At 62.1% G+C, this 50,841-nt stretch carries 47 protein-coding genes and 1 tRNA gene (1 of these 48 cut by a window edge); 35 read left to right on the top strand and 13 right to left on the bottom strand.

Translation table 11 applies throughout. The features are described 5' to 3' along the window. Positions 1-332: 332 nt before the first annotated feature. Positions 333-1,418: a DUF2855 family protein gene (locus tag FVW59_RS07195; RefSeq protein WP_148063535.1), complete on the bottom strand. Its 1,086-nt coding sequence runs from the start codon at positions 1,416-1,418 to the stop codon at positions 333-335. 131 nt (positions 1,419-1,549) lie between these two features. On the opposite strand from FVW59_RS07195, the gene FVW59_RS07190 reads away from it, so the two are divergent. Then, entirely contained in the window at positions 1,550-2,383 is an 834-nt protein-coding gene (locus tag FVW59_RS07190; RefSeq protein ID WP_148063534.1) for a CvfB family protein, read from the top strand. 176 nt (positions 2,384-2,559) lie between these two features. Here the strand turns inward: FVW59_RS07190 and FVW59_RS07185 are convergent, their stop codons facing one another. The 4 genes from FVW59_RS07185 to FVW59_RS07170 all read right to left on the bottom strand — a co-directional run bounded on the left by FVW59_RS07185 (position 2,560) and on the right by FVW59_RS07170 (position 6,422). Then, positions 2,560-2,943, bottom strand: a complete 384-nt coding sequence (locus tag FVW59_RS07185) for a Rid family hydrolase (RefSeq protein WP_148063533.1) — start codon at positions 2,941-2,943, stop codon at positions 2,560-2,562. Then, positions 2,940-4,100: a pyridoxal phosphate-dependent aminotransferase gene (locus FVW59_RS07180; RefSeq protein ID WP_246139662.1), complete on the bottom strand. Its 1,161-nt coding sequence runs from the start codon at positions 4,098-4,100 to the stop codon at positions 2,940-2,942. Before FVW59_RS07180 ends, FVW59_RS07185 begins: the two co-directional genes overlap by 4 nt. A 63-nt stretch (positions 4,101-4,163) precedes the next feature. After that, a complete protein-coding gene (locus tag FVW59_RS07175; RefSeq protein WP_148063531.1) occupies positions 4,164-5,057 on the bottom strand; it encodes a bile acid:sodium symporter family protein in 894 nt (297 codons plus the stop codon). Positions 5,058-5,120: 63 nt separating this feature from the next. Further along, positions 5,121-6,422 (bottom strand): NAD(P)/FAD-dependent oxidoreductase, encoded by a 1,302-nt coding sequence (locus FVW59_RS07170; protein ID WP_148063530.1) that lies wholly within the window; start codon positions 6,420-6,422, stop codon positions 5,121-5,123. Positions 6,423-6,664: 242 nt separating this feature from the next. Between FVW59_RS07170 and FVW59_RS07165 the strand changes: the two genes are divergently transcribed. The 5 genes from FVW59_RS07165 (at position 6,665) to FVW59_RS07145 (ending at position 11,045) form a co-directional block, all read left to right on the top strand. Continuing rightward, the gene (locus FVW59_RS07165; RefSeq protein WP_148063529.1) at positions 6,665-7,408 is read left to right on the top strand and encodes an NAD(P)-dependent oxidoreductase; all 744 of its coding nucleotides are present in this window, start codon (positions 6,665-6,667) and stop codon (positions 7,406-7,408) included. A gap of 96 nt (positions 7,409-7,504) precedes the next feature. Further along, positions 7,505-8,707, top strand: a complete 1,203-nt coding sequence (locus tag FVW59_RS07160; RefSeq protein ID WP_246139661.1) for a serine hydrolase domain-containing protein — start codon at positions 7,505-7,507, stop codon at positions 8,705-8,707. 55 nt (positions 8,708-8,762) lie between these two features. Beyond that, entirely contained in the window at positions 8,763-9,512 is a 750-nt protein-coding gene (locus FVW59_RS07155; RefSeq protein WP_148063528.1) for a glucosaminidase domain-containing protein, read from the top strand. Next, positions 9,509-10,570: a polysaccharide deacetylase family protein gene (locus FVW59_RS07150; protein WP_148063527.1), complete on the top strand. Its 1,062-nt coding sequence runs from the start codon at positions 9,509-9,511 to the stop codon at positions 10,568-10,570. The genes FVW59_RS07155 and FVW59_RS07150 overlap by 4 nt, the downstream gene beginning before the upstream one ends. 61 nt (positions 10,571-10,631) lie before the next feature. Next, positions 10,632-11,045, top strand: a complete 414-nt coding sequence (locus tag FVW59_RS07145) for a GFA family protein (RefSeq protein ID WP_148063526.1) — start codon at positions 10,632-10,634, stop codon at positions 11,043-11,045. 403 nt (positions 11,046-11,448) lie between these two features. Here the strand turns inward: FVW59_RS07145 and FVW59_RS07140 are convergent, their stop codons facing one another. After that, the gene (locus FVW59_RS07140; protein WP_148063525.1) at positions 11,449-12,807 is read right to left on the bottom strand and encodes a sigma-54 interaction domain-containing protein; all 1,359 of its coding nucleotides are present in this window, start codon (positions 12,805-12,807) and stop codon (positions 11,449-11,451) included. Positions 12,808-13,058: 251 nt separating this feature from the next. Here FVW59_RS07140 and FVW59_RS07135 point away from each other — a divergent pair, with 251 nt between their 5' ends. The 9 genes from FVW59_RS07135 to FVW59_RS07095 all read left to right on the top strand — a co-directional run bounded on the left by FVW59_RS07135 (position 13,059) and on the right by FVW59_RS07095 (position 22,964). Continuing rightward, a complete protein-coding gene (locus FVW59_RS07135; RefSeq protein ID WP_148063524.1) occupies positions 13,059-13,952 on the top strand; it encodes an MBL fold metallo-hydrolase in 894 nt (297 codons plus the stop codon). Positions 13,953-13,961: 9 nt separating this feature from the next. Continuing rightward, entirely contained in the window at positions 13,962-15,725 is a 1,764-nt protein-coding gene (locus FVW59_RS07130) for a SulP family inorganic anion transporter (RefSeq protein ID WP_148063523.1), read from the top strand. Between the two features lie 35 nt (positions 15,726-15,760). After that, the gene (locus tag FVW59_RS07125) at positions 15,761-16,195 is read left to right on the top strand and encodes an OsmC family protein (RefSeq protein ID WP_148063522.1); all 435 of its coding nucleotides are present in this window, start codon (positions 15,761-15,763) and stop codon (positions 16,193-16,195) included. Positions 16,196-16,211: 16 nt separating this feature from the next. Continuing rightward, complete coding sequence (locus tag FVW59_RS07120; RefSeq protein WP_148063521.1) at positions 16,212-16,652, top strand: YeeE/YedE family protein; 441 nt, start codon at positions 16,212-16,214, stop codon at positions 16,650-16,652. A gap of 2 nt (positions 16,653-16,654) precedes the next feature. Further along, positions 16,655-17,071 (top strand): DUF6691 family protein, encoded by a 417-nt coding sequence (locus tag FVW59_RS07115; RefSeq protein WP_148063520.1) that lies wholly within the window; start codon positions 16,655-16,657, stop codon positions 17,069-17,071. A gap of 67 nt (positions 17,072-17,138) precedes the next feature. Next, positions 17,139-18,557 (top strand): MBL fold metallo-hydrolase RNA specificity domain-containing protein, encoded by a 1,419-nt coding sequence (locus FVW59_RS07110; protein WP_148063519.1) that lies wholly within the window; start codon positions 17,139-17,141, stop codon positions 18,555-18,557. A 177-nt stretch (positions 18,558-18,734) separates the two neighbouring features. After that, a complete protein-coding gene (locus tag FVW59_RS07105) occupies positions 18,735-20,420 on the top strand; it encodes a Na/Pi cotransporter family protein (RefSeq protein ID WP_148063518.1) in 1,686 nt (561 codons plus the stop codon). Positions 20,421-20,484: 64 nt separating this feature from the next. Continuing rightward, on the top strand, positions 20,485-22,068 hold the full coding sequence (locus tag FVW59_RS07100; protein WP_148063517.1) for a thymidine phosphorylase family protein: 1,584 nt from the start codon (positions 20,485-20,487) through the stop codon (positions 22,066-22,068). A gap of 2 nt (positions 22,069-22,070) precedes the next feature. Further along, entirely contained in the window at positions 22,071-22,964 is an 894-nt protein-coding gene (locus tag FVW59_RS07095) for a ribose-phosphate diphosphokinase (RefSeq protein WP_148063516.1), read from the top strand. A 64-nt stretch (positions 22,965-23,028) separates the two neighbouring features. On the opposite strand, the gene FVW59_RS07090 is transcribed toward FVW59_RS07095, so the two are convergent. Together FVW59_RS07090 and FVW59_RS07085 are read right to left on the bottom strand one after the other, a co-directional pair. Continuing rightward, complete coding sequence (locus FVW59_RS07090; RefSeq protein ID WP_148063515.1) at positions 23,029-24,018, bottom strand: 2-hydroxyacid dehydrogenase; 990 nt, start codon at positions 24,016-24,018, stop codon at positions 23,029-23,031. 112 nt (positions 24,019-24,130) lie between these two features. Continuing rightward, positions 24,131-24,886, bottom strand: coding sequence for a ZIP family metal transporter (locus FVW59_RS07085; protein ID WP_148063514.1), 756 nt, complete (start codon positions 24,884-24,886; stop codon positions 24,131-24,133). 346 nt (positions 24,887-25,232) lie between these two features. On the opposite strand from FVW59_RS07085, the gene FVW59_RS07080 reads away from it, so the two are divergent. The 3 genes from FVW59_RS07080 to FVW59_RS07070 all read left to right on the top strand — a co-directional run bounded on the left by FVW59_RS07080 (position 25,233) and on the right by FVW59_RS07070 (position 28,930). Continuing rightward, positions 25,233-27,026: a sensor domain-containing diguanylate cyclase gene (locus FVW59_RS07080; RefSeq protein WP_148063513.1), complete on the top strand. Its 1,794-nt coding sequence runs from the start codon at positions 25,233-25,235 to the stop codon at positions 27,024-27,026. Between the two features lie 126 nt (positions 27,027-27,152). After that, a complete protein-coding gene (locus FVW59_RS07075) occupies positions 27,153-28,454 on the top strand; it encodes a peptidase MATCAP family protein (protein WP_222711441.1) in 1,302 nt (433 codons plus the stop codon). Between the two features lie 116 nt (positions 28,455-28,570). Next, entirely contained in the window at positions 28,571-28,930 is a 360-nt protein-coding gene (locus tag FVW59_RS07070) for a DUF3192 domain-containing protein (RefSeq protein WP_148063512.1), read from the top strand. A 33-nt stretch (positions 28,931-28,963) separates the two neighbouring features. On the opposite strand, the gene FVW59_RS07065 is transcribed toward FVW59_RS07070, so the two are convergent. Beyond that, entirely contained in the window at positions 28,964-29,380 is a 417-nt protein-coding gene (locus FVW59_RS07065) for an HIT family protein (protein ID WP_148063511.1), read from the bottom strand. A 168-nt stretch (positions 29,381-29,548) separates the two neighbouring features. On the opposite strand from FVW59_RS07065, the gene FVW59_RS07060 reads away from it, so the two are divergent. The 3 genes from FVW59_RS07060 (at position 29,549) to FVW59_RS07050 (ending at position 32,768) form a co-directional block, all read left to right on the top strand. Continuing rightward, complete coding sequence (locus FVW59_RS07060) at positions 29,549-30,961, top strand: amidase (RefSeq protein WP_148063510.1); 1,413 nt, start codon at positions 29,549-29,551, stop codon at positions 30,959-30,961. A 13-nt stretch (positions 30,962-30,974) separates the two neighbouring features. Further along, complete coding sequence (locus tag FVW59_RS07055) at positions 30,975-32,174, top strand: pyridoxal phosphate-dependent aminotransferase (protein ID WP_148063509.1); 1,200 nt, start codon at positions 30,975-30,977, stop codon at positions 32,172-32,174. A 177-nt stretch (positions 32,175-32,351) separates the two neighbouring features. Next, a complete protein-coding gene (locus FVW59_RS07050; protein ID WP_148063508.1) occupies positions 32,352-32,768 on the top strand; it encodes a hypothetical protein in 417 nt (138 codons plus the stop codon). Between the two features lie 75 nt (positions 32,769-32,843). Here FVW59_RS07050 and FVW59_RS07045 read toward each other — a convergent pair whose 3' ends face one another. Continuing rightward, positions 32,844-33,923, bottom strand: a complete 1,080-nt coding sequence (locus FVW59_RS07045; protein ID WP_148063507.1) for a CNNM domain-containing protein — start codon at positions 33,921-33,923, stop codon at positions 32,844-32,846. Between the two features lie 118 nt (positions 33,924-34,041). Here FVW59_RS07045 and FVW59_RS07040 point away from each other — a divergent pair, with 118 nt between their 5' ends. From FVW59_RS07040 to FVW59_RS07025, 4 genes are all read left to right on the top strand, one after another. Further along, on the top strand, positions 34,042-34,458 hold the full coding sequence (locus tag FVW59_RS07040) for a hypothetical protein (RefSeq protein WP_148063506.1): 417 nt from the start codon (positions 34,042-34,044) through the stop codon (positions 34,456-34,458). A 105-nt stretch (positions 34,459-34,563) separates the two neighbouring features. Next, positions 34,564-34,640: transfer RNA gene (locus FVW59_RS07035), tRNA-Arg, on the top strand. A gap of 558 nt (positions 34,641-35,198) precedes the next feature. Beyond that, positions 35,199-37,409, top strand: a complete 2,211-nt coding sequence (locus FVW59_RS07030; RefSeq protein WP_246139660.1) for an arylsulfatase — start codon at positions 35,199-35,201, stop codon at positions 37,407-37,409. Positions 37,410-37,416: 7 nt separating this feature from the next. Then, positions 37,417-38,169 (top strand): outer membrane protein, encoded by a 753-nt coding sequence (locus FVW59_RS07025; protein WP_148063504.1) that lies wholly within the window; start codon positions 37,417-37,419, stop codon positions 38,167-38,169. An 84-nt stretch (positions 38,170-38,253) separates the two neighbouring features. Here FVW59_RS07025 and FVW59_RS07020 read toward each other — a convergent pair whose 3' ends face one another. Further along, positions 38,254-39,588, bottom strand: coding sequence for an aspartate kinase (locus tag FVW59_RS07020; protein WP_148063503.1), 1,335 nt, complete (start codon positions 39,586-39,588; stop codon positions 38,254-38,256). Positions 39,589-39,740: 152 nt separating this feature from the next. Here FVW59_RS07020 and FVW59_RS07015 point away from each other — a divergent pair, with 152 nt between their 5' ends. Beyond that, entirely contained in the window at positions 39,741-40,418 is a 678-nt protein-coding gene (locus tag FVW59_RS07015; protein WP_148063502.1) for an AzlC family ABC transporter permease, read from the top strand. After that, positions 40,415-40,726 (top strand): AzlD domain-containing protein, encoded by a 312-nt coding sequence (locus FVW59_RS07010; RefSeq protein WP_148063501.1) that lies wholly within the window; start codon positions 40,415-40,417, stop codon positions 40,724-40,726. Before FVW59_RS07015 ends, FVW59_RS07010 begins: the two co-directional genes overlap by 4 nt. A 10-nt stretch (positions 40,727-40,736) precedes the next feature. Here FVW59_RS07010 and FVW59_RS07005 read toward each other — a convergent pair whose 3' ends face one another. Further along, the gene (locus FVW59_RS07005; protein ID WP_148063500.1) at positions 40,737-43,025 is read right to left on the bottom strand and encodes a GGDEF domain-containing protein; all 2,289 of its coding nucleotides are present in this window, start codon (positions 43,023-43,025) and stop codon (positions 40,737-40,739) included. 230 nt (positions 43,026-43,255) lie between these two features. Here FVW59_RS07005 and FVW59_RS07000 point away from each other — a divergent pair, with 230 nt between their 5' ends. Then, positions 43,256-44,089 carry a M90 family metallopeptidase gene (locus tag FVW59_RS07000; protein ID WP_148063499.1) on the top strand — a complete coding sequence of 278 codons (834 nt, stop codon included), beginning with the start codon at positions 43,256-43,258 and terminating at the stop codon, positions 44,087-44,089. A 205-nt stretch (positions 44,090-44,294) separates the two neighbouring features. Beyond that, a complete protein-coding gene (locus tag FVW59_RS06995; protein ID WP_148063498.1) occupies positions 44,295-44,855 on the top strand; it encodes an outer membrane beta-barrel protein in 561 nt (186 codons plus the stop codon). 15 nt (positions 44,856-44,870) lie between these two features. Here FVW59_RS06995 and FVW59_RS06990 read toward each other — a convergent pair whose 3' ends face one another. Further along, complete coding sequence (locus tag FVW59_RS06990; RefSeq protein WP_148063497.1) at positions 44,871-46,058, bottom strand: acyl-CoA dehydrogenase family protein; 1,188 nt, start codon at positions 46,056-46,058, stop codon at positions 44,871-44,873. A 125-nt stretch (positions 46,059-46,183) separates the two neighbouring features. Between FVW59_RS06990 and FVW59_RS06985 the strand changes: the two genes are divergently transcribed. The 6 genes in view from FVW59_RS06985 to FVW59_RS06960 are tightly spaced (at most 2 nt apart) and all read left to right on the top strand, a layout consistent with a single transcriptional unit that may run on beyond the window. Beyond that, positions 46,184-46,882, top strand: coding sequence for a TetR/AcrR family transcriptional regulator (locus FVW59_RS06985; RefSeq protein WP_148063496.1), 699 nt, complete (start codon positions 46,184-46,186; stop codon positions 46,880-46,882). A gap of 2 nt (positions 46,883-46,884) precedes the next feature. Beyond that, on the top strand, positions 46,885-47,847 hold the full coding sequence (locus tag FVW59_RS06980) for a bifunctional MaoC family dehydratase N-terminal/OB-fold nucleic acid binding domain-containing protein (protein ID WP_148063495.1): 963 nt from the start codon (positions 46,885-46,887) through the stop codon (positions 47,845-47,847). Further along, positions 47,847-48,866, top strand: a complete 1,020-nt coding sequence (locus FVW59_RS06975; protein ID WP_148063494.1) for an acyl-CoA dehydrogenase family protein — start codon at positions 47,847-47,849, stop codon at positions 48,864-48,866. Before FVW59_RS06980 ends, FVW59_RS06975 begins: the two co-directional genes overlap by 1 nt. Next, positions 48,863-49,288, top strand: a complete 426-nt coding sequence (locus FVW59_RS06970) for a MaoC family dehydratase (RefSeq protein ID WP_246139659.1) — start codon at positions 48,863-48,865, stop codon at positions 49,286-49,288. The genes FVW59_RS06975 and FVW59_RS06970 overlap by 4 nt, the downstream gene beginning before the upstream one ends. After that, positions 49,285-50,466 carry a lipid-transfer protein gene (locus FVW59_RS06965; protein WP_148063493.1) on the top strand — a complete coding sequence of 394 codons (1,182 nt, stop codon included), beginning with the start codon at positions 49,285-49,287 and terminating at the stop codon, positions 50,464-50,466. The genes FVW59_RS06970 and FVW59_RS06965 overlap by 4 nt, the downstream gene beginning before the upstream one ends. Position 50,467: 1 nt before the next feature. Then, on the top strand, positions 50,468-50,841 hold the 5' end (the start) of the coding sequence (locus FVW59_RS06960; RefSeq protein WP_187275805.1) for an AMP-binding protein. Its footprint extends 1,234 nt past the window's final position; the window shows 374 of its 1,608 coding nt (coding positions 1-374); it begins with the start codon at positions 50,468-50,470; its stop codon lies off the right edge, out of view.

Here is a 50,841-nt window from a genome sequence, read left to right as displayed (position 1 = left end):
CCCGGTCAGTGACCTGCCGAACTGCTTCGACTTTGAATTCTTCGGGATAACGCTTGCTGCTCATATGCACCTCTCTGGTAGCCATTGTGTATGGCTGAAAGGTGTCTAGCAAACTGGTGGCGATTCAGGCAGAGCAGCCCTAAGGCTGTTCTGATCCATCCCTCGCGGTAACCTGCCGCACACTCAGACTCCAACGTTTCGAGACGAGGCGTAGTTCTTTATTCGTTGAACACCCCGTCAATCACAGTGATTCTTCAATCGAGCGCTGGTGGCACAAGGCCTGGATTTCCCCATTGCCATCTTCAGTCTAATACCATTGCCACTACCGGCACTTACAGCGTCACCACGAAGGCCCGCTCAGGCGAGGCGCCCTGTCGCACGGTGTTGTAGCACCGGGTAACGCCCTCGAGACCCTGGGGATGGTCAATCGCTATCCAGTCGTCGATTACTGCCAGAAAGGACTGCCAGGCCTCATCCAATCGCTGCTGGAACACCGCCGGTCCCCACTCCGCGTTGCGTTTGGCGATCTGGTCCGGCGCGAAAAACATTGCCGGACGGGCGCCCGGCAAGGCACTGGTATCCTGACTGCCCCAGTCGTCGTAATGGGTTACGCCCACGCTGCAACTGCATACCAGGCTGTCGCCGTAGTGATTGTGAATAGCCGCCAGTAAAGTGCCGCTGCCGGACATATCGACAAAGGCCGCCCGCCGCCCCGCGTCGAGGCCCATAACCTCGTCGTAGGTGAGGACCTGATCGTAGGCACCGGTACCCTCAACAAAGCCCTTGTTGCCTGCCGAGGTAAGGCCGATCACCCGGAAATCGCCGCCGCGGCGCAGCATGTAGGCAGTACACAGTGCGGTTTTACTTGATGCGCTGCCCAGCAGGATTTCTTCGGCGCCGAACAGGTCGTTATCCCGCAGGTAATCGTCGATCACAAAGGCGGTGGTAAACAGCGGGCGGTAGACCATCTGATGATCGTCATAGCCGGGGGGAAAGCCGTTGTCCGCCGTCATCAGGGCGTACTGGTTGTATACCACCGGCAGATCCGCCCGGTGGGCTGCGGTGTCAGTAAAGCCGCGCGAGCTCACATCACCGGGCTCGACTACCAGAAAACTCGCCATGGGGAAGTAGCCGTAGTAGCGCTGTCCCGTTTCCAGCCCGCTGTCTCCCGCCTGCAATACGGTGCCCACACCCCATACCGGGATGATCCCCCAGCCGTCCTGCGCAGGGAAGAACTGCCAGTAGCCGATCATCTCACCGACGACACCGTAGGTGATATTGTTGGCGGTGAACGCGTAGTGATCCACTCTGATGACGGCTTCACCGGCTTTTAATGCCAGGGATTCCGGTGCAGGCAGTTCCTCAACCCGGTACTGTTCAAGATCATCGCGACGGACTGCAAAACGGAAACAGGACATGGACTACTCCAGCGGTGGCTAAACAGGAGCCAGCCTAACCATATCGGTGCCCAAGTAAAAGCTGGCCGCAATACCTGTAGAATGCCGCCCAATGCCCTACTATTGCGGGCCAACCCCTGCAGGCAGTCCTGATGCTCACAATCGGCCAAGTCAATTCACTCACCGTACTGGAGGTCGGCGCGCACGGAGCCATTCTGGACGGCGGCCAGTGGGGACGATTGTTGCTCCCCCTCCTACAGCTACCGTCGGGCCTCGAACCGGGCGCTGCGGTGGAAGTCTTTGTATACCTCGACGCCGAGGGTGATCCAGTGCCGACCACGCAGCGCGCAGCGGCCGCTGTCGGCGAGGTCGCCTGGCTGGAGGTCGTGGATGTCAATCGGCTCGGTGCCTTCGCGGACTGGGGTATTCCCAAGGACCTGTTCATCCCCTATGCCGAGCAGCAGTATAAGCTCAGCAAGGGCCGCCACACCCTGGTGCGTGTTTACCAGGACAAGCAGGGACGCCTGGCGGGTTCCACGCGGCTCGACCACTGGATCAGGGACGATGCCAGCGGGCTCAGGCGCGGACAGAAGGTCAGCCTGATCATTGCCGACAAAACCGAACTGGGTTTCAAGGCGGTGATCAACCACAGGTGCTGGGGGCTACTCTACGGGAATGAACTGTATCGCCGGGTGAGGAAGGGCCAGGTGATCGACGGCTATGTCCGGCAGATTCGCGAAGACGGTAAAGTGGACCTGTCGCTGACTCAACCGGGCTTCAGCGAGGACAAGATGAACGGCATCAGCACCGCGATCCTGGAAGCGCTGGATGCCAATGACGGCTTTCTCGCCCTGACAGACAAGAGCCCGCCGCCGGAGATTTACGCCGCGTTTGGCGTTAGTAAGAAGGTGTTCAAACAGGCCTTGGGCGCCCTATACAAGCAGCGCCGGATTCAACTGGAAAAGGACGGCATCCGCCGGGTGTGAGCCGAGCGGTATCTTTCACAGGCTGGCGGCAGGAACGTGATTGATACTACGCTCTGCGTCGGATACCAGAATCCCGGAAATTCTCTGCAGCGTTTCGGCGGGTGGTTGTTTGTAGTTCCTCCCAGTCGCGCCGGAGACGCTCTTGAGCATCTCCGGCAAGCTCTGGTGATCAGGAGTCAGGATGGTCGATAGGCGGTCACTTCGATTTCAATCAATGCATCTGGCGCCGGAAACTCGCAGATGACCGTCGTATTGGCCGGTCTGATCGTGTCGAATTTCTCAGCGAGAATGTCGACGAGGCTACCGACGTTCTCGCGACTCGACAGGAAAACCCCGCATCTGACCACATCATTCAACGAGCTGCCGGCCTCTTCGAGGGCGGCTTCGATCACGGCAAAGCTGTTTTCGGCCTGGGCTCTGAAGTCGGCGGGCATTTCCCCGGTGGCGGGGTCCTGCCCCATGGTGCCTGAAACGATGACCCAGTTGTCACAGATAACCGCGCGCGCGTAGCGGGCTTTTTCCTCGATAGCAGACTTTGAAAATATCCGATGCTTGCTCACAGGGTAAGGCCTCCTTTTAGCGCCTGTTCAATACGCTCCATGGCTTCCTCGACGCGCTCAATGGGCTCCGATCCAAAGCATATCCGCAGATGCTGCCCACCGTTGCTGCCGTAGAAATTTCCAGATTCCACTGCCACGTGGGCATTTTCCAGCAGGTAGTGGGCGAGCACATCGCCGCTGTGCCCCAGGGCGCTGATATCAGGGAAAGCGTAGATCGTGCCTTCCGGGGCAGGGCAGGTGATGCCGGGTATGGTGTTGAGGCGCGATACGACAATGTCCCTGCGCGCCTGGTCTTTGGCGAGAAATTCCTGCAGGCAATCCTGCGATCCCCTGACGGCTTCAAGAGCGCCGTACTGGACGAAGATGTTGGTATGCGTGGTGCAGTTCATCGTGACGCGTTGCAGGTCGGCAATCAGATGGCGGGGCCCGACGGCGTAACCGATGCGCCAGCCGTCCATTGCGTAGGCCTTGGTGAAGGCGCTCACCGTGATCGTGCGCTCGCGCATGCCGGGGAGTGATGCAAAGTTGATGTGCTTGCGCCCGTCGAAGGTGTTGAACTCATATACCTCATCCGACAGTACCGTTAAATCGTGCTGTTCCGCGATCTTTGCCACCGACAGCAATTCTTCCCGGGTCATCACCGTGCCGCAGGGGTTTGCCGGGTTGATCAGCACGATCATTTTTGTGCGCGGCGTGATTGCGCTGGCAATTCGCTCGGGGTCGGGAGCGTAGCGTCCATTGACAGCGCTCATGGGTACGGGCACCACCTTGCCGCCCGCAAACTCGATTTTGGAGTTGTGCTGGGGGTAGAAAGGCTCGAGTACGATAACTTCGTCGCCCTCATCCAGTGCTGCCATGAACACGGCAAAGGTCGCCTGGGTCACACCGTTGGTGATCAGGACTTCGTCCGCATCGCAGGCGGCGCCGTAGTGGCGGGTGTAGCGCTCGGCCAGGGCGGCGCGCAGTTCGCCGAGCCCGTTCAGCTCACCGTAGTGCACAATTCCGTCATCAAGGGCTTGTTTGGTGGCTTCCTTGATATGCGCAGGGGTATCGACCGAGGGCCTGCCAATTTCGAGATGGATGATGTCGGCACCCTGCGACTGCAGGCGCGCGGCCACTTCGTACATTCCAAAGCCTTTGCTGGCTTGTGTTTTCATTCGTCGCGATGACCATTGCATGGCGTTTTCCTCGTGGAGCTAGTCTGTAGTGGCGGGCGATTATCAGGATGTTGCCGCTTTCCCGCTGGTAGCGGCGGCCGGCCCGGTCATGTACTTGCGCAGCAGGACCACCAGAATGATGCAAACGACCAGTCCGATGGGGGTGTTCATTATCATTGGCAGGGACATTTCGCGGTTGCCTACAATCGCGACCGCAATGAACAGGGCCGTCCCTTCCTGGCGAATCAGGTGCTCGATACAGATGGCAGAGGTTTCACTCTGATTGAGGCGGGACACGCGGGTCAGCCCGAAGGCGAGCACCAGTATAGTCAGGTTCATCCCCAGCACGATCCAGAACAGGGTCCAGAAGTTGTCACGCAGTATCGCTACCTGGTCCATCAGGATGATGATGAAGGCCCCGGTCAGAACCACAACGGCGATGGTCTTGAGATAGCCCCTGACGGATTCGGCCAGACGCTTGTTGTAGTGGCGTACGGCCAGCCCGATGCTGGTGGGTACCAGGGTGATGCTGAAGATCTTCCAGATAAACGCGCCCAGCGGAATATCCACGGCCTGTTCGATATCCATGAAGTAGTGAAGGATGAAATAGGCATAGATCGGCACAATGAAGATATAGATGGCGCTGACAGCCACGCTGAGCGAGAGGGACAGCGCCAGGTCGCCCTTGGACAGGTCCGTCATCAGGTTGGATAACATGCCGCCGGGGCAGGTCGCCAGCAGCATCAGGCCAACGGCCAGCGCCGGTGAGGGTGAGAAGGTCGTCACGAAGAAAAAGCCCACCAGCGGCGGGATGACCAGCATGCCCAGTACCCCCAGCACCAGGGCGCGGCGATTCTCGAATATCCGCCTGAAATCGCCCAGGGTGAGGCTGAGCCCCATCGAGAACATGATGCACCACAGCGACCCCGGCAGCACGATATCGTCAATTATGTTCATGGGCTGTCCTTTTTTGCAGAATGATTGTGAGCTCAGCGCATGGCTGCCGGTGCCTGGTTGTGCCTACAGCCCGAGCCGGTCGCAGGCTCGGCCGTACAGTGAGTACATCCGTGCGCCGATCACCTGCATGGCGCGCAGGTGGGTCGGCTCGGGGCGCACGGCCGGAATCGGAAGTCGCTTCGGGTCATCGTGCAACAGCATTTCCGCGGTCCGCGTCGCCAGCATGGTAGAGGCGGCCAGACCGCGACCGTTACAGGCGGTCAGGGCCCAGGCGTCGGGGCCAAGGTCATAGAGGGCGGGCAGACGGTCGCGCGTAACGGAGCCCTGCCCAAACCACAGGTAGTCAACTTCCGGTACCCGCTTGAGTTGCAGCGCGCTGGCAAGCCTCGCCACCATGGAGCGCCCGAGTGCGGCGGTGTTGCCGGCCGCGCGCAGAGGCATGGCGCCGGTAATCAGGCGGCCGGCTTCGTCGAAGCGGTAGGTGAAGAGGTTGCGGCGTGTATCCGCCAGGCTCTGGCCAAAGCCGATCAGTCCGAGCCTTTCCTCGGGAGACAGCGGAGTGGTGGCGATCTGGCAGACCCGCAATGGGACAATGCTGCTCTCGATGTTCGCGCCGGGAATGGCGGATCGGGCATTGGTGCACACCAGTAGCCGGGAGCCCGCAATCCGTCCCTGGGGGGTATCGGCCCACCACAGATCCTGTTCGCGCCGAAGACTGTTGGCGCGACAGCGGGTGTGCAGTGTCGCCCCGCGCGCCTGTGCGGCCGTCAGGGCGCCGTAAATCAGTTTGATCGGGTGTACCGCGCCGCCACTGGGCGCGAACAGGCTGCCGTGGTAACCGGTCAAGCCGGTTCGTCTGGCGGTTTCCTGCGCGTCGAGTACCTCCATGCTGCCGCCGACAGCGCGCCAGACTTCCTGGTCGGCCTGGCAGGAGGAGAGCGCTTCTGCTGAGTGTGCCGGCTGGTACCAGCCCCCCTGGGCACCCCCGCAATCGATCCCGTACTCGGCAACCAGTTGAAAGAGCAGGTCTCCGGAGCCGGCAATCTCTGCCAACAGCCGGTCTGCCCCGTCTCCAGTGCCCTTGTAGAGCTGCGCCGGACGGACCGCGGAAAAGCTCGGAACAATAAAGCCGCCGCTGCGTCCGCTGGCACCGCTACCGGGCTCACCGGCATCGAGAACAGCCACCTTCGCCCCGGCGGCTTGCAGGCGCAATGCGGCAACGGCTCCGGTTATGCCCGCGCCAATGATCAGTACGTCTTTGCGGGCACCGTCTTCAAAGGGCTCGCTGGCGGGCTCGGACGGAGCCGTTGCGCGCCACAGGCTGTTGGCAATGGGGTGAGCCTGGGAAAACTTTTCGGCGTTCATGGTTCTCGCTGCTGCTACCTGGTGGCTAAACGGGTCGGGCTGCTTTTTCGCGCAATTGATGTCGGGTCGGGACGTCGATCGGCATCAATGCAACTAAAAAAACGTGAATATGGTTATATAATGGCAGGCTAGAGGACCCCGAATGTTTTGGCAAGTGAAACTGTGCCTGTGCCTGTGCTCTGGCTGCTCGCTTATTGGCTCACTGCTGCTAACCTGAACCAGGTTAAACGAGTGCCGTTCAGATGGTCTGTCGATCCGCATTGGTGTTGTTGATTTTGTTGCTGGTCGCTTGCGCCGGCCCGCAGGACCGTCTTGCGCCCGCAGAAATCACCGCCGACAGAGCGCCCGTCACCCGCGATACCACCATCGCCCTGCTGGGCGGCACCGGCATGGTGGGGGGCTATCTGCTGCGTGAAGCGCTGGCTGCCGGCTACCCCCTGCGGGTACTGTCACGCTCACCGGGGCGTCTGGACTACCTGGGAGACCGGGTGACGGTTGTCCAGGGAGATGCCCGGGAGCCGGCGGTGATAGAGCGCCTGTTGCGAGGTGCCGATATTGTCGTCACAGCCATCGGTCCCACCGGCAGCGAGCAGATGCTGAGCACCGCCGTTAGCGGGAATGTGGTTGCCGCCATGAAAAGCCTGGGTATCCAGCGTTACATTGTGGTCTCTGGCGGCGCAGTCGTGGTGCCGGGAGATCAGCGCAGCTTCACCGGGTGGTGGGTTCGCCAATTGGCCCGGCTGCGCTATCCCTCTATCCTGAGGGACAAGCAGGCAGAGTACGACGTGTTGGCCGCAAGCGGGATCGACTGGACCCTGGTGCGCTGCCCGCTGATCGCCGCAGAAGACTACCAGCGGGAGCCGCGCATCTCACTCACCACGCCCACCGATTTCCATCTGCGCGCCGGGGAACTGGCGCGCTTTATTCTCGAAGAGGTCGAGGTGCCACAGTACCGGCGCGAGGGGCCGTTTCTGGGTAGTCGCTGAGGCGGTTTGAAGTCCGGGTGGAATATTTTTTGACTAGGAATGACGGCCGGCGCAATCTGCGATAGCTTGTCCGTTTCGACCGTAGAGGACCTCACCATGATAGACAGGCTGCGGATGTTCACCCTTACTGCCGGTTCCATCCTGATGCTGGCCAGCAGCGCACTCGGTGCAGCCCAGAGCTATCTCCACGCCGACGAGCCCATCGGTAGCGTACGGGACGTCTACAGCGGCACTCTGTACCCGGACATCCAGACCAACACGTTCCGCAATATCGATCGCTTGTTCCCTACCCGAATCGTGGCGGCGGGTAAAACCGCTTCCCCGCTCCCGGCGGCTGCAGAGCCACTGGAGAATTTCAGCTTTCAGTCCCGTGGCAAATCCTATGACCTCTACGATTTCCTGTCGCTGAACCGGGTAAGCGGCATTCTAGTACTGAAGGATGGCGAGGTCGCCTTCGAGAAATACCTGCTGGGCAATAGCGAGAGAACACGCTGGATGTCGATGTCGGTCGTAAAATCTGTTACCGCCACCCTGGTCGGTGCGGCTATCGCGGACGGCCATATCGAAAGCCTCGAAGACCCCCTGACCCGCTACCTGCCCGACTTCAGGGGCAGCGCCTACGACGGGGTGACCGTTCGCGACCTGCTGCTGATGGCCTCCGGCGTCGCCTGGAACGAGACCTACACCGATCCGGCTTCCGATCGCCGCGCCATGCTCGAGGCGCAGATTGCGCAGAAGCCCGGCGGCATCCTCGAACTGATGGCAAGCCTGGATCGCGCAGCGCAGCCCGGTACACGCTGGAATTACAGTACCGGAGAAACCCAAGTGGTTGGTGCCCTGGTGGCCGCCGCCACCGGAAAGCCGGTAGCCGACTACCTGTCGGAGAAGGTCTGGCAGCCCTACGGTATGGAGGCCGACGCCACCTGGTGGCTGGATTCCCCGAACGGGCTGGAAATTGGTGGCAGTGGCCTGTCGGCCACCCTGCGGGACTACGCCCGCTTCGGGCAGTTCATGCTCGGTGGCGGCAAGGTGAAGGGCAAGGCGGTACTACCCCCCGGCTGGGTGGAGGAAGCCACGCGGGACCATCCCCTGGAGGGAAAAGCCGAGCCCTACGGCTATATGTGGTGGCCACTGGATCGTGGATCCTACGCCGCCATCGGCATCTTCGGCCAGTTTATCTTTGTCGATCCCCAGCGCCAGGTGGTGGTTGCCATGTGGAGCTCCCAGCCGAAACCGGTGGGCAAGGATACTGTCGACGAGTACGAGTTCTTCAATGCCTTGAGCGCTACACTAAAGTAGTCCGGCTCTGATTGAGTGCTGTTGAACCACCCCAGGCCCTAATGGAAACTACCCGATGACGCGAAAGCACATTCTCTGCACCTGGCTGGCTCTGCTGCTGATTCTGCTCGCACTGCTTGTCGTGGTGCGTGAGCCCCGGTTCCCCGCCATGCCTGATCTCACCGCTATCGAAGACGTCGGCGCCAGAAAGCAGGCCTTCTATGATTACCTGCTGCCGATTGTGCGCTACCACAACGCCCGGATCAGGCAGGACAGGGAGCGTCTGCTGGACATTGCCGGCGAAGGTGCAGAGCCCGGCTGGTCGGCCAGGCGCTGGCTGAGGGGCCTGAGTGAGGAGTACGAAGTGGAATACGACGACCGCCGTCTCGAAGAGGTACTCGTCACCCTGCAGCGTCGGGTCGATGTGATACCGGCCGACCTCGCCTTGGCCCAGGCGGCGGTGGAGTCGGGTTGGGGGCGATCCCGCTTTGCACTCGAAGCCAACAACCTGTTCGGGCAGCGCTGTTATGAACCGGGCTGTGGCCTGGCTCCGAAGGGACGCGAGTCAGCGCGTTTCGAGGTGCTCAAGTTGCCCAGTATCTCCGAGGCAATCCGCCGTTATATGAACAACCTCAATACACATGAGCGTTATCGCGGTTTTCGGGTAATCCGCGAGCAGCAGCGCGAGCAGGGCATGGCAATCCAGGGAGAACCGCTGGTGAGCGGCCTGGTGAGTTATTCCGAGCGCGGTGACGAGTACCTAAACCAGCTACTGGGCATGCTGCGCCGCAACCGCTCCCTGCTCGAACGGGTGGACGAAGCGTGATTCGCCCGGTGCTGGTTTGCCTGTTGCTGTGGGCGCAGACGTATGCGGCGCTGGCGGCGGATCACGGCGTTATTCTGCTCTACCACCGCATCACCGGGGAGGGGCCAGCAGCCACCCGGGTGACACCCGCACAGTTCGAGCGTCACCTCGACTGGCTGAATGACAATGGCTTTAAAGTGCTCCCCCTTTCACAGCTGCTGGATGACCTTTTCGAGCGCGGTGAAACGCAGGAAAACGCCGTCGCCATCACCTTTGATGATGCCTATGTGTCGGTGTACCAGGAGGCATTTCCGCGGCTGCGCGAGCGCGATATGCCCTTCTCCGTTTTTGTTGCGACCGAAGCTGTCGATAAAGGCTATGGCCACTACCTGGACTGGGGGCAGATAGCGGAGATGCAGCAGAGCGGGCTGGTTGAGGTCGGGCCGCATTCCCTGACGCACGCTCACCTTGAGCAGCGCCGCACTGGCGACTCGCAAGGCGATTGGGAAAAACGGGTGTCACAGGAGATTGCAGGCAGTATGAAGCGCCTGCAAGCCAGGTTGCCGCAGGCACCGATCAAGGTCTTCGCCTATCCCTTCGGGGAGTACAGCGCCGCAACGCTTGAACTGCTCAAGAAAATGGGCTTGCGCGGCCTGGCCCAGCAGTCCGGTGCAGTCGGTGTAGCATCACACGCCCAGCGTATTCCCCGTTTTGCCATGGCCACGGGTTACGACGAGCTGGAGCGTCTGGCAACGTCGCTGCGTGCGCGGCCTATGCCGGTGCAGACAGAGGAGGCTCAGCCGTTTTTCCTGGACGTGGGCGCCTCTCATCCGGCCTCATTTAGGTTGACGCTGCGTGAAGGGGAGTTGGTGCCGGCAACTGTGAGCTGCTTTTCTTCCACGGGCGCTACCCTTGAAACCGCTTCGCAGAGCAATGACCTCACCGTGAGCCTGCCGCCCCTTGCCGCTGGCCGCAACAAGATCAACTGTACGGCCGCTACCGGGCGGAAAGGTGAGTTCTACTGGTATTCACGGCTGTGGACGCTTGCTGATGAGGCGGGGAGCTGGCTGGAGCAGTAATATTCGAAATGTCTGTGCAGACCACAGACCCGTTTTTACCCGAGATAGATAGGACAAGTAAATGACCACCGTTAATACCCTTTCCGGCAGCTGCCTCTGCGGCACCGTCCGCTACACCGCCACTGGTGAGCCCGAGCGCTTTTATCATTGCCATTGCTCCCGGTGCCGCAAGGCCACCGGCACCGGGCATGCCTCCAACCTGTTTCTGCAAGGCAGCCTGCAATGGAACAGCGGCGAAGCGTCCCTCAAACGCTACACACTGCCAGAGGCAGAGCGCTTCTCGAACACGTTTTGCGGCGAATGCGGCTCGCGGATGCCTTTGGCCATCGAAGCCGCTGGTATGGTATTCATTCCCGCTGGCTCGCTCGACGAGGATCCGGCATTTATGCCCCAGGCACGGATTTTTCAGGGCTCCAGGGCGAGCTGGTCCTGCGATGCCAGCGACATTACCTGCTTTGAAGAGTACCCGTCCTGAGGCGAGTACCGCCCTTCGCGGCATGTCGCTCCTCTACAGAGCGGATATTCGGTTGGAAATAGACTTGTGGAAGGTAGCACCAGTCCGGATTTTTACCAGCGTTGTTTGCTCCCGCTGGAAAATTGACATGAACTTTTTCTGGCAGAGGCCAACGAAGAAACTATTGGTACAGAGGTGTTATAGCTCGGAACGAGGACGCCAGTACGCTCGGGGTCGAAAAGCTTCAGGTTCTGAATTAAGTGATTCTAGGGGGCGATGCCACTCCGTCCAAAGTGATTGACGGGTCTTTTACCGCTTCCCTCCTTGCTGATAGTCTCCCCCGTCTCTTTCGTGCTTAAGGCTCCACCATCAGCGGTAACGTGGTTGGCGAAATGGTTGGCAGCGAACGGCCAGCCGCGCTGGATCAGTATGCGGCAGCCTTTGCCGTGGTTGCCTGGCTGGTGGCTGACATTACAGTGGATTTCCGGTGAGTCTCCAGTTTTCGGTAAAGTGAACGCACACTGATACCCGCGATTGCTGCGGCCTTTTCCTTGTCGCCGCTGCAATGTGTCATTAGTTGCTCGAGGTAGTGCCGCTCGCGGGTTCTCAAGTCTAGCCATTCTTCTTCCGCTACCGTTGCAACGGTAGCGCGGACATCGAAACAGTTCTCCAGTACCTGCGCATCGATCACATTGGAGCGGGCGAAGATGATTGCCCGTTCCATCACGTTGCGAAGCTCGCGAGAATTCCCCGGAAACGGCTCAACCTGCAGGCGCTTTATGGCGGAGTCCGTCAGGTGGTAGGTTCTGTCGGCCGCGAGCTTTTCCAGCAGCGAGCGGGCGATCAGGGCGATGTCGTCGGGCCGCTCGCGCAGCGGCGGCAAGGTGATGGGGAAAGTGTTGAGTCGGTAGTAGAGATCTTTGCGGAATTCTCCGACCTCTACCATTTGCGACAGGTCCTTGTGTGTGGCGCAAACCAGACGGAAATCTGCGCGCTTCAGCTGGGTGCTACCGACGGCGCGATAGGCGCCTGTTTCCAGCAGGCGCAGCAATTTTACCTGCATCCCCAACGGCACATCGCCGATTTCATCGAGGAAGAGGGTGCCGCCATGGGCCTCCTCCAGCAGGCCGGGTTTGTTGTGGGTGGCACCGGTGAAGGCGCCTTTGACGTGGCCGAACAGTTCACTTTCAAACAGGGGTTCGGTCAGGCCGGCACATTCCACAACGACAAAATTCCGGTCGGCCCGCTGGCTCATCTCGTGAATAGCGTTGGCCGCCAGCTCCTTGCCGCTGCCGGATTCGCCCAGCAACAGCACCGACGCGTCGCGGGGTGCGACGAGGTTGATCAGTTCCACTACCCGGTTGAAGGCAGGGCTGCGGCCGACCATGCGCTCGCGGTGGATCTCCGCGCTGGCGATGTTCACGGGCTTGAGTATTTCGACGAAGTAGAGGACTTCGCCGTTTGCATCCTTTAGCGGCATCATCTCCACATCGATATGTTCCTTCCCCCGGGGCGTGTTGTGGATGTGCAGTACACGCTCTTTTTCCAGGGAGGTTTTGCAGGCCGCAAGCGGGCAACTTTCACCTGCCTGGTCGCAGGGCCGGTCATATCCGTGTGAGATCTGGTAGCAGCGCTCTCCCGGATGGGGCTGGCCGAAGCTCTGCCGGTAGCTGAGGTTGCTGGCGAGAATGTCGTAGTCCGGCGAGAGCAGGATGGCCGGGTGCTCTATGCTTTCGAGCAGGGAGCTGAAATCGAGGTCGGTGTTGAGCGGGGACGAGTTCACAGGTTTGCGCCATAATTGACATATTCCCTGTCAATTATGGCAAGAGACGCCGCCCTGTAAATAGTCTCTATCCCATCCAGACGCTGGCGGCATTGCTATAAATCTATGAAAAACAGATGGTTAGGAAAATTATTTTCTTGTTGCCCACTATGGCGCAAGGCTTGCTATAACAGTTCCTGAGCCATTGAAAGCGCTTTCATAGGCGCAGTCCGCTGGGACGTACCCAGCTTCGGAGCAGCGAGGACACGAACATGCCCGACATACCTTTCGCGGTGGATCTTGCCTGCAAGCCGGACGTCATTCCTTTCTTCGACGAAGACACCAGTACCTTCTCCTACGTGGTCAGGGACCCGGTCTCCAGCGCCTGTGCGGTGGTGGACTCGGTAATGGAGATCGATTATGCGGCCGGGCGACTCAGCCTGCAGGGCGCGGACCGGATTATCGACTATATCCGCCAGCACGAGCTGCAGCTGGCCTGGCTGATCGAGACCCACGTGCACGCCGACCACCTGTCCGCCGCGCCCTATATCCAGGAGCAGCTGGGTGGCAAAATCGGGATCGGCGAGCACATCGCCACTGTGCAGCAAACATTCGGCAAGATCTTCAACGCCGGAACCGAGTTTGCCCGCGACGGCTCCCAGTTCGACCACCTGTTCCGCGACGGCGAGCAGTACGCCGTGGGTGGGCTGGTGTGCCATGCCCTCTATACGCCCGGCCATACTCCGGCGTGCATGAGCCATGTGATGGGAAATGCCTGCTTTGTTGGCGACACCCTGTTCATGCCCGATGGCGGTACCGCTCGCGCTGACTTTCCCGGTGGCGATGCGCGCACACTCTACCGCTCGATTCAGCGCCTGCTATCACTGCCAGGCGAAACCCGCCTGTTCATGTGCCACGACTACAGGCCCAACGACCGCGAGCTGGAGTACGAGACTACGGTCAGTGCAGAGAAGGCCGGAAACATACACGTACACACCGGGATCAGCGAGGGTGATTTCGTCGCTATGCGCGAGGCGCGCGATGCCACTCTGGGCATGCCTCGCCTGATCCTGCCATCGCTGCAGGTCAACATGCGCGCCGGGCACCTGCCGGCTCCGGAGAGCAACGATACCGTGTATCTCAAACTACCGCTCAACGTCCTGTAGGCGGTGGCAATGGTGTCCAGGCTGGCGCACTACCTGCCGATACTGACCTGGGGGCGTGCCTACAACCGCAGGCTGCTGGTGAGTGACCTGCTGGCCGCGGTGATCGTCACCATCATGCTGGTTCCCCAGTCGCTGGCCTATGCCCTGCTGGCGGGCTTGCCGGTGGAAATGGGCCTGTACGCCAGCATGCTGCCGCTACTGGCCTACGGTATCTTCGGCAGCAGCCGCAGTCTGTCGGTGGGGCCAGTAGCGGTGGTTTCGCTGATGACCGCGACAGCGGTGGGGCAGGTGGCTGACACGGGCAGTGCGGGTTACATCGAGGCAGCACTGTTGCTGGCGTTGCTGTCCGGGCTGTTCCTGCTGCTGATGGGCGTGTTGCGATTGGGTTTTCTCGCCCACTTTCTCTCCCACCCGGTAATTACGGCCTTTATTGCCGCATCGGGACTGATCATCGCCATCAGCCAGCTCCGGCATATTCTCGGCGTCCCCGCCCACGGCGACAACTTGCTGCAGCTACTGGGCAGTCTTGCCGGCCAGCTGGCCGGGACCAATGTCGCAACGCTGGCGACAGGGGGGCTGGCGCTGTTATTCCTGTTCGGGATGCGCAAAGGACTGCAGCCGTTGCTTGTCCGCGCTGGATTGCAGGAACACGCGGCGGCATTGCTGGCCAGAACCGGCCCGGTGCTGGTGGTGGTGGCGACCAGTGTCGCAGCCTGGGCGCTGGGCCTCGGTGAGCGCGGTGTGGCCCTGGTGGGGGAGGTGCCCAGCGGCTTGCCGGCGCTGACGATACCATCCCTCGCGCATCCGGCGTGGCGGGAGCTGGCACTTTCCGCGCTGTTTATATCCATTATCGGGTTTGTCGAGTCTGTGTCGGTGGGACATACACTGGCCGCTAAACGCCGGCAGAAAATTTCTCCAAACCAGGAGTTGATCGGGCTCGGTGCCGCCAACATTGCGGCGTCGGTCAGTGGCGGCTACCCGGTAACCGGCGGCTTCGCCCGCTCGGTGGTGAATTTTGATGCCGGGGCTGAAACCCCGGCAGCTGGGATGTTCACTGCGGTGGGAATCGCCGTGACTGCGCTGTTGCTTACGCCCTACCTTGCCTATCTCCCGCAGGCGACGCTCGCCGCCACGATTATCGTCGCTGTGTTGTCGCTGGTGGATCTGTCGATCCTGAAGCGCACCTGGCAGTACGAAAGATCGGAGTTTGTGGCTGTTGTTGCAACCCTGCTTGCTACGCTGCTGCTGGGTGTGGAGGCAGGCGTCGCCTGTGGTGTGCTGGCTTCGCTGGCGCTGCACCTTTTCAAAACTTCGCGACCGCATATGGCGGTGGTGGGGGAGGTACCGGGTACCGGGCATTTCCGCAATATCAGTCGCCACCAGGTAGAGACGCACGACAGCATACTCTCCCTGCGTATCGATGAAAGCCTGTACTTCGCCAATGCCAGCTATATTGAAGACCGGCTCTATGCATTGCTGGCAGAACGGCCGGCGGTAAGGCATGTGATACTCATGTGCAGCGCCGTCAACGAAATCGATCTCAGTGCACTGGAGACCCTGCAATCCATCAGCCAGCAGCTTGCCGATGGCGGTATCAGCTTCCATCTCTCAGAGGTCAAGGGGCCGGTGATGGACTGCCTGCAACGGACCCGGTTTCTGGAGCAACTGAGCGGCCGGGTGTGGCTGACCCAACACCAGGCGGTGACTGCTATTCTCAGTGACAGGGGCGCAACGGCGGCGGCAGGTGATTCGACATCCGCCGGGAAACGGTAGCCCCACCCCGCAACTTGAACGAAGGAGCAGTCGGCATGGATGAATTTCCACATACTTACAGTGTTGCAGTCAGCGCGGATCCAGACGATGCCGTGCGTATCACCGCGGAAGGTTTGCCCGGACTGGCCGCCGCGCCGCCGCGCCAGTTTGGCGGCTCGGGTGAGCAGTGGTCCCCGGAGGACCTGTTGATGGCGTCATTGGCGAGCTGTTTCGTGCTCTCCTTCCGCGCCATCGCCGGTATGAACAATCTCGAATGGTCGGAGCTCAAGGTTGAAGCCAGTGGCGAACTGGACAAGGTCGAGCGTATTACCAAGTTTACCCGGGTGACCATCGATGCCCGGCTGGCGGTGGGCGCGGAAGAGGACAGCGCGAAGGCTGAACGCTTGCTGCAGAAGGCGGAAGCCGCCTGCTTCATTTCCAATAGCCTGAATTGTGAAGTTCACCTCCAAAGCGAGATATTCGGGGCCTGATGCACAAGGAGTCGGTATGACTATAGTCAATTTCACACCCTGGTCGGCGCTGCTCGGTGGGGCGTTGATTGGCCTCGCCGCCGCCCTGCTGCTGGCGCTGAATGGCCGCATCGCCGGCATCTCGGGCATTGCCGGCGGTATTCTGGACCCGCAGCGGGGTGATGTAGGCTGGCGGGTCACGTTTGTGCTCGGCTTGGTGCTGGGCGGTTTCCTTTACCAGTGGCTGGGCCTGGGGGTTGGCGTCGGGCATATTGCTGCGGTTGTGGATACGCCGCAGCTGGTGCTCGCCGGCTTGCTGGTAGGGGTGGGCACCACCGTGGGCTCTGGCTGTACCAGCGGGCATGGCATCTGCGGGCTGGCACGCCGTAGCCCGCGTTCGCTGGTGGCGACGGTGACGTTCATGCTGTCGGCGACCATCACGGTATTCGTGGTGCGCCATGTACTGGGAGAGCAATGACCATGCGGTTCTATTCCCAGCCACTGGCAGCGCTACTCGTGGGGGTGCTGTTCGGTCTCGGCTTGTGCGTGGCGCAGATGATCGACCCGGCCAAGGTGGTGAACTTCCTCGATATCTTCGGTACCTGGGACCCTTCGCTCGCACTGGTCATGGGCGGTGGCCTGGCGGTCAACGCACTGGCGACACCATTGATTCTGAAACGGCCGCATCCGTTGCTGGACAATCGCTTCCGACTGCCGACCCTGACAAAGGTGGATCCACGCATTGTCATCGGCGGTATGATTTTCGGTGTGGGGTGGGGGCTGGCGGGCTATTGCCCGGGGCCAATGCTGACCTCGCTGAGCTTTGTCGATGCCGACATCCTGACGATTGTAGCGGCCTATCTGATCGGTACGTTTGCTGCCCGGCGTTTCCTGTAGAACGCTGTCTTCGATACAAACCAGGCCCGCTATCCTGGAAAACGGAACTGACCCGCGGGGAGAGACCATGGCTAAACTGACTTTCTACGGTGCCGTCGCCGGTGTAACCGGCTCCATGTACCTGCTCGAGACGGACCAAAGCACAGTGTTACTGGACTGTGGTCTTTTTCAGGGCCGGCGCGAAGAGGAGGAGGCCAACCAGCAGGGGCTGCCGTTCAATACGTCACGCCTTGATGCGGTGGTGTTGTCACACGCCCACCTCGACCACTCCGGCCGCCTGCCGCTGCTGGTAGGCGAGGGCTACAGCGGGCCGATCTATATGACGCGGCCGTCCTGCGACCTGATTGAGGTTCTGCTGAAAGACGCGGCCTCACTGCAGGAGCGCGACGTCGCCTGGGAGAACAAGCGCCGGCGTCGCGCGGGAAAGGAAGAGATTGATCCCCTGTATCGCCTCGAGGATGTGGAAGAAACCCTGGGCTTTTGCCAGGGGTTGAAATATCACCAGCGCATCACGATTGCCGATGGCGTCGAGGTGCGTTTTGTCGATGCCGGGCACATTCTCGGGTCGGCCATTGTGGAGTTGTTTATCAACGAGGGCGGGGTAGAGAAGAAGCTGGTGTTTTCCGGCGATCTGGGCAACTCCCAGGCGGCGTTGCTGCGCGATCCGGAAGTTGTCGAAAGCGCCGATGTACTGCTGCTGGAGTCGACCTACGGCGATCGGGAGCACCGCTCGATGGCTGATACCCTGCTGGAGTTTGAGCAGGTTATTGAAGCGGCTTCGGAAAACGGCGGCAATATTCTGATCCCGTCTTTTGCCGTTGGCAGAACCCAGGAGATTATTTTTCGCCTCGGAGAGCTGTACCAGCAGGGGAAGTTGCGCCACCAGATGATCTACCTGGATAGCCCGATGGCCATTGCCGTGACGGAAATCTATCATCGCTACCAGAGTGTGTATAACGACGACGACAGGGCGGCCATTGATTCCACAGCCCCGGCGCTACGGGCCAGTCAGAAAAGCCTGCACACTTTTCTGCCGACACTGCGCTACTCGACGACCACCGAGGAATCCATGGCGCTCAATAAACTGGACAGCGGCGCAATTATTATCGCCGGCAGCGGCATGTGTAATGGCGGCCGTATTCGCCACCACTTGAAGCACAATCTGTGGCGCCAGAGGTCCCATGTCATCTTTGTCGGTTTTCAGGCAATTGGTACTCCCGGGCGTGCACTGGTGGATGGCGCCGAGTATTTCGCTATCGGTGGGGAGAGGATTACCGTGCGCGCGGCGATTCATACCCTGGGAGGGTTTTCCGCCCACGCCAGCCAGAGCCAGCTGATCGACTGGCTGGGGCATTTCCAAGGTGTAAAGCCGCGCTTGTTCCTTGTTCACGGTGAGCAGGACGCCAAGCAGGCGCTGTCCGAGGCGCTCAGCCGGCTTGGATGGAAGGCCCGTATTCCGCACCTTGGTGAGACCATTGACTTCTAGGGTCGGGCGACGGGCCTCTTTCAGGGTACAACCACAGCTGCACCGCTGAAACGACCGTGGTGCAGGTATTCCAGCGCAGCAGCCAGATCCTCCAGCGCATACTGGTTCACCCGGGTGTGTACCGGTATCGCCGCGCCAGAACAGTGACAGAATAGGCGTCAACGACAATACTGCAACATGCTGGCTGCGTGCTGCAGGCCCGGCACACCAGAGATTACTGTCAGAGGGACTGTCTGCATGTTCCCCGTGCTTCTCGCGCTCGGCACTGGGCTGGCGCTGTTCCTGTTCGGCATGCACGAACTCGAGGGCGGCGTGCGCGCTCTTGGGCGACGTACTTTCCAGCGCTGGTTGTCGCGCTCAACAGCCTCCCCGGTCAGCAGTGCTGCGGTAGGTGTGGCGGTAACGGCGATACTGCAGAGCAGTTCCCTGGTCAGCCTGCTGGTACTGGCCTTCGCCAGTGCCGGAGTGCTTCCTCTCTACAACGCGGTGGGGATTCTGTTGGGTGCCAATCTGGGCACCACCATAACGGGCTGGATGGTGGCTACCATCGGATTCAAGTTGTCCCTGCAAGCATTGGCCCTGCCGGGGATGGCACTGGGGGCGCTGTTGGTCATGCTACCTGTGTCCAGTTCTCGCGTTGCGGCGACGGGCCGTTTGGTATTCGGCATCGGGCTGATCCTGCTCGGTCTGGATATCATGAAGGGCGCGATGGAGACCGTGTCGGCGAGCTGGGACCTCGAGGTGTTGCAGGGACAGGTAGTGCTGGTGTATTTCCTCGCCGGTATCGCAATGGCCGCGCTGATCCAGTCGAGCTCGGCAGTCATGATGCTTACGCTTGCGGCTCTCCACGGCGGCCTGGTGGATATTGGGGCTGCCGCAGCTTTGGTTATCGGCGCCGATCTGGGAACGACCAGCACAACCTTGATCGGCAGCATTGGCGGCAGCGCGGTCAAACGCCAGTTGGCCCTGGCGCACTTGCTGTTCAACCTGATAGTGGATGTCCTGGCGCTGGTGGTTCTACTGCCCCTCTTGCCGGCCATCCAGTCCTTCATTGGCCTGTCGGATCCGCTTTACACGCTGGCGCTATTTCACAGCCTGTTCAATCTTGTCGGCTTGCTGCTGTTCCTGCCCTGGCTGAAAGTCTGGTCGCATTGGCTGGGGCGGCGTTTTTGTCGCCGTGCAAGTGAAGTCGTTGAGCTCGGCTCAGTACCCACTCGCGTGCCGGATGCTGCCCTGGTCGCCAGCGGCAAGTTACTGCATAGCATGCGTCTGAATGCAATGGCTCTCAGTCTGCACTTCTTTAAAATTCCGGTAGAAGGGCTGAATATCCGGTCAGAACTGACACGGGAACTGGAGGTCGTGTCCCGCGAGGCGGTGACTGTGGAAGAGCGCTATGCACGGCTCAAGCAGTGGGAGTCAGAATTACTGGCGTTCTCATTTGACCTGCAGGCCGAGCCGCTGAACGCAGAACAGGCGGGTACAATTCAGCGCCAGACCCATGAAGCACGCTCGCTGAGTTACAGTAGCAAGACACTCAAGGACATTCGGGAAAACCTGGTGAACCAGCGTCACAGTGAGCTGGACGAGGTGCAGTCGCTTTACCGTGAACACCGCAGGTATATGACTGCCGCCATCTCCCACTACCTTCGACTGGCCAGTGAAGATGGGCGACGTGGAGACCGTGAGGAGGAGGTGGCCGACCTGTCGGGAGCCAATGATCGGGATTACGAAGCGGCTAACCTGCGTGTGAGCGCTATGGCGGCGGGCGATGTAGTCAGCGGCACCGAGTTGACCAACATGCTGAATGTCAATCGGGACCTGCACCATGCCGTCAAAGACTTGCTGCACTCATTGCAGGGCTGAGCGCTGGCGCGTGACCAGAGTTATCGCACAATATCGCCTGTAGACAGGCACCGGGAGAAGCTCCATGAGCAAGCAGAGCAGCCGCGATAGCGCTGCACAAAGTGAAGCGCCACAACCACTTGCCTTGCGCCGGGTCGGTATCGATACCTATCGCGAAAACGTTGCCTATCTGCATCGCGACTGTGCGATCTACCGGGCGGAGGGTTTCCAGGCGCTTTCCAAAGTGGAAGTGCGGGCAAACGGCCGCTGTATTCTCGCCAGTGTCAACGTCGTCGACGACAGTGCCATTGTCGGTTGCCAGCAGCTGGGTTTGTCCGAAGACGCCTTTGTGCAACTGGGCGTAGCCGAGGGCTGCGGCGTGACGGTATCGCAGGCGGAGCCACCCCGCTCAATCCCCGCCCTGCATCGCAAGATCGCCGGCGAGCGCCTCGCTCAGGATGACTTCGCCGGCATCGTGGAGGACATTGCCTCGCACCGCTACTCGAAGATTGAACTGACCGCCTTTGTAGTGGCCTGTAACCAGGGCGAGCTGGATCGTGAGGAAGTGTTCTACCTCACCGACGCCATGAGCAGGGTGGGGCGGCGCCTGGACTGGCACGAGTACCCGGTGGTAGATAAACACTGCGTCGGCGGCATTCCCGGGAACCGCACCTCAATGCTGGTGGTGCCGATTGTCGCCGCGCACAACATGTTGTGTCCGAAAACCTCATCCCGCGCGATTACTTCACCGGCGGGGACGGCCGATACCATGGAGGTACTGGCCTCGGTGGAAATGCCCTTTGAACGGCTGATGGAGATCGTGCGCCGGCATCGGGGGTGTCTGGCCTGGGGTGGTACCAGTGATCTGTCTCCCGCGGATGATGTATTGATCTCCGTGGAGCGACCGCTCTCGATCGACTCTCCGGGGCAGATGGTCGCGTCGATTCTGTCGAAGAAAATCTCCGCCGGCTCCAGCCATTTGCTGCTGGATATCCCCATTGGACCGACCGCCAAGGTCCGCTCGATGCCGGATGCCCAACGCCTGCGCAGGCTGTTTGAATTTGTCGCCCGGCGCATGGGACTGGTGATCGACGTGGTGATCACCGATGGCCGGCAACCGGTAGGTAATGGTATCGGCCCCGTGCTGGAGGCGCGCGATGTGTTGAGGGTGTTGGAAAATCACCCGCTGGCGCCCACCGACCTGCGGGAAAAGGCACTGCGCCTTGCGGGCCGCATGTTGGAGTTCGATGCCGGTGTGCGCGGGGGTGAAGGTTACGGTCTTGCCCGGGATATTCTCGATTCGGGCCGCGCACTGCAAAAGATGCGCGCGATCATTGATGCCCAGGGGGCGAAGCACTTTGACCCTGACAAGCCCTGCCTGTCACCGCTCAGTTTTGAGGTGAAGGCGTCGCAGGCCGGGATGGTGGTGGGAATCGACAATCAGCAGCTGGCCCGCATTGCCCGGCTCGCCGGTGCGCCCAAGGCTTCGGGAGCGGGCGTCGACCTGCTGGTGAAGCTTGGCGATCGGGTGTCGAGCGGCGATCCGCTTTATCGGGTTTATGCCGCCTACCCTACGGAGCAAGCGTTTGCCAGTGAGGCCTGTGACAGGAATAGCGGCTATTTCATCGGTGCTGCTGAGCAGCTAACCCGTGTTTCTGTGGAGTTCTGACCATGGCGCTGCTGCTCTACAGTCTGGATGAAGCCCCCGTTGCCGGGCGCCTGGCAAAGGCCAGTGGACTGCCATCGGCTCCGTATCAGTGTCACCGCTTTCCCGATCAGGAGTTGCGGCTGACGCTACCAATTGCAGAGGTGGCGTCACCGGTCGATACGCTGGTGGTTTACCGCAGCCTGGATCGCCCCAATGACAAACTCATCGAACTGTTGTTGATCGCCCGCCACGCCCGCGAAGCAGGAATTTCCCGCCTGCTGTTGGTGGCGCCCTATCTGGCCTACATGCGTCAGGACATCGCCTTTCACCCCGGCGAAGTCGTCAGCCAGCGAGTGATCGGTGCGTTTCTTGCCGGGCTTTTCGACGCGGTGATTACCGTCGACCCGCACCTGCACCGTACCCATAGCCTCATCGAGGCAATCCCGGTAGATCACGCTATCGCCCTGCAGGGCTCCCCGCGCCTGGCCGAGCTGATTGGGCGCCGGCATGCCAGTCCACTGCTGATCGGGCCGGATGCGGAATCCCGGCAGTGGGTGGAGGTCGCCGCCAGGCGTCTTGGCTGCGCCTATGGGGTCTGTAGCAAGGTGCGCCGCGGTGACAGAGATGTCGACATCACCCTGCCATCGATGCCGATTGCCGGGCAGCAGGTCGTGCTGATGGATGATATCGCCAGTTCCGGCCGCACCCTGGCCCGGGCCTGTGAACGATTGTTGCAGGCGGGGGCTCTGTCAGTGGATGTTGCTGTCACCCATGCGCTGTTTGCTGACGATGCACTGGACATTTTGCGCGCTGCCGGGGTCGGGGAAATCTGGAGTACCGATTGCATCAGCCACGCCACGAATGCAATCGACATGGCACCCGTGTTGAGTGAGGCATTGTTGCCTCTGCTGTCGTAGCGACCCGGGGTGATTGTGCTGGTGATAAACGTGGGAACCACACGGAGTGGCGTCGAGATCGGGCTCAGCCGGAAACGGTGAACAGCGGCTGCCGGCCCAATGCGTAATTGGTAATGTTTGCGAGTGTGGTTTCCGCTATTGCCGCCAGCGCCTCGCGGGTAAAAAAGCCCTGGTGGCCAGTGATGAGTACGTTGGGGAAGGTCAGAAGCCGCGCGAATACGTCATCCCGCATTACCTGGTTGGAGAGGTCGTCGAAGAACAGCTCATCTTCCTCCTCGTAGACGTCGAGTCCGAGGTAGCCGATGTGGCCCGACTTCAGTCCCTCGATCGCAGCGCGGGTATCGATCAGCGCGCCGCGACTGGTATTGATCAACATCACGCCGTTTTTCATGGCTGCCAGCGCCGCGCCGTTGATCAGGTGATGGGTGTCGGCCGTCAGCGGGCAGTGCAGCGTCACAATATCTGATTGCGCATACAGCTCCGCCAGGTCCACATAACTGGCGTCTGCAGGCAGGTTTTTTGCGGGCGATGGGTCGAATGCAATCACCTTGCATCCAAGGCCGGTCAGGATACCTGTCATGATCAGGCCGATTTTTCCGGTGCCGATAACGCCAACGGTTTTTCCATACATGTCGAAGCCGAGCAGGCCATTCAGTGCGAAGTTGCCATCGCGAACCCGGTTATAGGCCCGGTGAATGCGACGGTTCAAACTCAGCATCAGGGTCAGCGCATGTTCCGCCACCGCGTGAGGCGAGTAGGAAGGGACGCGAACGACAGTAATGCCGTGCGCGCCTGCGGCGCCGAGATCGACCTGGTTGAAGCCGGCACAGCGCAGTGCCAGCAGGCGGATACCAAACGCTGCGAATTGTTCCAGTACCTGTGCGTCGGCGTGGTCGTTGACGAAAATACAGGCCGCGTCAAAACCTTTCGCCAGGCTGGCGGTGGCACCTGTCAGGTGGGGTTCCAGGTAGGTGAGGGTGTGGCCGTGGTGCACGTTGGCCCGCTCAAGAAAGTCCCTGTCGTAGCGTTTGGTACTGAATACGGCCACTTTCACAGCGATTGCCCCCTTGCGAGCCGATGATGCGATAACTATAGCAGTGCATCGCGCGAGTTGGCCGGTAATGGTCGTGGTGAACGGCTCCGCTGTGCCTAATTCAGGTGCTTTATCACCCCACCCCCTGCGACAGCCCAAACGACACCAGAAAGCCCAGCACCGCAATCAGCCCGGCCCAGTCCCGTGTCTCGGCAAAGGCCTCGGGAATCATGGTGTCGACAATCATGGTCAGCATGGCGCCCGCCGCCACAGCGGTGGTAGCGGCCACCACTTCGTTGGGAAGGTTGTCGAACAGGGTGTAGCCCGCCAGGGCGGAGAGGGCACAGGCGAGGGTGATGCCGGTCCAGACGCCGAAAACGTAGCCCGCTGAGCGGCCCGCCTTGCGCATGCCCGCGGAGCTGGAAATCCCCTCGGGCAGGTTGGAAAGAAAAATCGCCGCAACGGTGGCGATGCTCACGGCGCCGCCGTGCAGGATGCCGAGGCCAATCACAATGGATTCGGGCACGCCGTCGAGCAGGGCGCCCAGCGCGATCGCGGTACCGCTGCCGCTTTGTTCATCTTCACTGGGTTGTTGTTCCCCGGAGCGCTTGCGGTGTTTGGCACCCTGCTGAGCCAGCGCCCGGTTGGCGATGGCGTAGACAATGGCTCCGAGCAGGAAGCCGGCGGCGGTTGCTCCCAGGCCGGCACTGGCGAAGGCCTCTCCCATCAACTCGAAGGACAGTGCCGATATCAGGACGCCACTGCCGAAGGCCATGATGCCGGCGGCAATGCGCCGGGGAACGGAGAGGTAGAAACCGATGGCGGCGCCCAGGATGAGGGCGCCGCCGGAGATAAACCCCCAGAACAGTGCGCTGATGGCAGGAGACATCGCTACGGTATCCGCTTTGGCAAGGTAACATTGGCCTTACCATACCTGATTCTGCGGCCGGGGAGACTATCCGCTAACTGGACATCGGCCGATTGCCCGGCGGAGAACAACTATGCCCGGGGTGTAGAGTGTGCACGGGATTCGGCCTGCCGATGGCTTTCGCGGATTTACCTTTACCGGGCATCGATCACAGCCAAATCAGTGCTTGCCTGACGGGGGCGGATTTAACACACTTCCCCCAGGGGGAAATGTGAACCCGGCTCGCCGTCAGGCACCCGCCCAGGGAGCGGGAGGGTGGCTGTGGGCTCTCGTCACATTTCGCGGAGTCAGGGAAGTGACAACCGGCATGAAAATCGTGCGTATTCAAGGCCTGTTACTGGTGCTGGCACTGCTGTGCATAGCCCCGGTTGGCGCAGCTGATCGCCTGCTTTCCCGCGATGCGCTGGCGCAGGGGGCTTCCCTGGCGGGCGGCTGGCGCTTCCAGCCGGGTGACAATCTGGCCTGGGCTGCGCCGGAATTCGATGACAGTGACTGGCCGACGCGCACGATTCCGCATCGGGCACCAAAGGGTGGGGCACAGGAAGCCCTGCAATTTTCCTGGTATCGCCTGACCATCCAGCTGCAGGGCAATATCGAAGCGGCTGGCGGGCAATCTCCGCTGCTGGGGGTGCAGATCGGCAAGGTACTCAGTGCCTATGAGCTCTACATCGGCGGTGAACTGGTTGGCGGCGTCGGGGCTTTGCCGCCGGATAGCGAGGTCAACTACGATCGCATGCAGGTCTACGCCATACCGGCCTCGGCGCTGACCGCGCAGGGCGAACTGGTGCTGGCCATGCGTGTGTGGGGGGGCAGTGCACTGTCCACCTCTCTGTGGGGTGAGGGGCCACACGAGGGCGCATTCCGTATCGGCTATTATCGCGACCTGATTGCCGCGAGTTTCTTCAATGAATTGCCCGCAGTGGCCATGTGCATTCTGTTTGCCGGATTCGGGCTCTACCACCTCTACCTTTTCAGCCGCAACCGGCAGTTGCGCACCTATTTCTGGTATGGCCTGGTGGCGCTGAATATCAGCCTCTACGCCTTTCTATCCAGTCAATTGAGGTACTACCTGGATTGGCCGTTTGCCCTCTATGAGAAAGTAGAATTTGGCACGATCTACCTTCTTCCAGCCCTGTTTATCCAGATGCTGCTGTCGCTGCTGGCAAAGCCGGCGGGCCTTCTGATGCGGGCTTATCAGGGCGCTTTTCTGGTGTTTTCACTGTTGGTGCTTTGCGTGCCGGGTATGTCCATCCTGTTCAGAACCCTGTTCTACTGGGAGATGCTGTGCCTGCCGGTGTTACTGTGGATGCCCTGGCAGATTTTGCGGGCGGCGAGAACCGGCAATCCCGAGGCGCGCACCTCGCTGATCGGCCTGGTCATCTTTATCGCCGCCTGTGCCAACGACATACTGATTGATATTGCGGGTTTGACAACGCCGCGGCTGTTGCCGGTCGGTTTTGTGGCCATCATGCTGTCGATGGTGATTTCCCTGGCCAATCGTTTCACCACGGTGCTGACCAGCCTGGAAAGCGAGGTGGCGCAGCAGACTGCCGAATTGCGCTCGGCCAACCGCCGGCTGGCGGTGGCAGCCAGGGAGGACCCGCTCACCGGCCTGCTCAACCGGCGCGGGCTGCTCGACATCGCGGCGGCAGAGGTGCAGCGCTTTCAGCGCACCGGGCGTACATTCTCTGTGATGCTGGTGGATCTCGATCATTTCAAGCAGTTCAACGACCGCCACGGTCACGCCTGTGGCGATTTTGTACTGCAGGAAGTGGCGGGCTTGCTGTGCCAGCGCCTGCGGGACATGGATACGCTGGCCCGCTGGGGTGGCGAGGAATTTATCCTGATCGTGCCGGAAACCAGCGGGCCCGGGGCCGCCGCCCTCGCCGAGAACCTGCGCTCTTGCGTCGCCGGCCACCGCTTCCACTACGCTGGGCAGGAAATGGCGGTGACCCTGACCCTGGGGTTGGCCACCTTCGTTACCGGGGACAACCTGGAGCAGTGCATTGCCCGCGCCGACGCGGCCCTCTATCGCGGCAAGGCTGCCGGTCGCAACCGGGTGGAAATCGAAGCGCCGGAAGTGGTCGGGGCGATCGCCTAGGGAGCAGGATATGGGCGTGATGCATGACACCTGCCCGGTGTGTGCGTCGGGCCGGGGCGAACAAATGCCGAAATCCCTGTCTGGGGCACAGCCTGGCGGCGTTCTATACTGAGGCAAAAGTGTCGCTTGAAGAGGTTCCGCAACACCATGCACGAACTGTCGCCACAGCTAGCCCCCTTCGCCCGCTGGGACCAGCGCCTGGTGGCCATGGTGCAGGACATCAAGCTGCTCAGCAGCCTGAGCTGGCCGCGAGAAGTGCAACTGAGCTTTCTGCAGGAGTGGCGCGCGGGCAATCCCCGCCTGCCCGAAGTCAACTACGAACGCCAGAGTCACGCGGATACCCTGCGCGCCCTCGATACCCTGATGGCGGAGCTGGATACCCACCACCCCCTCGGGCGCTATCTTCACAGCACCGCACGCTCCTACCACGATGCCGCGCGCCTGCTGGAAGCCCGGGGTACTGCCGCGGTCACCGCGCGTTCCCTGTCACTGTATGGCAAACCCGGGGACTCCATTGCCGGCGGTACCGTGCACAATATCGATGCCGCCCGGCATTTTATCGAAGTCACTGCAGCCTACGAACAGGAGTACAGCCTGCATGAAGCGGACTACTGCCTGTCGGCCGAGGTGTTGCAGCGGGAATTGAGCGAGCGCATCGGCAAGGTGATTGATCGCCATGATATCGAGGTGGTCATCGACGAGAATCTGGCTTCCAAGGCCGCCGCTGGCGCCACCCGCATCCGCCTGCGGGCGGGTACGCCCTTTTCCGAATACGACCTCAACCAGTTGCTGGAGCACGAGGCTTTCGTCCACAGTCTCACCGCCATCAACGGCCGCGAGCAGCCGCACTTCCGCAGCCTGAGCCTGGGGGCGCCGCGCACCACGGGAACCCAGGAGGGGCTGGCGACGTTTGCCGAACTGGTGACCGGTGCGGTGGATATCCGCCGCCTGCAGCGCATTGCCCTGCGCATTATTGCCATCGACATGGCCCTGCGCGGGGCGGATTTTATCGATGTGTTCCGCTATTTCCTCGACGCCGGGCAGACGGAGGTCGAGAGCTTCAACTCCGCCATGCGCATCTATCGCGGTGCGCCGGTAACCGGTGGCAGCGCCTTTACCAAGGACACGGTCTACCTGCACGGGCTGATGGAAGTGCACACTTTTTTCCGCTGGGCTCTGAAGCACAATCGCCTGCGCCTGTGTCGCCACCTGTTTGCCGGCCGCATGACGGTAGGCGATGTGGTACGCCTGGCGCCCCTGTTCGAGGCGGGCGATATCGCCGCGCCGATGTACCTGCCGCCCTGGATGCTGCGCACCAACGGGCTCGCCGCCTACCTGGCGTTCTCCGTGTTCGCCAACCGCATTCGCATTTCCGAACTGGGTGCCCACTACAGTTTCGCCGACGACGAGGCGGAGCCGCTTCGATAAAGCGAGTGCCCGCTGCGACGAGTCGCATTGCTGCAACTAGTGTTATGGTCGACTATATCACCTGTCCGGTGCGACATGGTGTCGCCCCCTGAAGATACAGATTGGAGGATACGACGGTGATTTCCCTGGCCCCATACCTGGCAGTGGTTCTGCTGATGCTCTCTGCCGCTGGTTGCGTGGTGATTCAGTCAGATGGTGATAGCGGCCACGATTGGCGCGAAGAAGAACAGGACAACCGCAGCGCCATCAGCGGCATGCAGATCGGAATGACGCGGGATGAGGTACAGCAGAAGATAGGCAGTCCGCGCGATTCGGAGTCCTACCGCCGCGGTGAAGACACCATGCTGGTCTGGTTCTATCGCACTCACCGCACTAAAGCCGATGGTGAAACCACCCGCGACGAGATGACGCCGCTGGTGTTTCGGGATGGCGTCCTGATCGGCTGGGGAGAGCAGGTCTACCTGTCCTCCCGCTGACCTCACCGCCCGCGCCAACAGCGCGCGGGCGTATCAATCGTTGACGCGCAGGCCGCAGCCTGCCGTCAGCGCATCGCGTAGTTCCCTTACTTCACTGTCGCTCCACAGTGGCCCCTCTGGCAACTGGCCCCATACCGGTTGCGGCCAGCAGGCGTCGCCCTCACGGCGCCCGACTATGTGCAGGTGCATCTGTGGCACCACGTTGCCGAGCCCGGCGAAGTTGACCTTCGGATAGCCCAGTTCGCTTTTCAGAAAGGCCGACAGTGCGCGACAGTCGGCCATCACGGCCAGCAGCTGTGGCGGGGCTAAATCCAGCAGGTCGGCCTCTTCGCTTTCCGGCACGAGGATAAGCCAGTGCAGGCTGGCATTCCTGGACAGCAACAGGGTGCCGCTGTCCATCGTTCCGAGCAGGTGGGTATCGGCGGCGAGTTGGGGGTGTAGCGTGGGCATGGTGTTAACGTCTCCGTGGGGCGGGGCAGTGGCAGTGTACTGTCAGACCGGGTGCGCGTCAGCCGCTGCCAGTCAATGGTGATTTGACGCTGCCATCGACAAGCTTGTAGGGTCAGGTTAGGGCGAGTGTCGTCCACTCGCCACCCAGACACTGCTGAGGAGTACCCGATGAGCCAGGACATTCTCTCCCTGACAGCAACGGAACTGGTTGCGCGCTACACTGACGGCAGTCTGTCGCCGGTGGAAGTGACCCGGGCCATGCTGGCGCAGATCGAACGGCTGGATGGCGAGGTGAATGCCTACTGTCTGGTAGACGAGGAAACCACGCTGCGCTATGCGCTTGAGAGTGAACTTCGCTACAACAACCGCGCGCCCAAGGGGTTGGTGGACGGGGTGCCGGTGGCAGTGAAGGATGTTTTTCTCACGCCCATGTGGCCGACCCTGAAGGGCTCGCGCACCATCGATGGCAACAGCACACTCGGCAAGAGTGCGCCCTGCGTCGCGGCGCTGGATCGCCACGGCTATGTCCCCCTCGGCAAGACGACAACGCCGGAGTTCGGCTGGAAAGGCGTCACCGACAGCCCTCTCTGTGGCCCCACCAACAATCCCTGGGATCCGACGCGCACGGCAGGTGGCTCGAGTGGCGGTACCGGCGCGGCCGTGGCGCTCGGCATGGGTGCCCTTGGTCTTGGCACCGACGCCGGCGGTTCCATTCGCATCCCGGCCGCCTTCTGTGGCCTTGTCGGTCTCAAACCCTCCTTTGGCGAAGTGCCCCACTGGCCCGCCAGCCCGTTCGGCACCCTGGCGCACGCCGGGCCGATGACCTGGACGGTGGAAGACTGCGCCTTGCTGATGAACGTCATGAGCGAGGCCGATCACCGCGACACCAACGCCATTCCGCGGCGCGACATTGATTACCTGGCTCATTTGCGCGATGGCGTCGAGGGCATGAAAATCGCGTTCAGTCCCAACCTCGGCCATGTGGAAGTGACCCCGGAAGTGGAAGCCAGCGTGCGCGAGGCCGCCAGGATATTTGGCCGGCTCGGGGCCACCGTGGTCGAGGTTGACCCCAGCTTCAGCGATCCGCTGGGCGCCTTCGGCCACCTTTTCTACGGCGGCGCGGCCAACGCCATGCGCGACCTCGGTGCCCGCAAGCGGGAATTGATGGACCCGGAACTGGTCAAGGTGGCCGAGAAGGCCGCCAGACTCTCCATGCTGGATTACATGGGGGCGATGAATGAACGCACCGCCCTGTGCGAGCGCATGGCGAGCTTTCACCAGAAGTACGATCTGCTGCTGACGCCGACCCTGCCCATCACCGCTTTCGATACCAATCGCGAAGTGCCGGAGGACTGGCCCAACACCCGCTGGCCCACCTGGACGCCCTTTACCTACCCGTTCAATCTCACCGGCCAGCCGGCCCTGTCGGTGCCCTGTGGTTTCTGCAGCGATGGCCTGCCTATTGGCCTGCAACTGGTCGGGGCAAAGTTTGACGATGCCCGCGTGCTGCAGGCGGGCTATGCCTACCAGCGCGAGGCGCCGCTGACCGGAAAGCGCCCACCACTGTTTAACCGGGCCTGAGGGGAGGGCACTCATGAGCGATCTGGATAGCGATTTCTATGAATCCGAGGATCCGGTCTGGAACCCGGCCCTGCTCACCATTCCCATGCCCGGCATACGCCGGATGGTCAATCTGGCGACCACCATGGAAGATGTGGTGCACCTCTCCATTGGGCAGCCCGACTTGCCGGCTCCCCAGCATGTGGTCGACGCCGCGGTGGAAGCCCTGCAGGCGGGGCAGACCGGCTACACCCTCGATGCCGGCCTGCCGGAACTGCTGGAGGCCCTGGCGGACTACTACGGCGCCCGTTACGGCCGGGCGCTGACAGCGGACAATATCCTGGTCACCACCGGCGCCACCGAGGCCATTTATCTCGCCCTCACCTCCACCTCGTCGGCCGGCCGCGAGTTCATCATCCCCGACCCGGCCTTCATGCTCTATGCGCCGCTCGTGCGAATGAATGGCGGCACGGTGAAGACCGTGCCCACCCGGGCGGAGAACAACCACCAGCTGGACCCGCAGGATGTGATCGATGCCATCGACATGAACACCTGCGCCATCGTCCTCAACTCGCCGAGTAACCCGACTGGCACGCTCTACCCGCGAGAGACCGTGGAGGCGATTGTGGAGGAGGCGGCCTACCGCGGCGTCTATGTGATCAGCGACGAGGTCTACGACCATTTGATCTACGATGGCAAAACCTACCCCAGTGTCCTGTCATGCTGCTCAGACCTGGATCACGTCATGGTGGTCAGCAGCTTCTCCAAGACCTTCAGTATGGCGGGCATGCGTATCGGCTGGCTGATTGCCAGCCAGGGCGCCATCAAGAAACTGCGCCGCTACCACATGTTCACCACCACCGTGGCCAATACGCCCTGTCAATGGGCCGGGGTGGCCGCCCTGCGTGGCGAGCGCGATTTTGTCGACAATATGCTGGAGATCTACACCCGCCGCCGCGACCGCGTGGTGGAACTGGTGGAGCAAACTCCCTTCCTTGAAGGTTACAAGCCCGAGGGGGCCTTCTACCTGTTCCCGGCACTGCCGGAGGGCATTAACGGCAACAATGTCGCGCTGCGCCTGCTCAAGGAAACCGGTGTGTGTACCATCCCGGGGCAGACCTTCGGGGAGTCCTGCGGCAATGCGCTGCGCATCAGCTACTCCACTTCCATCGAGCAGATCGAAGAGGGCTTTCGGCGGTTGATTCCCTGGATGGAGCGCCAGGACTTTGCCTGAGAATTAGTGTTCCTGTGGTATGGCAGTCCAGACGGCCCGCCAATTTGCCGCTTTACTCACCTGCTGGCCCTGTGTAGTCTGAAACGTGACCGTGCCCAATCTCAGCTTGGGCCTGGGCCTGAACGGGTTGGCGTGAGGCCACTCCGCAATAGCAATAGAAATGTGAGGGGAATATCGATGAAGATTCAATCACTGACCGCCGCCGTGGCTGCTGCGATGCTGGTGCTGGGTCTGTCTGCCTGCTCCAAGGAAGACACTGAAAAGGCCAAGAGCTCCATGTCTGAAGCTGCGGAGACTGTAAAGCAGAAAACCGGTGAGGCGGTGGATGCCGCCGGCGATATGGCGGATGACGCAGCCGATGCCACCGGGGATGCCTGGGATGACACCAAGGATGCCGCGAGCGATATGGCGGACGATGCCGGGGACGCATGGGATGACACCAAGGATGCCGTAGGCGATATGGCGGACGACGCCGAAGATGCCGCCGACGACGCAGCGGATGCCATGGGCGATGCGGCCACTGACGCTGCCGACGCTGCGGAAGATGCGGCGGACGATGCCAAGGACAAAATGGACGAAAAGATGGGCAACTGATCTTCAGCCGCTCGTTGTAGAAAGGCCGGTACTACCGGCCTTTTTTCGTTTGGGCACTTTCTGCCCGTCGTTTATTCACCCCGGGTCGCCGTCGACCTGGGCTGCCGGGGAACTGGCAGCCAGACCCATGGCCCGGGCGCGCCGTGAGGCCATGCGCCGAGCCAGTTGCTGCAGGTCCACCGTGCGGTCCCTCTCGTCGACGATTTCCAGGCCCAGCAGAGTTTCGAAGATGTCTTCCTGGGTGAGCAGCCCGTCCACGCCACCGTACTCATCCACCACCAGCATGATGTGAGTGCTCTGGTCCAGCATGACCTCAAAGGCCCGCAGCAGGTCGATGGCGGCCACCAGCGCCGGAATCGTACGCCGGTAATGGCTCAGTGCCTGTTGGCCCTCACCGCGACCGTGCGCGAGAATAAGATCGCTGCGCAGCACAAAGCCGGTCACCTGATCCTGGTTGGCGGCGTACACCGGGACGCGGGAAAAGGGGTTGTCCGCGTGGTGCTCGATATAGTCCGCCACGCTGAGCTCCTCGGGCAGGGAGAACAGCACCGGGCGCGGCGTCATGACATCGCGCACGCGGGTTTCCCGCAGCAGCAGCAAGTTGCGCAGAATACGTGATTCGTGATCTTCCAGTTGCCCTTCGATCTCGCCCAGTTCCGCCATCACCACGAATTCCTCCCGGCTCAGGCCGCGCAGGGGTTTGCTCTTTGCGATCAGGCTGGTCAGCCAGTTGGACATTTTCACCAGTGGGTATAGCAGGATAATCATCCACTGCAGCATCAGGGAAACGGGCGGTGCCAACTGGCGCCAGTAGAAGGCGCCGAGGGTCTTGGGGATGATTTCCGAGAACACCAGGATGAGGAAGGTCAGCACCGCCGAGAATACCCCGAGCATATGGCTGCCGAAGACCACGGTGGCCTGGGCGCCGGCGCCGGCGGCACCGACGGTATGGGCGATGGTGTTCAGGGTGAGGATGGCTGACAGGGGGCGATCGATGTCCTGTTTCAGAGTCCGCAGGCGCTTGCCGGCCGGGCGTCCGTTCTGCTCCAGCAGGTGGGTATAAGCGGTGGTAACGCTGAGCAGGACTGCTTCGGAGACAGAGCAGAGGAAAGACACGCCGAGCGCCAGGCCGACGTAGATCATAAGCAGGGTCATGGGACCATTGTAGCCAGCTGCGGGGCCAATACCAGTGCCTTTTTCGGGCGACTCGGCTGGCATCGTAGGCTACTATTGTGGGTGGGGAAACCAGACAGACAAACGCAGTGGGGGTGCCGTGAAATATTCCAGCAAATACCTGAGGATCGCCGCTCTGGCGGCCGCAATTGCCGCACCGGGCGCCTTTGCCGATGGCGCTACGCAGCAGACCGACTGGATGCAACTGGTCAAGGGCTACAAGGACCAGAAAGTGGGTGCCGAGTTGCGCGATATCCAGGTCGAAGACACCTTTGGAGGCCAGAAGGTCACCATTGCCATTCCCAAGTCGGCCATGGCCCACCCGGATACCATGGAAGAAGTGCGGGTAGTGGGCCAGCGCCCCGAGCAGATGGAGTTCGAGTTTCCGATAGATTTCCGCCACGAATGGGTGGATGACTACGACAACGATTTCTATGGTCTCGTCCTGTACCTGGGAAAGGACGCCACCATGCCGATTCGCCTGTACATGGAGTCGAGCAGCGGATTCACCCAGTAGAGCCCGAGCGACCAGGGCGGGGCGGTGGGGGTAAATTTTTTAACAACTTCCACGCCTAAGCGCTTGACGTATAACGGTTCGATCCCTATAGTACGCCACCTCAACGCGCCTGTAGCTCAGCTGGATAGAGTACCTGGCTACGAACCAGGCGGTCGCACGTTCGAATCGTGCCAGGCGCGCCATACAAACAAAAAGGGCCACCCCGACGGGGTGGCCCTTTTTGTTTGTCCGGCTTGCCTGGCCGAGTCGGGCGTGTCCGTTCGACAAATTGCGCCAGCAATTTGCACCGAGCGGCGCTAGCCGCGAAGCCCCGAAGGGGGCACAACAGGCCAAAGCCTGTTGTGAGTCATCGTGCAGCCTGAAGTTCTCTCCGAATTCGGTTAGTAGCCCCGTCGGGGTGGCCCAAACCCTGTTTCAAGCCAACCGTGCCCCCGAATTTCACTCCCCACCCACCGGGGTGGCCCTTTTTGTTTGTCCGGCTCGCCTGGCAGAAAGACCTGACGTCATCAATACTGAGAACTCGTTACTTCGCTGCCCGGCATGGCCAGGTTGCCCTTTGAGTGAATGGAGTCCAGAAGATGAGCAAGTCAGCTCAGGTTGCAAGTTTGATTTCTGTTGTTGCCCTCGCAGGGTTTTCCTGTGTCACGTTCGCGCAAGCGACATCCTCCACGTCCGCGCAGTTCGACCGTACTCACCTGCCAGTTTCGGAGCCGGACCCAAGGCACTACACCGAACTGGACGTGCGCGACACCCGGCCGCCGCCTCGCTGGGAGGTCACCCCGCCCGACGGCGCGCCCAATGTCCTGATCATCCTTGTCGATGACCTCGGCTTCGGGGCAACGTCCACCTTTGGTGGCCCGGTTCCCACGCCAACGCTTGAGCAACTGGCCAAAGGCGGCCTGCGTTACAACAACTTCCACACCACGTCGCTGTGTTCACCGACGCGCGTCGCCCTGAAATCCGGGCGCAATCACCACACCGCCAACACCGGATCGATCATGGAAACGGCCACCGCGTACCCGGGCAACTCCGGCCGCATTCCCAACCGCGTGGCGCCGCTGGCCGAGATGGTGAGGCTGAATGGCTACAGCACCGGCGCCTTCGGCAAATGGCACGAAACGGCCGCCTGGGAGACCAGCGTGTCCGGTCCCTTCGATCGCTGGCCCACACATCAGGGCTTCGACAAGTTCTATGGCTTCATCGGCGGCGAGACCGACCAGTGGTCGCCGCTGATTTTCGATGGCACAAAGCGCATCGATCCGCCGCGCACACCGGGTTATCACTTTACTGAGGACATGACCGACCAGGCGATCAACTGGGTCAAGGCGCAGCAGTCGATGACACCCGACAAACCGTTTTTCATGTACTTCGCCACCGGTGCTACACACGCGCCGCACCACGTGCCGAAGGAGTGGATCAAGAAGTTCCACGGCCAGTTTGACACGGGCTGGGACAGCATCCGTGAAGACACCTACGAGCGCCAGAAGGCGGCTGGCGTCATCCCGGCGAATACGAAGCTGCCACCGCGCCCGGATGACATAGCGGCCTGGGATGACCTGCCCGAGGATCACAAGACCCTGTTCCGCCGCCAGGCCGAAGTGTTCGCCGGTTTCGTTGCCCACACCGACCACCACATCGGCCGGCTGCTCGGGGCGATCGAATCCATAGGCGAGATGGACAACACCCTGGTGTTCTACATCGCCGGTGACAACGGTACCAGCGCAGAGGGCGGCATGGTCGGCATGTTCAACGAGATGACCTATTTCAACGGTGTCCAGGAACAGGTCAAGGACCTGCTGCCGCTGATCGACAAGTGGGGCAGCCCGGAGACGTTCCCGCACATGTCCGCCGGCTGGGCAGTCGCCTTCGACGCGCCGTTCAAATGGACCAAGCAGGTCGCCAGCGATTTCGGCGGTACCCGCAACGGACTGGTGGTCCACTGGCCCAATGGCATCGAGCAGGGTGGCGGCATCCGCAGCCAGTTCAGTCACGTGATCGACGTGGCGCCGACTGTTCTGGAGGCAGCCAAATTGCCCGAGCCCACCAGCGTCAACGGCACCGAGCAGGTGCCGATCGAGGGCACCAGCATGTTGTACACCTTCAACGATGCCGACGCGAAGGAACGCCACACGACCCAGTACTTCGAAATGTTTGGCAATCGCGGAATCTACAGTGACGGCTGGATGGCGCGGACCATTCATCGCGCACCCTGGCAGGTCGCCAACCTGCCGCCGCTGGAGAGCGACGTCTGGGAACTGTATTACGTTCCCGATGACTTCAGCCTTGCGAACAACGTGGCCGCGGCTAACGCCGACAAGCTCGCGGAGTTGCAGGACCTGTTCATGGTCGAAGCGACCAAGTACCACGTATTACCCATCGACGACCGCACCATCGAGCGTACCAACCCCGCGCTTGCCGGGCGCCCGGACCTGATCGGTGACCGTAAGTCGATCACCCTGTACGAGGGCATGGACGGGATGATGGAAAACACCTTCATCAACGTCAAGAACCGCTCGCTGACCATCACCGCCGAGGTCGACGTCCCTGAAGGAGGCGCCTCCGGCGCCATCCTGGTCCAGGGCAGTCGCTACGGTGGGTGGTCGCTGCACATGCGCGAAGGCAAACCGGCCTACGAGTACAACTGGCTGGGCCTGGAGCGGTACCTGGTGGAAAGTCCGGATGCGCTACCGGCCGGCAAGGCGACCATTGTCATGGACTTCGACTACGACGGTGGCGGCATGGGCAAGGGCGGCACCGCGACCATCAGCGTGAACGGCAAGCAGCTCGCACAGGGCCGGGTCGACAAGACGCAGCCCAATGTCTTCTCCGCGGACGAAACCGCCGACGTCGGCCTCGATAACCAGACTCCTGTCGCCCGGGGCATCGGTTACGGTCCCGTGGAAACGAAGTTCACTGGCAAGATCCACGAAATCGTGGTCGCGGTGGAGTAGAGCGCTCATGAGACACCGATTCCTGCTGCCCATCCTGGCGGTTTGCACTGCGACCGCTCCCTTTCAAGCCTTTGCGCAGGACAGCGCCGCAACACACGAGTGGCGACAATCCATCCACGCCTACCTGCTGGGCCCGACCATCGAAGGCACGGCGGGTATTGGCCCGGCCGATACCGATGTGAAGGTGGACGCCGGCGAGGTGTTTGACATGCTCGAAGGCGCCTTCCTGGGCATGTATCTGGCCGAGAAGAACGGCTGGGGCGTGTTTGCCGACCTGGTCTACATGGACCTGGAATCGGACTTCTCGCTGGCCCGGGGCGCCGTCAAAGGTGACCTGGGCAACAAGCAGTTCACCGCAGCGGTGTCGGCCACGCGGCGCCTGAACCCGAACTGGCAGTTACTGGCGGGCGGCATGTATACCGACGTCAAGCTGTCCCTGGATACTGCCGGCTTTGCCGGCGGCCAGAGCCGCCGCCGCTCGGAGTCATGGGTCGACCCGTTCGTCGGCGCGCGCTTCGAGTCACCCATGGGCGAACGCTGGAGCTTCGCCGGTTTCGGTTACCTGGGCGGCTTCGGCGTCGGCTCCGACCTGATGTGGTCGTTGAACGCGGGTGTGGCGTATCACGTCAGTGAACACAATGCCTTCACCTTGATGTACCGCTACATCGACTTCGATTACGAAGATGGCAACGGCCTCGACCGCTTCCGGTTCGACATTGCCGAGCATGGCCCCGCGCTGGGGTGGCGGTTCAGTTTCTGATCGAGCCCTGGTGAACTGTGGCTTCAGAGTAACGATCGCTCTGGGAGGGTGGGGATTATTCCACACTTCCAGTAGCTCCCGGCATTACCCCACAAACTCCCCATATATCGCCTGCACTGCCGCGGCGTAATCCTCCGCCGCCACGCCGACGATAATGTTCAGCTCCGACGCTCCCTGATTGATCAGCCTGACATTGATTCCACCCTTTGCCAGGGCCCCAAACACGCGGGCGGCGATGCCGGGGGTGTGGGCCATTTCCTCGCCGACGATGGCGATCAGGGCGATGCGCGGCACATAGTCGATTTCGTCGGGTTCAAGGGTGCGGCGGATCTCATCCATCAGCTGCTCGGCCCGGTCCTCAAGCCAGCGCGCTTCGACGATAACGCTCACGCTGTCGATGCTGGAGGGGCAGTGCTCGAAAGGGATGTCATTGTGCTCCAGCACGCCCAGCAGGCGGTAGACGAAACCCACCTCGCGGTTCATCAGGTTCTTGCCAACGGTGATCATGGCAAAGTTGTCTTTCCCGGCGACCCCGGCGATCTGGGTGCCGGAAAGCGTCTCGGCGGAGAGCTGGGCGACGATGCGGGTGCCGGGGTGATCCGGTGCGTTGGTGTTGCGGATATTGACCGGAATGCCGACTTCCCGCACCGGGGCCATGGCCTCGTCGTGCAACACGCTGGCGCCCATATAGGCCATTTCGCGGATTTCGGCGTAGGTCACTTCGGCCATCGGGCGCGGGGAGTCGACGATGCGCGGGTCTGCCATCAGCAGGCCTGAAACGTCGGTCCAGTTTTCATACAGTTCCGCACCTGCGGCCCGGGCGGCAACGGCACCGGTCACGTCCGAACCGCCACGGGTAAAGGTGCGTACCCGGCCCTCGGCATCCCGCCCGTAGAATCCGGGCAGGACATAGCGGCGCTCGGGATCGGCCAGGCGCTGGCCCAGCAGATCCCAGGTCTCGGGTTCCACCAGGCCGTTGGCGCTGATCACCACACAGTCAACCGGGTCGACAAACTCGGCGTCCAGCCATGCGGCCAGCAGTCGTCCGCAAAGGTATTCTCCGCGTGAGGCCGCGTGATCCACGCTGACACCGCGCTGCAGATCGGCGCGCAACTGCTCCAGCTGCTGCGCCAGGCCGGCATCCACCCCCAGTTCACTTTCCAGCCCGGTAAAGCGCTCGACAATCCGGGAAAAGGAGCTGGAAAAGTCCGCCCCGAGCTGCGCTGCGTGATGGCAGAGATAGAGCAGGTCGGTGATCTTGGTATCGCTGTTGTCGCGCTTGCCGGGTGCCGAAGGCACGATGATGCGCCGCCGGCTATCGGCGTCGATGATGCTGCGAACTTTGCGCAACTGGCCGGCCCCCGCGAGGCTGGAGCCGCCGAATTTGCTGACGAAGCGTGAGGGATTAGTTGGGTTCATGTGCTGTCCACCGGGGCTGGAACGTCAATTGCTCAAAAGCAGTAAGGGGCGAAATGTTCGGGCGACAATACTACCGGAGGAAATCCCGTAGTGGGTAGAGCGCAGTGAAGTGTGGCTGCCCCGATAGCGTCACAATCGGCTAAACTGCCGCGATGAACGATACCGCCCCCCTGATCCGTCAGGGCATCCGCGATGCCCTGCCCATTTTCCTGCCAGTCATCCCCTTCACCCTGGTGCTGGGGATAGCCATTCTCGAGTCCGGGATTTTTCCCGCCCTGGGCTGGAGCAGTTCGCCAATTATCTTTGGCGGCGCCTCCCAACTCACGCTCATCACCTTGCTGGGAGACGGCGTGGCGGTGGCCGCGGCAGTGACGGCGACCTTGATTGTTAACGCCCGCCACCTGATGTACTCGGCGGCCATGGCGCCCACCTTTCAGCGACAGCCGGGCTGGTTCCGCTGGGTGGGGTCCTATTTCCTGGTCGACCAGGTGTTTGCCCTGAGCATGCTGCGCATTCACGACGATCCACGCAGCTTTCGTACCTACTACCTCAGTGTCGGCATTACCTTCTGGCTGTGCTGGGTAGTGGGTACCGGCGTGGCCCTGTTTCTCGGGCCGGTGATTCCCCAGAGCTGGGGCTTCGGCTTTGCGGTGCCGGTGATGTTCATGGGCCTGCTGGTGACCGGCATCGACCGCTGGCCCAAAGCCGCTGCCGCGCTGATTGCCGCTGCGGCGACGCTGCTGGCGGCAGACCTGCCGCACCGGGCGGGACTGTTGGTCGGTGCGCTGGTGGGCGTGCTGTCAGGCCTGCTGCTGGAGCGCCGCCGATGACCGCCCTGCTGGCCATAGTGCTGTCCGGTATGGGTACCTATTTCAGCCGCGCGGTATTTATTATCGCCCTGGCCAATCGGCGCATTCCGTCACACCTGCGACTGGCGATGGAATACGTCGGACCTTCGGTGATGGCTGCACTGGTGGTGACCATGCTGATCAGTCCGGCGGGGGATCTCATGCTGGGAGTGGCGGAAGGCCTGGCCCTGCTGACGGCGGGGTTGGTGGCCTGGCGCAGTCGCAATCACCTGCTGACCATTGTGCTGGCCATGGCGGTGTTCTGGGGAGTGCGGGCACTGCTCGGCTGAAACACCAGCGCTATTGTTCGGTACCCAGCTTGCGTATCTGCTCGATAAAGTGCCAGGGGGCCAGCAATTTAGCGGCCTGCTGCTCTTCAAGGTGCTGGCCAAACAGGTCGCCGCTCATCAGTCTTACGCCCAGTGCAGCCAGAAAGTGGTACTGGACGGCGCTCGCCACACCGCCGGCAACCGGCTCCAGGTCGAGGCTGCGGGCGATGCCCGCGAGGGCCCGCACGGTGCCACTGTCGCTGCGCTCGGTGTAGCGGGGCGCGAAGGCCGGGGCAATGTAGAGCGCCCGCAGGTCGCTCTCGCCCAGCTGCTGCAGGGAGGTGGCGCCGAGGCCGAAGTCCGTCACACTCAGGTACAGGCCCAGGTCGCGCAATTCGTTGAGCAGCGGGCCAAAGCGGCCCTCTGCCAGTACCGATTCGTCCAGGCAAAGTTCCAGTTGCGCCGGTGGCAGGGCTGTCTCGGCCAGCACAGCCTGTATCTGCCGGGGCAAGTCGGCGCTGCACTGGTTCGGTGGCAGGGGTAGCGCCACACGCGGGGGCTGGCGGTTGCCTGCGCTCAGGCGGGCGACAGCGGTGCTGGCCTGTTGCAGTCGCCAGGTATCGAGTTCCTTCGCCAGTGCGCTGTCGCTGCAACGGCCGTTCCAGATTTGGAGTGGCGTCGCCGCTGCAGCGTCACCGGACGCGGGAGAGGGCCGGCACAAAGTGGCGTGCAGGCAGACAACAGAACCCATGACGGTATCCACCACCGGCGTATAGCGCAGGGCGAGAGTCTGCTGCTGCAGCGCCTCGCGCCAGGGAGCGTCGTCGTTGTCTGGCGGGTTTGCCAGCCACTCGTCGCGACAGACCATCACCGGCAGACCGGGATTCGATTTGGCCCTGTTCAGGGCGATGGCGGCCGCTCTCAGCAGTGTTTCGGCAGAATCGCCATGCTCGGGGAAGCAGGCGATACCGACGCGGGTTTGCACCGTCACGCTGCTGTCGCCGACTGCCAGGGGGGCCTGCAGGTGACTGACGAGGCGTTCGGCAACCAGGCGGGCGGATTCCGGTTTGTCCAGGTCGTTGAGTACCACCGTGAACTCGTCGCCGCCCAGCCGTGATACTGAGATGTCGTGCTCGGGTCCCTCCGCGGTGGCTACTGCGTCACTGTCGCGCACACATTGCTTCAGACGTCTGGCGACTTCACGCAGCAGCAGGTCGCCGGCGTGATAACCCTGCACTTCATTGATCTGGCGGAAGTTAGCCAGGTCCACATGCAACAGGGCGAGGTGCTGGCCGGCGCGGCGACTGAGCCGCAGCAGCAGTCCTAACTGCTCCAGAAACAATTGGCGGTTGGGTAGCGTCGTAAGGTGATCGTAGTAGGTCAGTCGCTGCAGGCGCTGGCGGGATTCGCTGACGGCCTCGCTGGCCCGGTGCAGCTCTTCGTGGCTGCGGGACAGTTGGTGAGTGCGCTCTTCTACCTTGCGGCTCAACAGGCTCTTGCCAGTTTCGATTTCCCGGGAATAGCGGCCGAGGCTGTGTACCAGCCGCCGCAGGGCCGCGTCTATTTCGCCGCCGCCCTGGGTGATTTCAATCTCGCGTTCACCGTTGGCGAGGCGGTCGATGATCCCGGTGGTGCGGTGCAACTGCAGGGCCTGACGGACTCCGGCGGACAGCATGAGCAGTGCCAGGATGCCGGCCAGTACCAGCCAGCCAACGGAGATGGCCAGAATCTGCGGCAGGCTTTCCCGGCGCAGCACAGCGGGGTCGATGGCAAGGTCGACAAAACCCATCACGATATCACTGCCGGCGCGGCTGGCGCTCGTCATCGCCTGCAGGAAGTCCTGGCCATTCAGGTTCTTTGCGTCGGGGTTGAGGCGGGTAATGACCGGCAGGTTGAGATGGAGGCGGGCGCCGGGGTGTAACAGCGTGCTGAAATAGCTGCTGCCCAGCACATTGCCGTCGCCGCCGATGCCCTGCAGCACCGCTTCGTTGAGAGAAACCTGGCCCCTCACCGTATCGAGGGCCACCGTGCCGCCGGCCGGGTGACTCGCCAGATGGTCGCCGGTGCCACTGTAGATGTGGCCCCGGTCTATCGCCGGGTGGCGAGTGAGATCCTGTAGAAGTCGCTGCAGCGCCGGCGTCTGCTGCTGGTAAATCAGCCACTGCAAATCCGCCCGCTGGTCCAGCCTGGCCTTGCTCACGGCACGGACCTGGTCAAGGGATTGCTGGTAGAAATGTTGCGCGCAGAAGGCAGCCAACAGCAGGCTGCCGAGGAGAATCACCGCCACGGCGGCGAGACGGGTTCGTGTTGTACTGCTCATGCCCCGACCGCGCGGTCAGACCGTCCGACGTCCCTTTCCATTGGTGCTCCGCCCATCTTCCCTGCGCGAACCTGATGCAAAAGACGTTAGCATGAGGGGCAAAGGTGGAGCAATCACGGCGCCGCCTTTTGGCGCTTTCGCCTGCTGGGTTAGACTGTGCCGCGTGTCGCCGAGCCCCGGCGATGTGGCAGACCGGGTGCTATCGATGAGCGTTGATACGGAGTGGAAGAGTGAATAACTGGGTGTGGCTGGCGCTGGCCTGCGCTGTGCTGGGGCTGGCCTACTGGATTAGCCAGGCACTGCCGCGCTGGCGCTTTGAGCGCGCCATGGCCGCGCCATTCCCCGATCACTGGTTGCCCCTACTGCAGCGCTTTCCCTTCTACGAGCGGTTGGGCGCGGAGCTCCAGGCGGAGCTGCGGCGCAAGGTGCAGGCGTTTCTCTACCGCAAGCGTTTTGTCGGCTGCGAGGGGCTGGAGGTCACCGACGAGAGGCGGGTGTTGATTGCTACCGAGGCCTGTCTGCTGATTCTCAATCGTCCCAACACCCTGTATCGCGACCTGAAGTGGATCTATATCTACCCCAGTACCTTTCGCAGTCGCCAGCCAGAGCGGGACGAGGCAGGTGTCGTCTCGCTGCCCTCCGGGGACCTGCTGGGAGTATCGTGGAGTAACGGCCGGGTAGTACTGGCATGGGACAGCGTGAAACATGGTTACGTCGATTTTGAGGATGGCCAGAACGTGGTGCTGCATGAGTTTGCCCACCAGCTGGACCAGGAGGGCGGCGTTGCCGACGGTGCGCCCCTGCTCAACAGTCGCGCTGCCTACGGCTTGTGGTCGCAGGTTCTGGGGCGCGAGTTCGAGGAATTGCAGCGTGCGGTACAGTACGGCCACGCCACCCTGATCGATAGCTACGGCGCCACCAACCCGGCGGAATTCTTTGCTGTCATCACCGAGCTGTTCTATGAGCGGCCGGTTGCCATGCAGGCCACTCACCCGGAGCTTTTCGCTACCCTGAAGAGCTACTTCCAGGTCGACCCGCGCGACTGGCAGGCTCCCGCCACATAACCGGTCTGGCACTTCCTGCAGGCGCAGGCACCGGCGGTTGCTATCCATTGTGGATGGCGACCGAAGCGGAATATGTCCGCTTGGCAAGTGGTAGTGGCGGCTTTTCGGTCGTGAATATTTCCGGCGAATTTCCGGACGAAATCAGCACCCGGTGCTATGTTTTGCCTGTCGGCGGTGCCGGCGTATTACCATTCGGAGATTGCACATGAAAACAAAGATGACAGTGGCCGCGGCACTGGTCGCAGGGCTTTCCCTGCCGGCGCAGGCCGACGATACCGGCTTCTATATCGGCGGCAGCGTGGGTCAGGCCTACACGGAAGCCGAGGCTCGCGACATTATTGAAAACAGCAATTACGACCTGGACGACGACGATTTCGGTTACAAGGTCTTCGCCGGCTGGCAGTTCCTGTCCATCCTCGGCGTGGAAGGCGGCTATGTCGATTTCGGTGAAGTCGAGGGCGACTCCACCTTCTCCCGCGCCCGTGTGGCCACCGAGGCCTGGGATGCCTTCCTGGTGGGCAACCTGCCCCTGGGTTTTATCGACCTGTTCGCCAAAGTCGGTGTAGTGTACGCCGACACGGACTTCCGCATCGAGGAAGGCGGTGCCAGCTTCAGCGACAGCGACAGCAGCACCGACGCGGCCTACGGCATCGGCGCCGACCTCGAACTCGGGAGCTTCGCCATTCGCGGCGAGTGGGAGTACTTTGATGTCGACAATCTCGACAACCTGTCCATGTTCAGCGTGGGTCTGACCTACCAGTTCTAAACGCTCGTAGCGCTATCAGGTGGCGGCCCGACGCCGGCCGCCGCCCATCCCCAGACCGAACTGGGCCACCAGGTCGCGCATCACTTCCAGCACCCCGCCGCCGAAGGTATTGATCTGGCAGCGGCGGTATTCCGCTTCCAGTTCACCCTGCAGCAGGGCGCCGGCGCTGCCCCTGCGCAGGTTCGCCGCGGGCCCCAGGGCGTCGATCAGCAGGCGGTAGATTTCAATCTGTGACTCGGTGCTGAAGGTCTTGATGGCCGAGGAGTAGGCCGGATCCGGTTCCTCGTTTTCCATCCGTGACACCATGCGCCAGGTGGTGAGACGCATCGCTTCCAGGCGGGCGTAGGCCTGCCCCAGCAGGGATTGCACCACCGGGCGGTCGATGGGCCGTGCGCCGTCGACCTGCTTCGTGCGCGCCCAGGCCAGGGCCTGTTCGTACAACTTCCATGCATACACGCCGATCGCCGCCAGGCCGACCCGCTCGTGGTTGAGCTGGGAGGTGATCAGTTTCCAGCCACCGTTCAGTTCGCCGCAGATCATGTCGTGGGGGCAGCGCACATTGTCGTAGTAGGACATGTTGGTGCGCACGTCGCCCACGGTGTGAATGGGGGAATAGCTGAAGCCGGGCTGTTTCGCATCCACCATGAATACGCTGATGCCGGCGTGCGGACGGCTGGCCTGGGGGTCGGTGCGCGCCGCCAGCCAGATATAGTCCGCCGCCTCGGCGCTGGAGGTGAACACCTTGGTGCCGTTGATCACCCATTCGTCGCCCTCGCGCACCGCGCTGGTATTGAGACTGGCGAGGTCGGTGCCGGCCTGGGGCTCAGAATAGCCGATGGCGAAATGCAACTCGCCGGCGGCGATCTTCGGCAGGAAGAACTGCTTATGGGACTCGGAGCCGTGGGCAATGATGGCTGGCCCCACCGTATTGATGGTGACGAAGGGCAGGGGGGCGCAGGCCAGCTGGGCCTCCTCGAACAGGATCATCTGGTCCATTGGCCCGCGACCCTGGCCGCCGTAGGCCTCGGGCCAGCCGAGGGTGAGCCAGCCGTCCCTGCCGATCTGGCGGATGACGGACTTATAGGCATCGCCACCCTCGTTGCCGCGTGTCTCGGCGATCAGTTCGGGCGTCATCAGGTGCTGGAAGTAGCTACGCAGTTCCTGGCGCAGGGCCTGCTGCTGGGGGCGGAGTTCGAGGTGCATGGCGCGCTCTTGTCGGGTGGCGGAGAGTGGATTATTGTTGAACTTGAATTTAAATTCAATAATACTTCCACCCCAGCGCAACCCTTGATAAGCATAATTCGTCGTCAGGAGAGTTCCGAAGCACCGTGAGCCCAGCCAGTACAGCCCGTGACAAAGCCCCTCGGCGCAGCGCCCGCGGCGAGGCAGCGCGCCGTCGCCTGATGGACGCCGCCATCCGTGTGCTGGACCGGGTCGGCGTGCACCAGATGCGTATCAAGGACGTCACCGCCGAGGCGGGAGTGGCGGCGGGCCTGTTCTACCACTACTTCAAGGATCTGCGGCAACTGGTCGACGAGGTGCTCGACGAGCACATCGCCGAGTTCGAAGCCGTGGAGCTCATCGAAAAGGACGTGGGCAAGGGCGACTGGTTCAATCGCCTGCGCGCACACTACGAAATCTGTGTGCGGGTGCACGCCGAGCACCCGGGCATCATGCGCTGCATCGCCCAGTTCAGTGTCGATGATCCCGTATTCCGCGAGCGCTGGAAGCGCTCCTTCAACCGTCGCCTCGACCTGCTGGTCGAGGTGTTCCCTTACGTCTTTCCCGAGTGCCCGCTGAATAAAGCCCAGGTGGAATTGCTGGTACACGGCCTGTCCGGTGTCGGCAAGGAGCTGATGACCGAGTACTACATCGACCGCGACCCGGTCCTGCGCGAAGTCGAACTGTCCCAGGAGGCCATGGCCGAGTGGTTGGCAGCGCTGCTGTACCGCGGCCTGTTCGCCTGCAATCCCCCGGAGTCGCAATTGCATCACGCACTGCCGATTCTCACTATCACCAGGAATTAAGCATGTCCGAAGCGCCCCCCGATTTGTCAGCCTTCCTCGGCGGTGACCGCGGCCCCTACCGCAGCTGGGATGCCGTCAATCGCCCGATGATCCGCCACTGGTGCGAAGCACTGGGCGACGACAATCCCGTCTATCGCGACGCGGCCGCTGCCCGCGCCGCCGGCTTCGACGGTATCGTGGCGCCGCCCACCATGCTGCAGGCCTGGACCATGCGCGGCTATCGCGAACAACGCCCGCCGGGCTCGGATAACTCCGATCCATTTGCCGTGCTGGCGGCGCTGGAAGAGCTGGGCTATCCGGCGGTGGTGGCGGTGAACTGCGAGCAGGAATACCAGCAGTACGTGATCGAGGGCGACAGCCTTTACTACCGTTCCACCATCGAATCCATCTCCGAGGAAAAGAGCACCGCACTCGGCACCGGCTTCTTTGTCACCGAGCTGTCCACCTACTACAACCAGCGCGATGAAGTGGTTGGCACCATGCGCTTCCGGGTCTTCAAGTTTGCCCCCCACCCGCGCGACGAGGTTGCCGCGCCTGCCGAGGCGAGCAGTGCACCGCCAGCCGTGCGCCGGATGCGCCCGGTGCGCAATCAGGACACAAAGTTCTTCTGGGAAGGTGTGGAAGCGGGCGAGCTGCGCGTGCAACGCTGCGAGGGCTGCCACACACTGCGCCATCCGCCGTCGCCGGCCTGCCCCCACTGTCAGTCACTGGATTGGGCGCCGCAGGCGGTCAGCGGCCGCGGCCAGGTCTACAGCTTTGTGGTGATGCACTACCCGGAGATCCCTCCCTTTGACTACCCCAATCTGATTGCACTGGTGGAACTGGAGGAGGGCACCCGCCTGGTCAGCAATCTGGTGGGTGTGTCGCGGCACGAGGTGCGCATCGGTATGCCGGTACAGGTGGAATTTGCGGAAGTGGAGCCCGGCTTTCACCTGCACCGGTTTCGTCCGCGGGAGCAGGGCTGATGGATTTCAGTTACAGCGAAGACCAACAGTCGGTGGCCGCCCTCGCGCGGCAGATTTTCTGCGACAAAGTGAGTGACGGCGCCGCCGCACCGGAGCTGTGGGCAACTCTGGCAGAAGCCGGGTTGCTGGGAGTGGCGCTTGAAGAAGACTGTGGCGGCGCCGGTTTCGGCCTGCTGGGTGCCGGCCTGATGTTGAAGGAAATGGGCGCGGTTCTGGCGCCTTTGCCCCTGCTGCCTGCCATCGCCGCTGCGCTGGCACAGGCGGAGGGCGGTGACCGCGACAGCGCCGCGCGTTTTGTGGGCGGTGACTGTTACAGCGTTGCCAGTGCCGATGCCGGGCTGGTACTCAGCGATGGACGCGTCAGCGGCGAGCTGGCCACCGTACCCTTTGCCGGCGAAGCGGAGAGCCTCGTGGCCATTGCCGGTGACCAATTGGTGCAGGTGGTACTCGCGCAAGACAGCGTCACGCTCGAAGCCCAGCTGACGAGTAACCTGCTGCCGGCGGCTCATGTGACCCTGGTCAACAGCGAGGTACGGACATTGGGAGATAGCGCAGCCTGCGAACGACTGCGCCAGCGCCTGCAGGTGTTGACCGCGATGCTGCAACTGGGCGTGGTGGAAGAGGCGCTTGCCCGCACGGCGACCTTTACCGTGGAGCGGCAGCAATTCGGCCAGCCCCTGGCGCGCTTTCAGGCGGTGTCGCAGCGGGCAGCGGACGGCTATATCGATATCGAAGCCCTGCGCGCCTGTGCCGAAAGCGCCCTGTGGCGATTGCAGGAGGGGCTGGATGCCACGCTGGAAGCGGCGACTGCCTTGTGGTGGGCCGCAGAGGCCGGTCATCGGGTTGGCCACACCGTCCAGCACCTGCACGGCGGCATCGGTGCCGATGTCGACTATCCCATTCACCGTTATTTTCTCTGGGCCAAGCAGCTGGAGTTCAGCCAGGGCGGCGCGGTACACACCGCGGCCGCCATGGGCGAACAGCTGGCCCGGCAGCAAGCCATTGGAGGACGCAAGTGAACGAGGTCACCCTGAGTGCGGTAAAGGTGGGAGATACTCTGCCGGAACTGGTAGTGGATATTACCCCGCGCCTGATTGTCGGCGCCGCCATTGCCACCCGCGACTACCAGAACGTCCATCACGACAAGGCCGGTGCCCAGGCGCTGGGTTCGCCGGATATCTTTATGAACATTCTCACTACCAACGGCCTGGTGGGGCGCTATGTCACCGATTGGGCCGGCCCCCGCGCCCGTCTCGGCAAGGTGGCGATCAAACTCGGCGCACCCAATTACCCCGGCGACAGCATGACCTTCCGCGGCGAAGTGCTTGAGGTGGACGGCGACAGTGGCCGTGTGTTGCTGGATATAAAGGGCAAGAACAGCATGGGTTACCACGTCACCGGCAGCGTTGAACTGACCCTGGCACAGGAGGCGGCGGCATGAGCGACCATTTCCTGCGTGACAAGGCCGCGATTGTCGGTGTTGGCGCGACCGAATTCTCCAAGCAGTCCGGACGGACTGAAATCCAGCTCGGGGTGGAGGCCATTCTGGCCGCGCTGGCGGACGCGGGCATCGACCCGGTGGAAGTGGACGGCATGGCCACCTACACCATGGACAACAACCCGGAGATTGAACTGCACCGCCTGATTGGCGGTCGCGCCCTGCGCTTCTTTTCCCGCGCCCACTACGGCGGCGGCGCGGCCTGCGCACCGGTGATGCACGCGGCGATGGCGGTGGCGACCGGAGTAGCGGATGTGGTGGTCGTGTACCGGGCGATGAACGAGCGCTCCGGCTTCCGCTTTGGCCAGGGCGGCCTGATGACCGAGGATCCGAATGCCTTCGAGACAGTGGACTTCGGCTGGTATTTCCCCCATGGCCTGATGACGCCGGCCAGCTGGATTGCCATGTTTGCGCAGCGCTACCTGCACGAAACCGACGCTACCACGGAAGATTTTGGCCGGGTGGCGGTGGGAGGACGCGATTTCGCCTCCACCAATCCGAAGGCCTGGTTCTACCAGCAAGCGATCACGCTGGAGGAACACCAGGCGGCGCGCTGGATCGCCGAGCCCCTGCGCCTGCTGGACTGCTGCCAGGAGAGCGACGGTGCGGTGGCCATGGTGATCACCTCCGCCGAGCGGGCGAAGGACCTCAAGCAGCGACCAGTACTGGTGCGCGGCGCCTCCCAGGGGGCGGCGGACGACCAGCGCATGATGACGTCTTTCTACCGTAAAAGCCTGACCGGCCTGCCGGAAATGGGCGAGGTAGCGCGCAACCTATACGCCATGTCCGGTCTCGGCCCCGGGGATATGCAGGCGGCAGTGCTCTACGACCACTTCTCGCCCTTTGTACTGCCGCAACTGGAAGAGTTCGGCTTTGCCGAGCGCGGGCGGGCCTGTGACTTCCTGCGCGAGGGCCATCACCTGCGCGGCGGCAAGCTGCCGGTGAATCCCCACGGCGGGCAATTGGGCGAAGCCTATATTCACGGCCTGAACGGGGTTGCCGAAGCCGTGCGCCAGGTGCGCGGGGAAGCCGCCAACCAGGTGCCGGGGCTGGAACACATCCTGGTCACGGCCGGCACCGGCGTGCCGACCAGTGGGCTGATTCTCGGAGGACATGCCTGATATGCACATGATCGATTACCCCGATCGCAGCCAGCGCCACCTGGGGCGGGCCTTGCGCGACCAGGCCGGTGCCATCGGCGACACACCCTTCCTGCTCTATGGCAGCGACCGCTATACCTACGCCGAAGCCAACGACAGGGTGAACGCCCTGGCCGCCGGGCTGGCACGGCGGGGGCTGACGGCCGGCGAGCGGGTGGCCTTCTACATGGATTCCACCCCGGATGTCATTTTCCTGGCACTGGCGGCCAACAAGCTGGGCGCGGTGTGGGTACCGGTGAACAGTGATTACAAGGGCGAGTGGCTCAGCGACAGTATCGTGCGCAGCCGGCCCACCCTGCTGATGACCGACGCCCAGCACGCGCCGCGCCTGGCCCA

Origin of the sequence: Parahaliea aestuarii, from assembly GCF_008064635.1 — a bacterium.
Lineage (GTDB): Bacteria > Pseudomonadota > Gammaproteobacteria > Pseudomonadales > Halieaceae > Parahaliea > Parahaliea aestuarii.
The sequence above is the reverse complement of the archived record's forward strand: the minus strand, read 5'-3'. Positions and strand labels throughout refer to the sequence as shown.

Coding starts and splice junctions, on each gene's coding strand:
- FVW59_RS07120 (WP_148063521.1), top strand. CDS start 16,212: ATGACTATAGTCAATTTCACACCCTGGTCGGCGCTGCTCGGTGGGGCG.
- FVW59_RS06975 (WP_148063494.1), top strand. CDS start 47,847: ATGGATTTCAGTTACAGCGAAGACCAACAGTCGGTGGCCGCCCTCGCG.
- FVW59_RS07165 (WP_148063529.1), top strand. CDS start 6,665: ATGGTCTGTCGATCCGCATTGGTGTTGTTGATTTTGTTGCTGGTCGCT.
- FVW59_RS07190 (WP_148063534.1), top strand. CDS start 1,550: ATGCTCACAATCGGCCAAGTCAATTCACTCACCGTACTGGAGGTCGGC.
- FVW59_RS07175 (WP_148063531.1), bottom strand. CDS start 5,057: ATGAACATAATTGACGATATCGTGCTGCCGGGGTCGCTGTGGTGCATC.
- FVW59_RS07060 (WP_148063510.1), top strand. CDS start 29,549: ATGAGCCAGGACATTCTCTCCCTGACAGCAACGGAACTGGTTGCGCGC.
- FVW59_RS07055 (WP_148063509.1), top strand. CDS start 30,975: ATGAGCGATCTGGATAGCGATTTCTATGAATCCGAGGATCCGGTCTGG.
- FVW59_RS07130 (WP_148063523.1), top strand. CDS start 13,962: ATGGTGTCCAGGCTGGCGCACTACCTGCCGATACTGACCTGGGGGCGT.
- FVW59_RS07020 (WP_148063503.1), bottom strand. CDS start 39,588: ATGAACCCAACTAATCCCTCACGCTTCGTCAGCAAATTCGGCGGCTCC.
- FVW59_RS07160 (WP_246139661.1), top strand. CDS start 7,505: ATGATAGACAGGCTGCGGATGTTCACCCTTACTGCCGGTTCCATCCTG.
- FVW59_RS07065 (WP_148063511.1), bottom strand. CDS start 29,380: ATGCCCACGCTACACCCCCAACTCGCCGCCGATACCCACCTGCTCGGA.
- FVW59_RS07080 (WP_148063513.1), top strand. CDS start 25,233: ATGAAAATCGTGCGTATTCAAGGCCTGTTACTGGTGCTGGCACTGCTG.
- FVW59_RS06980 (WP_148063495.1), top strand. CDS start 46,885: ATGTCCGAAGCGCCCCCCGATTTGTCAGCCTTCCTCGGCGGTGACCGC.
- FVW59_RS07095 (WP_148063516.1), top strand. CDS start 22,071: ATGGCGCTGCTGCTCTACAGTCTGGATGAAGCCCCCGTTGCCGGGCGC.
- FVW59_RS06990 (WP_148063497.1), bottom strand. CDS start 46,058: ATGCACCTCGAACTCCGCCCCCAGCAGCAGGCCCTGCGCCAGGAACTG.
- FVW59_RS07155 (WP_148063528.1), top strand. CDS start 8,763: ATGACGCGAAAGCACATTCTCTGCACCTGGCTGGCTCTGCTGCTGATT.
- FVW59_RS06995 (WP_148063498.1), top strand. CDS start 44,295: ATGAAAACAAAGATGACAGTGGCCGCGGCACTGGTCGCAGGGCTTTCC.
- FVW59_RS06965 (WP_148063493.1), top strand. CDS start 49,285: ATGAGCGACCATTTCCTGCGTGACAAGGCCGCGATTGTCGGTGTTGGC.
- FVW59_RS07025 (WP_148063504.1), top strand. CDS start 37,417: ATGAGACACCGATTCCTGCTGCCCATCCTGGCGGTTTGCACTGCGACC.
- FVW59_RS07145 (WP_148063526.1), top strand. CDS start 10,632: ATGACCACCGTTAATACCCTTTCCGGCAGCTGCCTCTGCGGCACCGTC.
- FVW59_RS07180 (WP_246139662.1), bottom strand. CDS start 4,100: ATGAAAACACAAGCCAGCAAAGGCTTTGGAATGTACGAAGTGGCCGCG.
- FVW59_RS07125 (WP_148063522.1), top strand. CDS start 15,761: ATGGATGAATTTCCACATACTTACAGTGTTGCAGTCAGCGCGGATCCA.
- FVW59_RS07110 (WP_148063519.1), top strand. CDS start 17,139: ATGGCTAAACTGACTTTCTACGGTGCCGTCGCCGGTGTAACCGGCTCC.
- FVW59_RS07100 (WP_148063517.1), top strand. CDS start 20,485: ATGAGCAAGCAGAGCAGCCGCGATAGCGCTGCACAAAGTGAAGCGCCA.
- FVW59_RS07085 (WP_148063514.1), bottom strand. CDS start 24,886: ATGTCTCCTGCCATCAGCGCACTGTTCTGGGGGTTTATCTCCGGCGGC.
- FVW59_RS07050 (WP_148063508.1), top strand. CDS start 32,352: ATGAAGATTCAATCACTGACCGCCGCCGTGGCTGCTGCGATGCTGGTG.
- FVW59_RS07005 (WP_148063500.1), bottom strand. CDS start 43,025: ATGAGCAGTACAACACGAACCCGTCTCGCCGCCGTGGCGGTGATTCTC.
- FVW59_RS07170 (WP_148063530.1), bottom strand. CDS start 6,422: ATGAACGCCGAAAAGTTTTCCCAGGCTCACCCCATTGCCAACAGCCTG.
- FVW59_RS07135 (WP_148063524.1), top strand. CDS start 13,059: ATGCCCGACATACCTTTCGCGGTGGATCTTGCCTGCAAGCCGGACGTC.
- FVW59_RS07115 (WP_148063520.1), top strand. CDS start 16,655: ATGCGGTTCTATTCCCAGCCACTGGCAGCGCTACTCGTGGGGGTGCTG.
- FVW59_RS07105 (WP_148063518.1), top strand. CDS start 18,735: ATGCTGGCTGCGTGCTGCAGGCCCGGCACACCAGAGATTACTGTCAGA.
- FVW59_RS07010 (WP_148063501.1), top strand. CDS start 40,415: ATGACCGCCCTGCTGGCCATAGTGCTGTCCGGTATGGGTACCTATTTC.
- FVW59_RS07015 (WP_148063502.1), top strand. CDS start 39,741: ATGAACGATACCGCCCCCCTGATCCGTCAGGGCATCCGCGATGCCCTG.
- FVW59_RS07195 (WP_148063535.1), bottom strand. CDS start 1,418: ATGTCCTGTTTCCGTTTTGCAGTCCGTCGCGATGATCTTGAACAGTAC.
- FVW59_RS07045 (WP_148063507.1), bottom strand. CDS start 33,923: ATGACCCTGCTTATGATCTACGTCGGCCTGGCGCTCGGCGTGTCTTTC.